Source organism: Streptomyces sp. NPDC058955 (genome assembly GCF_042741435.1).
Classification (GTDB): Bacteria; Actinomycetota; Actinomycetes; order Streptomycetales; family Streptomycetaceae; genus Streptomyces.
The window spans coordinates 1-45,903 of the sequence record NZ_JBHYKM010000062.1 but is presented as its reverse complement, the minus strand read 5'-3'; the positions used below and the strand labels follow the sequence as shown (position 1 = coordinate 45,903).

Below are 45,903 nucleotides of genomic sequence, written 5' to 3'. Positions count from 1 at the left end.
ACCTTAATGGGGGTCGGCGCGGCAGGAGCCCCCCGCGCCCCCCGCCCGCTTGGCCCTTTGTCGGGCCCGCCCCCGGCGGAACTTCTGGACCCCCCCGCCCCGGGGGCGGGCGGCGGCGACCGCCTGGTTGGCCCCCTTGCCGCCGGGGATCGTGCGGAACGCGCGGCCGGTGACGGTCTCGCCGCGCGCCGGGGCCTTCGCCACGTAGGCGACGAGGTCCATGTTGGTGCTCCCGAGCACCACGATGCTGGTCATGGGCGTACTGCCTCCAGGTGGGTCAGGTCGGCGAGGGTGTCGAAGCCGGTGCCGTCGAAGCCCGGCACCGAGGTGGCGAGCCGGTTCTTCAGCGGGGAGGTCCAGCGGTCCGGCAGCCGGTCCGGGTGGCCGGCGAGGAGGCCGGCGACCGAGCCGGCGGTGGCGCCGTTGGAGTCGGTGTCCCAGCCGCCGGAGACGGCCGCGCAGATCGAGCGGGTGAAGTCGCCGTCGGCGTGGGTGAGGGCGGCGGCGAGGAGCGCGGAGTTCGGCACGGCATGGACCCAGTGGTACCCGCCGTACCGGGCGTGCAGCCGGTCGACGACGGTGTCGAACCGGGGGGTGGTGCGGGCGGCGGCGATGCCGTACCGGACGGCCTCGGCGAGCCGGGAGCGGGGCGGGACGACGGAGAGTCCGGCGGCGAGCGCCCGGTGGACGTCGGTGGTGCCGCCCGCGGCGGCGGCCACGGTGGCGGCGACGAAGAGGGCGCCGTGGACGCCGCAGCCGGTGTGGCTGAGGACGGCGTCCCGGTGGGCCTGGGCGGCGGCCGCGGCGGGGTCGCCGGGGTGGGTCCAGCCGTGGACGTCGGCCCGGATCTGGGCGCCGATCCACTCCCGGAAGGGGTTGCGGCGGACGGCGGTCAGCGGTGGTTCGACCCCGTCGAGGAGGTTGCGGTAGGCGATCCGCTCGGCGGTGAAGGTGCGGCCGGCGGGGAGTTCGTCGAGCCAGAGGCGGGCCACGTCGGCGGTGCTGAAGCCGCGGCCGTGGCGGCGGAGGAGGAGCAGGGCGAGGAGGGGGTAGTTGAGGTCGTCGTCCTCGGGCATGCCGTCGATGGTCTCGGCGAGCGAGGTGGCCGCGGAGCGGCGGTTCCAGGGGTGGGCGGCAAGCAGCTCCGGCGGGACGCCGCGGGCGGTGAACCAGTCGTCGAGCGGCCAGTTCCCGGCGGCCCGGGCGAGCGCGCGGATCGCGTCGAGCGGCAGCTTCTCGACGGGCTTCCCGAGCAGGCAGCCGGCCGCCCGCCCGAGCCAGGCGGCGTGCAGACGGTCCCGGAGGGCGGGGTCCGCGGTGGCCCCGGGGGACGGGGCGGGCCGGTCGGGGCAGGCGGCGACGATCGCGTCGAGGGCGGTGGGTTCGTCGGCGGCGAGCGGGGAGGGGAGGGCGGCCAGCTCGTCGAGCAGCTCCTCGGCGAGCGGCCGCAGGTCCGGCCGGGGGACGGGCGAGGCGCCGGCCGCCGGCGGTGCGGGGTCCCCGCCGGCGGCGTACCAGCGCGCCGCGATCTCCCGCGCGTCCCGCCCGTCCTCGGCCGCCAGGCGCAGCTCGTGCCCGACGAGGTCCTCGGGCTGCACCCAGGTGAGGCGGACGGCGGCGGGGTCGGTGTCCGTCACCGGGACGGGTCCGTCAGGGCGGCGCGGGCGGACTCGTGGGCGCGGCGGCGGGCGGTGTCGCGGGCGAAGACCTCGTGGGCCACGGCGGTCAGGGCCCGCGCCGGGGCGTGCAGGTCGAGACGGCTGGCCTCCGCCACCTGCTTCGCCCAGTCCGTGGGGACGGCCGCCTCGCCGTGCAGGGCGCCGGCGATCGCGCCCGCCATGGTGGCGATGGAGTCGCAGTCGCGGCCGTAGTTGACCGCGCCCAGGACCGTACGGCGGTAGTCGCCCTCGCCGACCAGCAGCATGCCGAGCGCGATCGGCAGCTCCTCGATGGAGTGGAGGCGGGAGGGGCGGCGGGCGTCGAGGCCGGGGTTGCGGTAGTCGGGGCCGACGGAGTCGTACGGGGCGACCGCCTTGCGGAGCGGTACGAGCGCGGACTCGAAGTCGCGGTGCCGGTCGGCGACTTCGGCGACCGCCTCGATCGCGGCGCGGGTGCCGTCCTTGGCGAGGCCGAGGACGGTGTCGACGACCGTGCGCGGGGTGGCGCCGGGGACGCAGGCCGCCGCGACCGCCGCCGCGAAGACGCCCGCCGCCTCGCGGCCGTACGAGGACTGGTGGGCGCCCGCGACGTCGATCGCCTCGGCGTAGGCGCCGTGCGGGTCGGCCGCGTTGACCAGTCCGACGGGGGCCATGTACATCGCGGCGCCGCAGTTGACGATGTTTCCGGTGCCGGCCTCGCGGGGGTCGTGGTGCCCGTAGTGGAGGCGGGCGACGATCCACTTCTCGGCGAGGAAGATCCGCTGGAGGGGGAGGGCCTCCGCCTCCAGCTCGGGGATCCACACGGGGGTGCCCATGAGTTCGGGGACGAGGTGGTCCGCGACGGCGTACGCGTCGAGGTGGTCGCGGACCTTCTCGTACACCCGGATCAGCGCGTGGGTCATCAGGGTGTCGTCGGTGACGTGCCCGTCGCCCTTGTGGTACGGGGCGATGGGGCGGGCAGTGCGCCAGGAGTCGCCGTTCCAGGGGCCGACGACGCCGGTGACGCGGCCGCCGTGGCGTTCGGCGATCTGCTCGGGGGTGTACCCCTCCACGGGGCCGCCGAGGGCGTCGCCCACCGCGGCACCGAGGAGACTTCCGCTGATCCGGTCATCCAGTGTGGGTGTCATGTCGGAATTGTCCACCTGGGGGCGCCGGTTCCGTGGTTCCCAGCAGCCCGGCGAGTTCCACCAGGTCCGTGCCGGCGAGCCGGGGGAGCGCGCAGCCGGAGAGCGTCCGGCAGGCGTCCCGCCAGCTCGCCGGGACCGAACGGCCGCCGCCCAGCGCGCCGGTGAGCGCGCCGGCCAGGGCGGGCGCGGAGTCGGCGACCCGGGAGAGGCAGGCCGCGGCCGGGACCGCGGCCGTCATCGCGCCGCGCGCGGCGACGGTCAGCGCGAGCGCGACCGGGACGGTCTCGGCGGCGGCGATGCCGTAGCTGTAGACGTGGTCGACGATCTGGTGCTCCAGGAGCGGGACCAGTTCGAAGGCGGAGTCGGCGGTACGGGCCAGCTTCACGGCCTGCCGGGCGTTGCGGCCGATCTCGGTGACGGGCGGGAGTTCGGCGAGCGCGGCGGCCACGGCGGTGTCGGCGTCCGCGCCGCCGAGGGCCGCGGCGACGGCCGCCGCGGTGGCGCGGGCGCCGTGCACGCCGTCGCCGTCCTGGGTGTACCGGGCGTCGAACTCGGCGAGTTCGGCGGCGGCGCGCGGGTCGCCGGGGTGGACGACGGCGAGGACGGCGGCCCGGACGCAGGCGGCGTCGTCGAAGTAGTGCGGGTTGTCGTGGCCGGTGGCCGGCGGGCGCAGACCGGTGGCCAGATTGCCGAGGCCGGCCCGGACCGAGATCCGGGCGCGCAGCGGGAGGACGGCGGACTCGATCTCGGGGGCGCGGTCGGCGGCGGCCGCGACCTGGCCGGCGAGGTGGTTCCAGGCGAGGTCCACGGCGGCGCGGAGACGGCGCTCGCGGGGGAGGGCGGCGAAGAGGGGGCCGGCGGCGGCCAGGACCGCCTCCGCGGTGAACGCCGCCCACTCGGCGTCGTCGGAGGGCCCGAGGCGGAGGGGCTCGGGGGGCTGGTTCAGGGCGATGGGGACGGGGAGGGTGGTCGTCGCGTTCTGCTCCGCGAAGGTGTCGAGTTCGCGGGTGAGGCGGCGGGTCCATTCGGGCATCCGGGCGGCGCGGTGCCGGGCGGCGGGCCAGCCGGCGGCGTCGCCTGCGGCGAGGCCCAGGAGGAGGCCCTCGATCTTTTCGCGGTCGCCTCTGGCCTGGGCGGCCGGCCTCTGGGGTGCCTCCTGGGGGGCGCGCCAGGTGCCGGTGCCGTGCGGCGCGGGGGCCTGTTCGGCGGTGCCCGGCACCGGGGGGAGGTCCGGCGGGGCGTCGGTCGCCGGAGCGGAGCCCGGCATCGGGGGCTGTGCCCACCCTCCCCCGGAGGGGGCACCCCCACGCCCCGCGGAACGCCTGCCCACAGCTGGTGCGGGAGCGGGGCCGGCAGGCACGGCGGGTGCGGGAGCGCCGGCTGTGGTCGGGGTGGTCGTGGTCAGGTCGGCGCTCATCGGGGGTCCTCTTCGGTCAGGAGGTCGGCTACGTCCAGGACGTGGTAGCCGCGCATGGTGGGGAGGCAGCTGCCGGTCACGGGGGTGATGGCGGTGGCCCACTCCTCGGGGATGGCGGTCAGGCCGCCCGCCGCGCCGGCCAGCGCGCCGGCCACCGCCGCCGTGGTGTCGGCGTCACGGCCCATGTTCACGGCCGTCAGGACCGCCGTGCGGAAGTCGCCGCGCGCCGCCGCGAAGGCGCCGAAGGCGAGGCCGACGGCCTCCGGGGCCAGGTCGGTCCAGGGGTAGCCGCCGATGACGACCGCCGAGCGGACCTGGCGTTCGCGGGTGAGCGGGTCCGGCTGGACGCGCTGCGCCGCGACCACCGCGCGCCGCAGCGAGCGGGCCGTCCAGGAGTCCATGGGGATCACCGACAGGGCCGCCGCGATCACGGACGTGACGCCGGCGCCGGACATCGCCGCCGCGACGCCCGCCGCCACCGCCTGGCCGCCGTAGATGCCCTCGCCCTCGTGGCTGACGCTGCCGTCGATGGCGACGAGCCGGGCCGCCTCCGCCGGGCGGCCGGCCGCGAAGACGCCGAAGGGCGCGGCCCGCATGGCCAGTCCGTCCGACCACGCGTGCCGGTGCTGGGCGGAGATGGGGGCCGCCAGGCCCCGGCGGAGGTTCTCCAGGGTGCCGCGCTCGGAGAAGCCCGCGCCGCGGAAGGGGCCCTCGTCGAGGTCGGCGATCCAGCGGTGCCAGGCCCGCTCGACGTGGGCGACGGTGAGCGCCGAGCCGTGCCGGGCGAGCAGCAGCGCCGAGAAGATCGCGTACTCGGTGTCGTCGGTGCCCGCCGGACGGTCCGTCAGGAAGCCCTCGATCCGCCCCCACCTGCGGCGGATCTCGGAGGGCTTCATGTTCTCGGCGGGGGCGCCGAGCGCGTCGCCGACGGCGAGGCCGAGCAGCGCCCCCCTCGCCCGTTCCCGGGTGTCGCATGTCGTGGTCACCATCTCCGCGCCCCTTCCTCGGTGCGGGCACCTCTTCGGCGGTACCCCTTCGCCTGGATCTGTGCCACGGCGGGCGGACGACTCGCCGGTGGACCGCCTCTGTCACCCGTCTGTCCGTGGGGAAGCGGGAGGTGACGGGAGGTCAGGGAAGGGTCACCACACTGAGGCGGGCCTTACTAAGTACGGCCTGCCTTGCTGGCGGGACCCTTACATCGGGCGTATTTTCGAGTGCGTCGGGGGCGGCGGACGCGACCGGCCCGCCGGAACGAGGGGAGAGCCATGTCCATCATCGAAGCCCAGGCGCCACTGCACGAGGCCCACCGCGACAACCACACCCACCGTGACGTGAACGGCGGTTGGCTGCGGCCCGCGGTCTTCGGCGCGATGGACGGCCTGGTCTCCAACCTCGCCCTCATGACCGGTGTCGCCGGCGGTTCCGTCTCCTCTCAGACGATCGTCGTCACCGGGCTCGCCGGACTCGCGGCGGGCGCCTTCTCCATGGCGGCCGGCGAGTACACCTCCGTCGCCTCGCAGCGCGAGCTCGTCCAGGCCGAACTGGACGTGGAGCGCGTCCAGTTGCGCAAGCACCCGATCGACGAGATGGAGGAGCTGGCCGCCCTCTACGTCTCCCGCGGCGTCGAGCCCGCGCTCGCCCGCGAGGTCGCGATGCAGCTCTCCCGGGACCCCGAGCAGGCGCTGGAGATCCACGCCCGCGAGGAGCTGGGCATCGACCCCGACGACCTGCCGTCGCCGGTCGTCGCCGCCGTCTCGTCCTTCGGCTCCTTCGCGCTCGGCGCGCTGCTGCCGCTGCTGCCGTACCTGCTCGGCGCGACCGCGCTCTGGCCGGCCGTGCTGCTCGCGCTCCTCGGCCTCTTCGCCTGCGGCGCGCTGGTCGCCCGGGTCACCGCGCGCGGCTGGTGGTTCAGCGGTCTGCGCCAGCTGGTGCTCGGCGGTGCCGCCGCGGCGGTCACCTACGGGCTCGGCATGCTCATCGGCGCGGCCGTCTAGCCCCTCCCGAGGGGGCGGCCCCGACGCCCGTGACCGCCGGTCTCCCCGCGTGACCGGCGGAACGGAATCCGTACCACCGCAGAAGCCCGAGAGGCCCCCACGCGGGGCCTTTCGGACTTTTCGGGGTGACATTTCAGGGCGTAGGCCGCATTCTCGCTGTGACGAATATCCCTGGTCGCAACCCGCGCGGCGGTGAGACACTATGCAGGACGCCACATATGTAGCCGGTTACCCGGCGGTTTCGAACCCGTGACCAGCGGGAAAGAGGCAGAAGCGTCGTGGGGCAATGAGGCCCTGCCCGGACGGACCGGTACGGTCCCGTCCCCCGCGGATCAGTCACGGTGCAGTCACTGTCCCCGCATCCCGAGAAAATAGGTGAACGCGCACCACCGCTCCGTGTCGGAGGTGTCCGCATGCTGGAACGAGCTATCCGCTAGGCGAGAAGCGCGCCATCATGTAACCTGCACGAAATTTCGCGGAGGGCCAACGTCGTCCCTCGGCATCTGCATATGCCACGACGACGACGGGAGAGCCGATGCGTTCCGACGCCTGGTCGCCCATGGACGGTCGCCCCGCCCCCCAGGGGATGTACGACCCCCGTAACGAACACGACGCCTGTGGTGTCGGGTTCGTGGCCACCCTCACCGGTGTGGCCAGCCACGCGCTGGTCGAGCAGGCGCTGACCGTACTGCGCAACCTCGAGCACCGCGGCGCCACCGGCTCCGAGCCCGACTCCGGAGACGGCGCCGGCATCCTGCTCCAGGTCCCGGACGCCTTCTTCCGCGAGGTCACCGACTTCGAGCTGCCCGCGGCCGGCGCGTACGCGGTGGGCACCGCCTTCCTCCCCGTCGACAGCGCCGACGAGACCGCCGCCGCGATCGAGACGATCGCCGCCGACGAGGGCCTCACCGTCCTCGGCTGGCGCGAGGTCCCCGTCGCCCCCGGCCTGCTCGGCGCCACCGCCCGCTCCACCATGCCGGCCTTCCGCCAGGTCTTCGTGACCGACGGGGAGTCCACCGGCATCGCGCTGGACCGCAAGGCGTTCGCGCTCCGCAAGCGCGCCGAGCGCGAGGCCGCGACGTACTTCCCGTCGCTCTCCGCCCGCACCCTCGTCTACAAGGGGATGCTCACCACCGGGCAGCTGGAGCCCTTCTTCCCGGACCTGTCGGACCGGCGTCTGGCCTCCGCCATCGCCCTCGTCCACTCCCGGTTCTCCACCAACACCTTCCCGAGCTGGCCGCTCGCCCACCCGTACCGCTTCGTCGCCCACAACGGCGAGATCAACACGGTCAAGGGCAACCGCAACTGGATGACCGCCCGCGAGGCCCAGCTCGCCACCGACGTCTTCGGCGCGAGCAAGGCCGGCAAGGGCCTGGAGCGGATCTTCCCGATCTGCACCCCGGACGCCTCCGACACCGCCTCCTTCGACGAGGTCCTGGAGCTGCTCCACCTCGGCGGCCGTTCGCTGCCGCACGCCGTCCTGATGATGGTCCCCGAGGCGTGGGAGAACCACGACTCCATGGACCCCGCGCGGCACGCCTTCTACCAGTACCACTCCACGATGATGGAGCCCTGGGACGGCCCCGCCTGCGTCACCTTCACCGACGGCGTCCAGGTCGGCGCGGTCCTCGACCGCAACGGCCTGCGCCCCGGCCGCTACTGGGTCACCGACGAGGGCCTCGTCGTCCTCTCCTCCGAGGTCGGCGTCCTCGACATCGACCCCGCCAAGGTCGTCCGCAAGGGCCGCCTCCAGCCCGGCAAGATGTTCCTCGTCGACACCGTCGAGCACCGCATCATCGAGGACGACGAGATCAAGGCCGGCCTCGCCGCCGAGCAGCCGTACGCCGAGTGGCTGGAGACCGGGGAGATCGAGCTCTCCGACCTCCCCGAGCGCGAGCACATCGTGCACACCCACGCCTCGGTCACCCGCCGCCAGCAGACCTTCGGCTACACCGAGGAAGAACTCCGCGTCATCCTCGCCCCGATGGCCCGCACCGGCGCCGAGCCGATCGGCTCCATGGGCACCGACTCGCCGATCGCGGCCCTCTCCGAGCGCCCCCGGCTGCTCTTCGACTACTTCACCCAGCTCTTCGCGCAGGTCACCAACCCGCCGCTGGACGCCATCCGGGAAGAGCTCGTCACCTCGCTGCGCTCCTCCCTCGGCCCCCAGGGCAACCTGCTCGACCCGACCGCGGCCTCCTGTCGCTCGGTCACCCTGCCCTTCCCGGTGATCGACAACGACGAGCTCGCCAAGCTCATCCACATCAACCACGACGGCGACATGCCGGGCATGAAGGCCGCCACGCTCTCCGGCCTCTACCGGGTCTCCGGCGGCGGCGAGGCCCTCGCCGCCCGCATCGACGCCATCTGCGCCGAGGCCGACGCGGCCATCGAGGGCGGCGCCCGCCTGATCGTCCTCTCCGACCGGCACTCCGACGCCGAGCACGCGCCGATCCCGTCGCTGCTGCTCACCGCGGCCGTCCACCACCACCTCATCCGCACCAAGCAGCGCACCATGGTGGGCCTGCTGGTCGAGGCCGGTGACGTCCGCGAGGTCCACCATGTCGCCCTGCTCATCGGCTACGGCGCCGCGGCGGTCAACCCGTACCTGGCCATGGAGTCCGTCGAGGACCTGCTCCGCGCCGGCACCTTCCTGTCGGACATCGAGCCCGAGCAGGCCATCCGCAACCTGATCTACGCCCTCGGCAAGGGCGTCCTCAAGGTCATGTCGAAGATGGGCATCTCCACCGTCGCCTCCTACCGCGGCGCCCAGGTCTTCGAGGCCGTCGGCCTCGACGAGCAGTTCGTCGCCCGCTACTTCAACGGCACCGCCACCAAGATCGGCGGCGCGGGCCTGGACGTCGTCGCGAAGGAGGTCGCCGCCCGGCACGCCAAGGCGTACCCGGCCACCGGCATCGCCTCCGCGCACCGCGCCCTGGAGATCGGCGGCGAGTACCAGTGGCGCCGCGAGGGCGAGCCGCACCTCTTCGACCCGGAGACCGTCTTCCGCCTCCAGCACGCCACGCGGAACAAGCGGTACGACATCTTCAAGAAGTACACGGACCGGGTGAACGAGCAGTCCGAGCGCCTGATGACGCTCCGCGGCCTGTTCGGCTTCGCCACCGAGGGCCGCACCCCGATCTCGATCGACGAGGTCGAGCCGGTCTCCGAGATCGTCAAGCGCTTCTCCACCGGCGCCATGTCGTACGGCTCCATCTCCCAGGAGGCGCACGAGACCCTCGCCATCGCCATGAACCGGCTCGGCGGCAAGTCGAACACCGGTGAGGGCGGCGAGGACTCGGACCGCCTGTACGACCCGGCGCGCCGCTCCGCGATCAAGCAGGTCGCCTCCGGCCGCTTCGGCGTCACCTCCGAGTACCTGGTCAACGCCGACGACATCCAGATCAAGATGGCCCAGGGCGCCAAGCCCGGCGAGGGCGGCCAGCTGCCCGGCCACAAGGTCTACCCGTGGGTCGCCAGGACGCGTCACTCGACGCCCGGCGTCGGCCTCATCTCGCCGCCGCCGCACCACGACATCTACTCCATCGAGGACCTGGCCCAGCTGATCCACGACCTGAAGAACGCCAACCCGTCGGCCCGCATCCACGTGAAGCTGGTCTCCGAGGTCGGCGTCGGCACGGTCGCGGCCGGCGTGTCCAAGGCCCACGCGGACGTCGTCCTCATCTCCGGCCACGACGGCGGCACCGGCGCCTCGCCGCTGACCTCGCTGAAGCACGCGGGCGGCCCCTGGGAGCTCGGCCTCGCCGAGACCCAGCAGACCCTGCTGCTCAACGGCCTGCGCGACCGGATCGTCGTCCAGACCGACGGCCAGCTGAAGACCGGCCGCGACGTCGTCGTCGCCGCGCTGCTCGGCGCCGAGGAGTTCGGTTTCGCGACCGCGCCGCTCGTCGTCTCCGGCTGCGTCATGATGCGCGTCTGCCACCTCGACACCTGCCCGGTCGGCATCGCCACCCAGAACCCGGTCCTCCGCGACCGCTTCTCCGGCAAGGCCGAGTACGTCGTCAACTTCTTCGAGTTCATCGCGCAGGAGGTCCGCGAGCTCCTCGCCGAGCTGGGCTTCCGCACGATCGAGGAGGCCGTCGGCCACGCCGAGCTGCTCGACACCAGCCGGGCCGTCTCCCACTGGAAGGCGCAGGGCCTCGACCTGGAGCCGCTCTTCTACGTGCCGGAGCTGCCCGAGGGCGCGGTCCGCCACGCCCTGGTCGAGCAGGACCACGGCCTGGAGAAGGCGCTCGACAACGAGCTGATCCAGCTCGCCGCCGAGGCGCTGAACGCCGCCTCCGCCGAGCAGGCCCAGCCGGTCCGCGCCCAGGTCGCGATCCGCAACATCAACCGCACGGTCGGCACCATGCTCGGCCACGAGGTGACCAAGAAGTTCGGCGGCGCCGGCCTCCCGGCCGACACCATCGACCTCACCTTCACCGGCTCCGCCGGCCAGTCCTTCGGCGCCTTCCTGCCGGCCGGCGTGACCCTCCGCCTGGAGGGCGACGCCAACGACTTCGTCGGCAAGGGCCTCTCCGGCGGCCGCGTGATCGTCCGCCCGGACCGGGGCGCCGACCACCTGGCCGAGTACTCCACCATCGCGGGCAACACCATCGCGTACGGTGCCACCGGCGGCGAGCTCTTCCTGCGCGGCCGCACCGGCGAGCGGTTCTGCGTCCGCAACTCCGGCGCCCTGGTCGTCTCGGAGGGCGTGGGCGACCACGGCTGCGAGTACATGACCGGCGGCACGGCGGTCGTCCTCGGCGAGACCGGCCGCAACTTCGCGGCGGGCATGTCCGGCGGCGTCGCCTACGTCATCGACCTCGACCGGAACCACGTCAACTCCGGCAACCAGGGCGCGATCGAGGCCCCGTCGGACGCCGACAAGGCGTGGCTGCACGACGTCGTGCGCCGCCACCAGGAGGAGACCGGCTCCACCGTCGCCGAGAAGCTCCTGGCCGACTGGGACGCGGCGGTGAGCCGCTTCAGCAAGATCATCCCGACCACGTACAAGGCAGTGCTCGCCGCCAAGGACGCCGCTGAGCTCGCCGGTCTCTCCGAGCGGGAGACCACCGAGAAGATGATGGAGGCGGCGACCCATGGCTGACCCGAAGGGCTTTCTCACCACCGGCCGCGAGGTCGCCGAGACCCGCCCCGTCGCGGAGCGCGTCCGCGACTGGAACGAGGTCTACGTCCCCGGCTCCCTGCTGCCGATCATCAGCAAGCAGGCCGGCCGCTGCATGGACTGCGGCATCCCGTTCTGCCACAACGGCTGCCCGCTCGGGAACCTGATCCCCGAGTGGAACGACTACGCCTACCGCGAGGACTGGTCGGCGGCGTCCGAGCGCCTCCACGCCACCAACAACTTCCCGGAGTTCACCGGCCGCCTGTGCCCGGCTCCGTGCGAGTCGGCGTGCGTGCTCGGCATCAACCAGCCGGCCGTCACCATCAAGAACGTCGAAGTCTCCATCATCGACAAGGCGTGGGACGCCAACGACGTCAGGCCGCAGGCGCCCGAGCGCCTCTCCGGCAAGACCGTCGCGGTCATCGGCTCCGGCCCGGCCGGCCTCGCCGCCGCCCAGCAGCTGACCCGGGCCGGCCACACCGTGGTCGTGTACGAGCGCGCCGACCGCATCGGCGGCCTGCTGCGCTACGGCATCCCCGAGTTCAAGATGGAGAAGCGGCACATCAACCGCCGCATCGAGCAGATGCGCGCGGAGGGCACCAAGTTCCGCACCGGCGTCGAGGTCGGCCGCGACGTCACCGCCACCGACCTGCGCAAGCGGTTCGACGCGGTCGTGGTCGCCGCCGGCGCCACCACCGCCCGCGACCTGCCGGTGCCGGGCCGCGAGCTCAAGGGCATCCACCAGGCGATGGAGTACCTGCCGCTCGCCAACAAGGTCGTCGAGGGCGACTTCGTGGCCTCGCCGATCAGCGCCGAGGGCAAGCACGTCGTCGTCATCGGCGGCGGCGACACCGGCGCCGACTGCGTCGGCACCGCCCACCGCCAGGGCGCGGCCTCCGTCACCCAGCTGGAGATCATGCCGAAGCCGGGCGAGGAGCGGAACGCCAACCAGCCCTGGCCGACCTTCCCCATGCTCTACAAGGTCACCTCGGCGCACGAGGAGGGCGGCGAACGGGTCTACTCCGTCTCCACCACCCACTTCGAGGGCGACGAGGACGGCAACGTCCAGTACCTCCACCTGGTCGAGGTCGAGTTCGTCGACGGCAAGCTGACCCAGAAGCCCGGCACCGAGCGGAAGATCCCCGCCCAGCTGGTCACCCTCGCCATGGGCTTCACCGGCACCGACGTCCAGAACGGCCTGGTCGCCCAGTTCGGCGTCGACCTCGACGAGCGGGGCAACATCGCCCGCGACGCCGAGTTCGCCACCAACGTCGACGGCGTCTACGTCGCCGGCGACGCCGGCCGCGGCCAGTCGCTGATCGTCTGGGCCATCGCCGAGGGCCGCTCCGCCGCCCGCGGCGTCGACCGCTACCTCACCGGCGCCAGCTCCCTGCCGGCCCCGATCCGCCCGACGGACCGCTCCCTGCTGGTCTGACCGGCCCCACCGAACGTCCCGTACAACGGCGTACGGAACCGAACGACGCCCGCCCCGTCCCCGACCAAGGACTCAGGGGCGGGCGTCGTGGTGTGCCGCCCCGGCCCGGAAGCGCGGGATGACCCGCTCGCCCCACTGCCGGATGGTCTCCAGACAGACCTCCTGCGGCACCGTGCCCATCTGGATCAGGCACATCACCTCGTCGACGCCGATGTCCCGGAGCCGTTCCACGTAGGCGATCGCCGTCTCCGCGTCGCCGTAGGCGTGGTCGGTGTGGTATGTGCCGGTGTCCACCGGCCGGGCCGGCACGTCCGCCTCGTGCAGCCGGGCCACCAGCTTCTCCCGCTGCTCGGCGAGCGCCCCGGCGTGGTCCTCGTCCTCCGCGTACCCGGTGGGGGCGGGCCCGCCCGCGTACCAGTGGGCGATCGACTCGGCGAAGAAGCGCTGGCCCCGGGTGCCGAGCCGCAGCGCGCGGGCCGCGTCGTCCAGGACGACCGTCGGACAGAGCGCCGAGAAGTGGTCGTTGACCTCCGTGGAGACGAAGAGGGAGCCGTCGCGGGCGGCGCGGGCCGCGTCGTACACCTCCCGCATCGCCCGCACGTCCTCGGCGCCGGCGAACCCGAGGACCAGCGCCCCGACGCCGAGTTCGGCCGCCCGCCGGACCGAGTCGTGCCGTGAGCAGGCCATGAAGAGCGGCGGGTGCGGGGTCTGGACCGGGCGGGGCAGCACCGCGCCCGGGCCGATGTCCAGCGTGCCGCGCCACGTGAACTCCTCCTCCCGCCAGGCCGCCGCGAGGATCCGCAGCGCCTCCTCGGTCTGCGCGCGGGTGTCCTCGGGCCGCACCCCGAACATCCGCATCTCCTGACGGGTCGCGCCGCGCCCGGCACCGACGTCGACCCGCCCGCCGGACAGGACGTCGAGCATCGCGGTCCGTTCGGCCGTCCGGACCGGATGCTGGTAGCCGAACGGCATGGTGACCACGCCGTGCCCGACGCGGATCCGCTCGGTCCTGGCCGCCACCCAGGTCAGGAAGATCTCGGAGGCGCTCATGTGCGCGTACCGCGTGAGGGAGTGGTGCTCCACCGCCCAGATCCGGTCGAAGCCCATCTCCTCGGCGAGGACGGCCTGTTCGACGCAGTCACGGAGCACCTGGTGCTCGCGGGCGGGGGTCGGGTCGACGAGCTGTGCTTCGAAGATCATGGAGAACTTCACGGGCTGCTCCTCCCGTTGATGGCTCGTATGCCTAGTCGAAATACTTCTAGCAGGCATAGAGAGGAGGGGGAAGGGCCGTAGACTGCCGCCCGTGGTGGACGTGGAGGACGACGACGCGACCGTGCCGGGACTTCCCGCGACGAGCTGGGCCGTGCTCGGACTGCTCTCCTTCGGACGGGAGTTGTCCGGCTACGACGTCAAGAAATGGGCCGACCGCTCGCTCGGGCTCTTCTACTGGAGCCCGTCCTTCAGCCAGGTCTACAGCGAGCTGCGCCGCCTGGAGACCGCCGGATACGCCACCTCCCGCCTGGTCGCCCCCGAATCCGGCAGCCGCGACAAGCGGGTCTACCGCATCACCGGCGAGGGCCTGGCCGCCGTCCGCGCCTGGGCCGGAACCGCCCCCGTCGATCCGCCCGTCCTCAAGCACGGGCCGCTGCTGCGGCTCTGGCTCGGCCACCTCCTGGAGCCCGCCCGGATCCGCGAGATCCTGGCCGGCCACCGCGACCACGCCGAGACCCTGCGCCGGCGCGCCGCCGCCGACGCGGCCGAGGCCGGGGCGGACGAGGCGTGGGCGTACCCGCTGCTCGCCCTCACCTGGGCCGAGCGGTACCACGCCGCCGAACGCGACCTGGCCGACGCCATGCTCGCGGACATCGAGAGGGCCGAGAAGGCCGAGAGAGCCGAGGGGGAGCGCTGACATGGCACTGAGCCTGCGCAAGGTCGAGGAGACCGCGCCCGCGCTGGTCAGTCTGTACAAGACGGCCGGGGAGTCGCTGCGCCGGCACGGCGTCGACGGGCAGCGCGTCGCCGTGTACCTGGTCGTCGACTACTCCGGCTCGATGAAGCCCTACTACAACGACGGCAGCGTCCAGGCCCTCGCCGACCGGGTCCTCGGGCTCTCCGCCCAGCTCGACGACGACGGCCGGGTGCCGGTCGTCTTCTTCTCGACCGACGTCGACGCCGAGACCGAGATCCGGCTCGACGACCACCAGGGGCGGGTCGACCGGATCGTCTCCGGGCTCGGTCACATGGGCAAGACCAGCTACCACCTCGCCATGGACGCGGTCATCGACCACTACCTCGACAGCGGGGCCACCGCGCCCGCCCTCGTCGTCTTCCAGACCGACGGCGGGCCGATCAACCGGCTGGCCGCCGAGCGGTACGTCTGCAAGGCGGCCCGGCTGCCGCTCTTCTGGCAGTTCGTCGGCTTCGGCGACCCCGGCAGCAAGCAGTTCGACTTCCTGCGCCGGCTCGACGAACTCGCCGTCCCCGAGCGGCGGTGCGTCGACAACTCCGGCTTCTTCCACGCCGGGAAGGACCCCGGCCGGATCGCGGACGCGGAGCTGTACGACCGGCTGGTCGCCGAGTTCCCCCGCTGGCTCACCGCCGCCCGCGCCCAGGGCATCGTCCGGTCATGACGCCGACGCGGCCGACAGGCGGGCGAACTGCGCGTCCGTGAGCCGTACGTCCAGCGCGCCCAGGTTCTCCTTCAGATGGCGCTCGGAGGAGGTGCCGGGGATCGGCAGGACGTGCGGCGCCCGGTGCAGCAGCCAGGCCAGCGCCGTCTGCGACGGGGTGGCCCCGACCTCGCGGGCCACCTCGGCGACCGGCCCGTCCGGACCCGTGTGCCCGCCCATCGCGACCGGGAAGAACGGCACGAACGCGATCCCGCGCCCGGCGGTGTGCTCCAGGACCGCCTCGTGGTCGCGGGCCGCGAGGTTGTACAGGTTCTGCACCGCCGCGACCGGCGCCACCGCCTCGGCCTCGGTCAGCTGCGCCACCGTCACCTCGGAGAGGCCGATGTGCCGGACCTTCCCCTCCTCCTGGAGCCGCCGCAGGGCCCCGACCTGCTCGGCCACCGGCACGTTCTCGTCCAGCCGGTGCAGATAGAGCAGGTCGATCCGCTCGGTGCGCAGCCGGCGCAGGCTCAGCTCGGCCTGCTGGCGCAGATAGGCGGGATGGCCGAGCGGCACCCACTCGGTGGGGGAGGGCCGCACCACGCCCACCTTGGTCGCGACGGCGACCTCGTCCCCGTACGGGGCGAGCGCCTCGGCCAGCAGGTCCTCGCCCGCGCCCAGGGCGTAGGCGTCCGCCGTGTCGAAGAGCGTCACCCCGGCCTCGGCGGCCGTCCGCAGCAGCCGGACCGCCGCCGCCCGGTCGGCCGGCGCCGTCCAGATCCGCGCCTCGGGTCCGGTGGGGTCCCCGGGGCCGTCGGCGAGCCGCATGGTGCCGTAGCCGATGCGGCGGACCGGGAGATCGCCGCCGATCCGGAAGGTGTCGGAGAGGATGGAGGTGTTCGAGTCGTTCGTGTGCGTCGTCATGGGGGAGACGCTAGGAGCTCACATGGATGTGAGCTTCAAGCTCCGACCGGGCGCTGTGAGGGGGGTCACATGGAGATCGGGGGATCGCGTGAAGGGTGGGGGACCGCATGAAGATCGGTGAGCTGTCGAAGGAGACCGGCGTCGCCGTCCGGCTGCTCCGCTACTACGAGGAGCAGGGCCTGCTCGTCCCGGACCGCACGCCGGGCGGCCAGCGCCGCTACGGCCCCGACGCCCCGGCCGTGGTCCGCCGGATCCGCGCCCTCCTGGGCGCCGGCCTCCCCACCCGGGTCATCTCCGAGGTGCTCGACTGCGTCTGCGGCAGCGAGGCGGAGATCGAGCCCTGCCTCAGCCCCCTCCTGGTGGCCCGGCTCGACGCGATCGACGCCCGGATATCCGACCTCCAGGGCGCCCGCTCCTCGCTGGCCGCCCTGGTCGCCGCCACCGAGGGCAAGGGCCTGGCGGACGCCGGCGGGTGACGGGTCGTCGCGATCCCCTGGCCGCCGTCCCGGCCGCCGGGGATCATGACGCCATGAGCTCTCTCGTACGCCACGTGACCATCGACTGTGCCGACGCCCACGCCCTCGCCTCGTTCTGGGCGGAGGTCCTGGACGGCAGGCTCGCCGACGACGACCACCCCGGGGACCCCGAGGCCACCGTCGAGTCGGCGGGCGCCTCGCTGCTCTTCATCCGGGTCCCCGAGGGGAAGTCGGTGAAGAACCGGGTCCACCTCGACCTCCAGCCGCAGGACCGGACCCGGGACGAGGAGGTCGAGCGGCTGCTCGCGCTCGGGGCGAGGCTGATCGGCGACCACCGGAGGCCGGACGGGACGGGCTGGGCGACGATGGCCGACCCGGAGGGCAACGAGTTCTGCGTGGAGCGGAGCAAGGCGGAGCGGGCGGGTTCCTGACCGCTGCCCCGGGCCGGCGGGGCGGGCCGGGCGGATGCCTGACCGCTCCCGCGGCGCGGTGGGGTGGGCCGGTGTCCGACCGCTTCTGAACGCCCGGAGCAATCCAGACAGAAGATGGCGGGTATCCGGTGTTTCCTGGGATCATGCCTGACACCGGAACCCTCACCTGGGCGGCCTTCGAGGCCGCCGAACCCGCCCTCGCCGCCACCGTGCGGGAGCGCTTCGGGCAGTACACCCACCACGCCCTCGCCACCCTCCGGAAGGACGGCTCGCCGCGGCTCAGCGGCATCGAGGCCGACTTCCGGGGCGGCGAGCTGTGGCTCGGCATGATGCCGAACTCGCGGAAGGCGCTCGACCTGCGGCGCGACCCCCGGTTCTCGCTGCTCGCCAACCCCGGCGCCGGCACCGACATGGGCGGCGGGGACGTCCGGATCTCCGGGCGGGCCGTCGAGGTCACCGACCCCGCCGAGGTCGCGCGGTACGCCGCGGAGGCCGGGGCGCCGCTGCCCTTCCACCTCTTCCGGGTGGAGCCCGCCGAGGTCGTACGGACCTGGGTGGAGGGCGACGAGATCTGCTTCACCACCTGGCGCCCCGGGCGCGCGCCGCGCACCCTGCGGCGCGGCAACGACGACGCCCCGCCGCGCGAGGACGGCTGAGCCCGCCACCGGCCGCCCCGGACCGACGACAATGGGCGGGTGTCAGCGACCAAGAAGAAGAACCAGGTGAACGCCGCCGCGCCCGAGCGGCGCCGCGAACTCCTCGACACCGCCGCCGAGGTGTTCGCCGCCCAGGGCTACAACGCCACCACCGTCCGCAAGATCGCGGACGCCGCCGGCATGCTCGCCGGCAGCCTCTACTACCACTTCGACTCCAAGGAGTCGATGCTGGACGAGATCCTCTCCACCTTCCTCACCGAGCTGTGGGAGGGGTACGACGCCGTCCTCGCCGCCGGTCTCGGCCCCCGGGAGACGGTCGAGGCGCTCGTGACCGAGTCCTTCCGCGAGATCGACCGGCACCGCGCCGCCGTCGCCATCTACCAGAAGGAGTCCCGGCACCTCACCGACCTGCCCCGGTTCGCCTATCTCGCGGACTCGCAGAGCCGGTTCGAGAAGGCGTGGCTCGGCACGCTGGAGCGCGGGGTGGCGGACGGCGTGTTCCGGGCCGACCTCGACATCCGGCTCACCTACCGCTTCCTCCGCGACACCGTCTGGGTCGCGGCCTCCTGGTACCGGCCGGGCGGACACCACGGCCCCGAGGAGATCGCCCGCCAGTACCTGTCGATGGTCCTGGACGGGATCGCCGTACGCGCCTGACCCGCCCGGCCGTCGCCCGTGCCGGGCGGGCAGGGGGCGTCGTACGCGGGCGGGCGCGGCCCCCGCACGGGCCGCGCCGCACCCGCGTCAGCCGGCCAGCCGCTCCCGCAGACCCGTCAGGGTGCGCAGGTCCAGGCCCAGGCCGGCCGTCACATAGCGGTACAGGCCGCCGTAGCCGGAGCGGACCTCCGCGAGGGCCGCGTCCAGGTACTCCAGGCGGACCTCCTGGAGCGGCACGATCAGCTCCGGGTTCTGCATCAGGCCCGCCGCCTTCAGGCCCTCGCGGACCCGGGCGTCGTGTGCGGCGCGGATCGTGTTGGAGGCCAGGTAGTCCTCGGTGGCGAGCCGCTCCGGCACCCCGACGAGCCGCAGGACCAGCCAACTCGTCCAGCCGGTGCGGTCCTTGCCCGAGGTGCAGTGGTAGAGCACCGGGCCCGCGCCGGGCGCGGCCAGCTCGCGCAGGGTCCGCCCGAAGGCGTCCCGGTTCGCCGCGTCGGTGACGAAGGTGCGGTAGACGTCCGCCATGAAGGCCGCGGCGCGGCCGCCGCCCAGCATCTCCTCCTGCCGCACCGGGTCGCGCGAGCCGATCGCGGCGAGCAGCTGCCCGAAGAGGCCGTTGTCGGTGACCGGCCGGGAGACGGCGGTGACCCCGGCGGGCAGCCGGTCGGCCCCGTCGTACCCGACCTCCATCGGGATCCGGAAGTCGATGGCCCCGGACAGCCCGAGTCCGCCGAGCGTGGTCACGTCGGCGTCGGTCAGCTTGCCGAGGTGGTCGGCCCGGTAGACGAGGCCCTGCCGGACCCGCGCGCCGTCGTAGGTGGGGTATCCGCCCAGGTCGCGGACGTTCACCGCGCCCTGGAGCGGGATCTGGCGGATCGGGCTCGTGGTCCGGGGGCGAGCGGCGGCGGCGGACGGCGCGACGGACGCCACGAGGGCGGCGGCTCCGGCGGTGGTCAGCAGTGCGCGTCTCGACAGGGACATGCGGACTCCCTTGCTGAGGGGGAAAGGGGTTCGGTCGGGCGCGGGGTGCAGACACGCGGGAGCGCGTCCGCTATTTTCCCACCAAACGTTTGTTAGGCGGCTTCCCGGTGAGGAAGGTAGCAGCCGACGGGCCGGACGGGGAGGGGCGTGCCCGTCCCGGTCGGAACGGCCTTCCGGTCGCGCCGGGGTGCCGCCGCTGGTCCGTACCGGAGCGACCGTGGCGTCGCGACAGCCGTGAGGGAGAACCGAGATGGGGATCTGTGAGGGCCGCGTGGTCGTCGTGACCGGAGCGGGCCGGGGGCTCGGGCGGGCGCACGCGCTCGCCTTCGCCGCCGAGGGCGCCCGGGTCGTCGTCAACGACCTCGGCGTCGGCCTCGACGGCACGCCCGGACCCGACAGCCCGGCCACCGCCGTCGTCGAGGAGATCAGGGCCGCCGGCGGCGAGGCCGTCGCCCACGGCGGCGACATCGCCTCCACCGAGGGCGCCGGCTCGCTCGTCGCCGCCGCCCTCGACGCCTTCGGCCGGCTCGACACCCTGGTCTGCAACGCCGGCTTCCTGCGCGACCGGATGCTGGTCAACCTCGACGAGAAGGACTGGGACGCGGTGATGCGCGTCCACGCCAAGGGGCACTTCCTGCCGCTGCGGTACGCCGCCGCGCACTGGCGGGCCGAGGCGAAGGCGGGGCGGACGCCCGAGGCGCGGGTCGTGCAGACGACCTCCGGCGCGGGGCTCCTGGGCAGCGTCGGGCAGGGGAACTACGCGGCGGCCAAGGCGGCCGTCGTCGGCCTCACCCTGGTCGCCGCCGCCGAACTCGCCCGGTACGGCGTGCAGGTCAACGCCGTCGCCCCGGCCGCCCGCACCCGGATGACCGAGCGGGTCTTCGACGGCCTCCAGGCGCTCCCCGAGGACGTCTCCCCGCTGGTGGTCTGGCTCGGCTCGGCGGGCTCGGCGGGCGTCACCGGCCGGGTCTTCGAGGCCGAGGGCGGCCGGCTGACGGTGATGGAGGGCTGGCGCCCGGGCCCGGGCGAGTCCAGCGGCGGCCGCAGGACCCCGGCGGAAGCGGGGGAGACCGCCCGCAAACTCCTGGCCCTCGCGGAGCCGCCGCAGCCGGTGTACGGGGCGTAGCCCGCCCGTCTTCCCGGCTCGCCCGCCCGGTCCTCCGGCTCGCCCGCCCGGTCTGCTAGTCCTCCGGGTCCGCGAGGCGGCGGGTCGCGGCGCGCTGGCGCTCGGTGGCGCCGGTCAGGAAGCGCAGCACCGTGCGCAGTTCGGCGGTGCTGAACTCCTCGTACAGCTCGTGCACTTCGCGGGCCCAGTCGTCGAAGAGCGGGGCGAGTTCGGCCAGTTTCTCGGGGCGGGGCTCGATCAGCACCCGGCGCTTGTCCGTCGGGTGCTTCACCCTGCGGACGTACCCCTTGCGCTCCAGGCGGTCGACCAGGCCGGTGACGGAGGCGGGGGCGAGGCCGGAGTGCCCGGCCAGCTCCTTCGCGGTGAGCGGGCCGTGCCGTTCGAGCAGGTCGAGCGTCTTGGTCTCGGTGGCGCCCAGGTCCTGCCGGGCGGCGATGGCGGTGTGGAAGGCGACCGAGGCCGCGCTGGAGTCGCGGCCGGCGGTGGTCAGCGCGGCGACGACCTCCGCCCGCTCCCGGCCGTCCTGCCCGTTCTGGCCGTCCTGCCCGTCCTGGGTCTGCTCGCTCATGGCGGCAGCCTAGCAAAATTCATTTCGTTCGCTCGAACGAAAGACTTGTGATCACCGCTCGGGGCGTGGGATCTTTATTTCGTTCGCACGAACGAAATATTCAATGAGGCCCTGGAGGGGTTCCCATGCCGTCCCTGACCGTGTCGAGCGCCCCCGTCGCCGACACCGCCCACCCGCGCCGCTGGGCCGCCGCCGCCGTCATGATGACCGCCGCCCTGATGGATCTGGTCGACGTCACGATCGTCAACGTCGCCCTGCCCTCCCTCGGGCAGGGCCTCGGCGCCTCCGAGAGCGCCCTGCAGTGGACGGTCTCCGCCTACCTCCTCGGCTTCGCCGCCACCCTCGTCGTCGCCGGCCGGCTCGGCGACCGCCACGGCCGGCGCCCGCTCTTCCTCGCCGGCACCGCCGCCTTCGGCCTCGCCAGCCTGGCCTGCGGACTCGCCCAGACCCCCGGCCAGCTGATCGCCGCCCGCGCCGTGCAGGGGGTGGCCGCCGCCGTCCTCATGCCGCAGGTCCTCGGCTCCTTCCACAGCCTCTTCCGGGGCCGGGAGCGCGGCAAGGTCTTCGGGATGTACGGGGCCGTGGCCGGCCTCGCCTCCGCGCTGGGCCTGCTGCTCGGCGGGGTCCTCACCGACGCCGACCTCCTCGGCCTCGGCTGGCGCACGGTCTTCCTGGTGAACGTCCCCGTGGCCGCCCTCACCCTCGCGGCCGCCGTCGTCCTCGTCCCGGCCACCCGCGAGCGCTCCACGACCCGCCCGCCGGTCCTCGGCAGCCTGGTCCTCGCCGCCGGCCTGGTCGCCGTCGTCCTCCCGCTGGTCCAGGGCCGCGAGTGGGACTGGCCGCTGTGGGGCTGGGGCGTGCTCGCGGCCGGCGCCCTCGCGGTGGCCGGCGTCGCCGCCCGCGGCTCGGTGATCCCGCGCCGCGTCCTCACCGTCCCGGCCTTCTCCCTCGGCCTCGCCGTCCAGCTCCTCTTCGCCCTCGGCATGCAGGGCTTCTTCCTGGTCCTCGCGCTGTGGCTGCAGGGCGGCCAGGGCTACACCCCGACCCAGGCGGGCGTCCTCATGGTCGCCTTCTCCGCCGGCGGCTTCCTCACCGCGCCCGTCGCCGAACCGCTCGCCGTGAAGCTCGGCCGGTACGTCCCCGCCGTCGGCGCGGTCCTGATGGGCGCCGGCTACGGCTGGGTCTGGTACGCCATGGAGCACGCGTCCCCGCACGCCACCGCCGCCTGGCCGCTCGTCCCCGGCCTCGTCGTCGCCGGCGCCGGGCTCGGACTCCTCGTCGTCCCGCTGGTGAACATCGTGCTCTCCGCCGCACCCGTCGAACTCGCCGGCGGCGCCTCCGGGGTCTTCTCCACCGCCCAGCAGTTCGGCGGAGCCCTCGGCGCGGCCGTCGTCGGCACCGCCTACTTCGCCGACCTGTCCGTCGCGGCGGCCCTCCCGTGGGTCCTCGGCGCCTACGCCCTCACCGCCCTGCTCAGCCTCGGCCTGCCGCGTACGGCGGTGACCGAAGGCGCGTGAACGGACCTTCCCCCGCGGCCGTCTAGCGGCGGCGCGGGGGGATCCATTCCAGCCGGGTCCTGACCCGGGCGTCGCGCACGAACTCCAGGGCGGCCAGCGCCGTCTCGCGGGGCGCGCCGTCCGGGGCGCCGTCCGCCAGGACCGCCGCCAGCGCGTCCACCGCCCGCGGGTCCCGGCGGATCGCGAGCCCGCGGGCCGCCTCCGCCGCCGTCTCCGGATCGGGGTCGGCGAGCCGCTCCGCCAGCGCCTCCCGCACCAGCGGCGTGTCGTCCGGCAGTTCGGCGAGGGCCAGCACCGCCCAGTCCCGCACCCGCGCGTCCCCGTCCCGGCTCAGCGCGAGCAGCACCCCCAGGGCGTCCATGTCGCCGGCCGGTACGAGCCCCGCCAGCGCCCCCGCCGCCGCCCGCCGCACCTCCGGGTCCGGATGGGCCGCGGCGCCCAGCAGCTCCGGCACCGCGGCCGGTTCCGCGCACGCCCCGAGCGCCGTCACCGCCGACAGGAGAGGCTCCCGCGCCGGGCCCGCCGCCTCGGCCGCCAGCCGCCGCAGCACCGGCACCGCGCTCGCCGCGAACCCGGGGAGCGCGCCGAGGATCCGCGCGCCGAGCGCCCGCCGCAGCGGATCGCGGTCGGCGCACCAGCCGGCCGCCACCACGAAGGTCTCCTCGTCGGCGCGCCCGGCGAGTTCGTCCACCGCCGTCGTCCAGTCGTCGAGCTCCGGGTCCCCGCGGCGCAGCGCCCGCGCCGCCAGCTCCTCGGCCGGGGTGCGCAGTCCGAGCGCCGCCTCCAGGAGGGTCGCGACGGCCGCGTGCCCGGTCTGCCGCTCGTCCCCGCGACCGGGCCGCCCGTCCTCCCGCAGCAGCTCGACGACGACGGTGACGCCGCCGTCCTCCCGTACCCGCCGCACCACGGCCTCGTACGTCTCCCCGCCGCCGTTCCCCGCGACGAGCCCGCGCCGCAGCTCGGCCGCCATGTCGACGCCGATCCACCGCAGCGCCTCCCGCAGCGCGGCCTCGGCGTCCCGCGCGCCGTGGTCGAGCAGCGCCCGTACGCAGGCGGTCGAGCCGCGGCGGGCGGCGGCGGTCAGCGGGGCGAGCCCGTCGGGGCCGATCCGATCGGCGTCCGCCCCGGCCGCGAGCAGCACCCGGACGACCTCCGCGTGCCCGAGCCGCACCGCCCAGGCGAGCGCGGTGAAGCCGAACTCCTCCTCCTGGTCGGGCTGGGCCCCCGCCGCGAGCAGCGCCCGCACGGTCCCCGCGTGCCCGCCGCAGGCCGCGCCGCAGAGCGGCAGGTCGCCGCCGTCCGGACCGCTCGGCCGGCCCGGGTCGGCGCCGGCGGCGAGCAGCAGCCGCACGATCCCGGGCTCGTCGGCCACCGCCGCGCGATAGAGGGCGGTCTCCCCGTCGTCGGTGGCCTCGGGATCGGCCCCCGCGCGCAGGGCCCGGACGACCGCGTCCTCGTCCCCGCCGGCGATGGCGTCGAACAGCGTGCTCATGACTCCATCCTGACCCGCCGTCCGCTCCCGGCGCACCTTTCCTCCGGCGCCGGTCAGGGCTTGCGGGCCTCGATGAGGAAGCGGGTGGTATGGGCGACGAAGGGGCCCTCCTCGGTGATCCGTGCGTGCAGTTCGCGGAGCCGCTCGCGGTACGCCTCCACGGTGAAGCCCGGCACCATCCAGATCACCTTCCGGAGGAACCAGACCACCGCGCCGATGTCCAGGAACTCGGTCCGCAGCGACTCCGACCGCAGGTCCACCACCTCCAGGCCGGCCGCCTCGGCGGCCCGCCGCGCGTCCTCGGGGTGCCGGGCGCGGCGGGTCCCGGCCGGCTGCGGCCCGAGGAAGTACTCGACCAGCTCGAAGACGCTGGCCGGGCCCACCTGCTGGGAGAGGTAGGTGCCGCCGGGGCGCAGCACCCGCGCGATCTCCTCCCACCACACCGTCACCGGGTGGCGGCTGACGACCAGGTCGAAGGCCGCGTCGCCGAACGGCAGCGGCGGCTCGTCCTCGTCGTGGACGACGACCGCGCCGAGCGGGTGCAGCAGCCGGGTCGCCTTCGCCACGTTGGGCGGCCAGGACTCGGTGGCGGCCGTCGACGGCGGCAGCTTCCCGGCCCCGGCGAGCACCTCGCCGCCGCCGGTCTGGATGTCGAGCGCGGCCGAGGCCCGGGCCAACCGCTCGCCCAGCAGCCGCTGATAGCCCCACGAGGGGCGCTCCTCGGTGGCCCGTCCGTCGAGCCAGGAGAAGTCCCAGCCCTCCATCGGGGCCGCCTCGGCCTCCGCCACCAGGTCTTCGAAGCTTCGCGTCATGTCCGTATCGTCGCCGTCGGCGACGGGGGAGTCGCGGCATTTCCGCCGGTGGCGCGGTCAGCCGGCGCAGTCGAGGACCGTCCCGCACAGTCGGCAGCGGGCGCGCAGGGGGCGGTCGGCGGGGACGCGGAGGCGCTGGTGGCAGACCGGGCAGGGGAAGGCCACGGTCGTCGCCGGGGCGCCGCCGGCGAAGGCGTACGGGGCGCCGGGCGCGGCCCGGCCGAGGCGCCGGTCCAGGGCGTAGCGGCGGCGGGCGGTCCAGGGCGCGTCGGCCAGCGGGGGGAGGCGGCGCTCCCGTTCCGCCTCGGCCCGGCCCCGCCGCCACGCCTCGTACGCGACCGCGCTGGTGAACCAGGGGGACGGGTCCTCGCGGAAGAGCGCGGCCCGCTGCGCGAGGACCCAGCCGAACTCCTCCGGCGTGAGGTAGCCGAGCTTCTGGCTCTCGGCGCCGTCCTGCCGGAAGGCGTCGAGAAGCAGCCATCCGGCGCCGAGGTAGGCGGCGGTGACGTCGGTGAGGATCTCGTTCCGCCCGGTGTCGGGGAAGCCCAGGTCCAGCCGGTGCAGCAGGACATGGGTGAGCTCGTGCGCGAGGGCGGCGCCGATGTCCCGGGGGCGGGCCCGGAAGCGCGCGTTGAGCTCGACCGCGTACGCGGGTCCGGCCGCGGGCTCGACGGTCGCGGCGTGCTCCATCGTCCGGAAGGTCACCACCGTGGGCGCCTCGGGAAGGCGCAGGTGGCGCACCAGGACGCGGGCCACCCGGACGGCGCCGAGCAGCGGGTCCTCGCCGGGGGAGAGGGCCACGTCGGCGGCGGTCACGCTGGCCGGGTACCGGCCGACGCCAGTGGGGCCGAGGCGGCGGTAGAGCGCGGTGAGCGAGGCCCGTACGGCCTCCCGATGGGGGAAGCCGTGCTCCACCCCGTGGGTGTCCCGGCCGACCCGGTCGGCCCTGTGTCGGTCCGTCATGGGCGCTCCCCCTCCCTCTCCACTGTACGGTCCGGCCATGACGTCTGGCCGAAAAGGCTTTCTTGTGGCGGCAGTTGAGGGCTGTCCATAATCCGGACATGCCTTGACGGGCGCATGTCACTCCGGCCGGGGTCGACACCGTCCGCGATCCGTGCGCACCCCACCGCCAGGGCCGCGACCCCCCATGCGAGAACCCCCCACGAGAGAAGGCAGACCGTGCAGAAGAACCGACTCGTCCGCACCCTGCAGAAACTCGCCGCCGCCGGCGCCGTCGCGCTCGCCGCGCTCAGCCTCCAGCCCGTCTCCACCGCCACCGCCGCCCCCGCCCCCGTCGTCGGCGGCACCCGCGCCGCCCAGGGCGAGTTCCCCTGGATGGTCCGGCTCTCCATGGGCTGCGGCGGCTCCCTGATCACCCCCCAGATCGTCCTGACCGCGGCCCACTGCGTCAGCGGCTCCGGCGCCAACACCTCCATCACCGCCACCGCCGGCGTCGTGGACCTCCAGTCGAGCAGCGCCATCAAGGTCCGCTCCACCAAGGTCCTCCAGGCCCCCGGCTACACCGGCAAGGGCAAGGACTGGGCGCTCATCAAGCTCGCCAGCCCCATCACCTCGCTGCCCACCCTGAAGATCGCCGAGACCACCGCGTACAACAGCGGCACCTTCACCGTGGCCGGCTGGGGCGCGGCCCGCGAGGGCGGCTCCCAGCAGCGGTACCTGCTCAAGGCGAACGTGCCCTTCGTCTCGGACGCCTCCTGCCAGGCCGCCTACGGCAGCGACCTCGTCCCGTCCGAGGAGATCTGCGCCGGCTACGACCAGGGCGGGGTCGACACCTGCCAGGGCGACTCCGGCGGCCCGATGTTCCGCAAGGACAACGCCGGCGCCTGGATCCAGGTCGGCATCGTGAGCTGGGGCGAGGGCTGCGCGCGGGCGGGCTACCCCGGCGTCTACACGGAGGTCTCGACCTTCGCCGCCGCGATCAAGTCCGCCGCGGCCACGCTGTAACCCACCCCAGGACCGGGGGGCCCGGGGGGGGCCGACCCCCCCCGGCCCCCGCCCCGCCCCCCGCGCCCCCCCCCACCCCCCCCCCGCCCCGCCCCCCCCGGTATATTGCCCGCCGGGCCCCCGCTTAACCCCCCCCCTGGCCGGGGCCCGGGGGGCGGCACAGCGCCCCGGGGCCCCTCCCCGTCCCCGCTCAGCCCAGCTCCACCCCCTCCGGGCCCTCGCCCTCCACCTCCAGCACCCACACCTCGTTCGCCCCCTCCCGCAGCACCGGCCCCGGCACGAACAGGCCCTCCTGCGGGCCCGCCGCCGGCCAGTACCGGCCCAGGCAGAAGCCGTTCACCCAGACGAAGCCCCGGCCCGCGCCCGGCAGCCGCAGCTCCGCGTCGCCCGCGCCCGCGACCTCCACCGACGCCCGGTACAGCCCCCGCCCGTCGGACCGCTCCGCCGCCTTCCGGAACGGCACCCGGCCGCCCACCGCCTCCGCCGTGAACGCGTCCAGGCGCAGCCCCCGGGCCCGCACCCCGTGCACGTACTGCCGCTCGTGCAGCAGCCCGCCGGTGATCCCCTTCGGCTCGGCGAGCCGCGGCCCGTAGTTCACCCGGCCCAGCGACTCCACCCACAGGTCCACCACGGCCGGGCCCGCCACCGGCTCCGGCAGCACCGCGTCCTCCTCCGTGAGTACCCCGGCGAACACGCCGTCCACCCACACCTGCGCCCGGTCCCGCAGCCCCGTCACCCCGAGCGGATACGGCTGCCGGGGACCCGGCACGGAGAAGCGGTACCGCACCAGACCCCGGTCCACGTCCAGCTCCTCGAAGGCCGGCGGCACCCCCGCCTCGACCTCCGCGCCGCCCAGCGCCGCCAGGACCGCGCCGAGCGACGCCCACTCCGCCAGGTCCGCCCGCGCCAGCGCCGCCAGCCGGGCCGGCGGCTCCGGCACCTCCGGCAGCGGCCCCGCCGCGTACGGCGCGAGCACCTCCCGGAAGCGGTGGAACTTCTCCGTCGGCCGCCCCCACTCGTCCACCGGCGCGTCGTAGTCGTACGAGGTCACCGTCGGCAGCAGCCGCCCGTCGTGCAGGTCGCCGGAGCGGTTCGCGCCCGCCCAGCCGCCGAAGTTCGAGCCCCCGTGCGCCATGTAGACGTTCACCGAGGCCCCGCACGCCAGGATCTCCCGCAGCGCCCCCGCCGCGTCCTCCGCGCCCCGCGCCGTGTGCTCCGTGCCCCAGTGGTCGAACCAGCCGCACCAGAACTCCATGCACATCAGCGGCCCCGACGCCTGGTGCCGCCGCAGCACCGCGAAACCCTCCGCCGCGCCCGAACCGAAGTTCGCCGTCGCCAGCACCCCCGGCACCGAACCGCCCGTCAGCATGTGGTCCTCGGGCCCGTCCGAGGTGAACAGCGGCACCGTCACCCCGCACTCCCGCAGCAGCCCCGCCAGCCACTCCAGATAGCGGGCGTCACTCCCGTAACTCCCGTACTCGTTCTCCACCTGGACCATCACCACCGGCCCGCCCCGGTCCACCTGCCGCGCCACCACCTGCGGCAGCAGCCGCCGGAACCACCGCTCCACCGGCGCCAGGAACTCAGGGTCCCGGGTCCGCACCCGCCGCCCCAGCGGCCCGGTCAGCCAGTGCGGCAGCCCGCCGTTCTCCCACTCGGCGCAGATGTACGGCCCCGGCCGCACGACCGCCCGCATCCCGGCCGCCGCCACCGCGTCCAGGAACCGCCCCAGCGCCTCCGGATCCGCGTACCGGCCCGGCCCCGGCTCGTGCAGGTTCCACGGCACGTACGTCTCCACGCAGTCCAGGCCCATCGCCCGCAGCATCCCCAGCCGGTGCGCCCAGTGCCCCTCGTGCACCCGGAAGTAGTGCAGCGCCCCCGACAGCAGCCGCACCGGCCGCCCGTCGAGCAGAAAGTCCTCGTCACCCACAGCGAACGTGCTCATGGCCTCACCCTCACCCCCTGGCGGCGGGCCGGTCCATGGACAAAGATCGTCGCAGTTTGGACGTTAGACGTCCGGTGCCGGACGTCGGAAGTCCGCCGCCGGAGGGACGCGCGGAAGGGCAGGCCGGCGGATGTACCACACCTGGATGCGCTACTTCACGCCCGGACCCGTCCACCACCGCCTCGGCCTGGTCTGCCTCGGCGTCGGACTCCAGCACGGCCGGCTCCCCGTCGTCGGCCCCCGCACCCTCGACCACCACGTCGCCGTCGTCGTCTCCGCCGGCGGCGGCTGGTACCGCACCGCCGACGGCCGCACCACCCCCGTCGCCGCCCCCGCCCTCCTCTGGCTCACCCCCGGCGTCCCCCACCACTACGGCGCCGACCCCACCACCGGCTGGGACGAGTCCTTCGTCGACTTCACCGGACCCGCCGCCACCACCTACACCGAACTCGGCTACATCGAACCCGACCGGCCCGTCGTCCCGCTCGCCGACGCCGCCCCCGCCCGCGCCGCCATCGGCCGCATCGCCCGCGCCGCCCGCCCCGGCAACCCGCTCCTGGAGGTCGAGACCGCCGCCGCCGTCCACGAACTCCTCGTCGCCCTGCGCCGCGGCCGCGCCGACACCGACGCCGACGGCGACCCCGTCCTCACCGGCCTCGCCCGCGACGCCTTCCAGCCGTACTCCGTCGCCGAACACGCCGCCCGGCACGGCATGACCGCCGCCGAGCTGCGCACCGCCGTCCGCCGCGCCGCCGGATGCAGCCCCAAGGACTACCTGCTCACCGTCCGGCTCGGCCGCGCCAAGGAACTCCTCGCCGCCACCGAGCTGCCCGTCGCCGCCGTCGCCCGGCGCGTCGGCTACGACGACCCCGCCTACTTCTCCCGCCTCTTCACCCGAAGGGTCGGTCTCGCCCCCGTCCGCTTCCGCGAGCAGCAGGGCCGCGCCGTCCACGGCGGCTGGAGCGACCGGGTCCCGGATCCCGAACACCCGCCCACCATCGTCGGGGACTCCGTCTAAGCTCGCTGACCATGAGCGACACCAGGAACGACTCCAGCGACATCGACCCGTCCGTCCGCGCCGAGCTGACCCGGCTGCGCGAGTCGATCGACAACATCGACGCCGCCGTCGTCCACATGCTCGCCGAGCGCTTCAAGTGCACCCAGCAGGTCGGCGTCCTCAAGGCCGAGCACCAGCTGCCGCCCGCCGACCCGGCCCGCGAGGCCCGCCAGATCGCCCGGCTGCGGGAGCTCGCCGAGAGCGCCAAACTGGACCCGGCGTTCGCGGAGAAGCTCCTCAACTTCATCATCGCCGAGGTCATCCGCCACCACGAGACGATCGCGGACGGAGCACGCTGATGGCCCGGGTCACGGTCTTCACCCTCGGCGGCACCATCTCCGCCCGCGGCGGCGAACTGGGCCGGATGACCGGCCCCGAGGTCCTCGCCGCCCTCGGCGCCCCCGACGACGTCGACCTCCGCGACTTCCGCCGGCTCCCCTCCTCCACGCTCACCCCCGAGGACCTCACCGCCCTCGCCGCCGAGGTGAACGAGGCCGTCGCCGCCGGCTCCGGCGTCGTCGTCGTCCAGGGCACCGACACCCTGGAGGAGACCGCCTTCCTCCTCGACCTGCTCTGCCCCACCGAGCAGGCCCCCATCGCCGTCACCGGCGCCATGCGCCGCCCCGACCTGCCCGGCGCCGACGGACCCGCCAACCTCGCCGCCGCGCTCGCCGTCGCCGCCGACCCCGCCTGCCGCGGTCTCGGCGTCCTCGTCGTCCTCGCCGACGAGATCCACGCCGCCCGGCACGCCCGCAAGACCCACACCACCTCCGTCGCCACCTTCGCCTCGCCCGGCTCCGGCCCCCTCGGCACCGTCGTCGAGGGCACCCCGCGGATCCTGCTCCGCCCCACCGTGCCCACCGCGCCCTGCCGGCTCTCCTACGACCCCGCGGTCCGGATCGCCCTCGTCACCCTCACCCTCGGCGACCGCGGCGAACTGCTCTCCGCCGTCGACGACCGCTTCCAGGGCCTCGTCGTCGCCGCCTTCGGCGCCGGCCACGCCCCCGCCTGGCTCGTCGAACCCCTCGCCGAGCTCGCCCGCCGCATCCCGGTCGTCCTCGCCTCCCGCACCGGATCGGGCACCGGCCTCAGCGACACCTACCGCGGCCCCGGCTCCGAGCACGACCTCCTCCACCACGGCCTGATCCCGGCCGGACCCCTCGACCCCGCCAAGGCCCGGCTGCTGCTCGCCGCCCTCGTCTCCAGCGGCGCCGCCTCACCCGCCGGCTACGACCGGCCCCGGATCACCGCCGCCTTCGCCCACCTCGACGGCACCGGCCTCGCCTGACCCCCTCCGGAACCAGGATCCACCACCCCCCTGCCCGCCGACCGGACGATCGGGCAGCATAGGGCCCATGTCCGTACTGACGCGCGACGAAGCGCAGACCCGTGCCCAGCTGCTCGACGTCCACCACTACGCGGTGGACCTCGACCTCACCGGCGGCGACGAGACCTTCGGGTCCACCAGCCGCATCCGCTTCACCGCCCGCGCCGCCGGGGACACCTTCGTCGAAGTCAAGCCGGACGCACTGCACTCCGTCACCCTCGACGGCAAGCCCCTCGACCCCGCCGCCCTCACCGAGAACCGGATCCCGCTCACCCTCACCGAGGGCGAGCACGAGCTGACCGTCGCCGCCACCATGCGCTACTCGCACACCGGCGAGGGCATGCACCGCTTCCTCGACCCCACCGACGGCGAGTCCTACGTCTACACTCAGCTCTTCATGGAGGACGTCCAGCGCGTCTTCGCCGCCTTCGACCAGCCCGACCTCAAGGCCGTCTTCGACATCTCCGTCACCGCCCCCGAGGGCTGGACCGTCCTCTCCAACGGCATCACCGAGCAGCGGGAGGACGGCCGCTGGACCGCGGCCACCACCCCGCCGCTCTCCACCTACTTCGTCTGCGTCGCCGCCGGACCCTGGCACTCGGTCCGCACCGAGCACGCCGGACTGCCCTTCGGCATCCACTGCCGCCGCTCCCTCGCGCCGTACCTCGACGCCGACGCCGACGAGATCATCGCCGTCACCAAGGCGTGCTACGACCGCTTCCACGAGAAGTTCGACGAGCCCTACCCCTTCGACTCCTACGACCAGGCCTTCGTCCCCGAGTTCAACGCCGGCGCCATGGAGAACCCCGGCCTCGTCACCTTCCGCGACGAGTTCGTCTTCCGCTCCGCCGTCACCGCCACCGAGCGGATGACCCGCGCCATGGTCATCGCCCACGAGATGGCCCACATGTGGTTCGGCGACCTCGTCACCCTCCGCTGGTGGGACGACATCTGGCTGAACGAGTCCTTCGCCGAGTACATGGGCTACCAGACCGTCAACGAAGCCTGCTCCGACCTCTTCGCCGACACCTGGATCGACTTCGGCGTCGCCCGCAAGGCCTGGGGATACGACGCCGACCAGCGGCCCTCCACCCACCCCGTCGCCCCCGACCCCGAGGCCGTCCCCGACACCGCCTCCGCCCTCCTCAACTTCGACGGCATCTCCTACGCCAAGGGTGCCTCCGCCCTCCGCCAGCTCGTCGCCTGGCTCGGCGAGACCGACTTCCTCGCCGGCCTCAACATCCACTTCAAGCGGCACAAGTTCGGCAACGCCACCCTCGCCGACTTCATCGACAACCTCGCCGCCGCCACCGACCGCGACGTCCACGCCTGGGCCGAGCAGTGGCTGCGCACCACCGGCGTCGACACCCTCACCCCCCGCCTCACCGGCGAGGGCAACCGCTGGGACCTCGCCGTCGACCACGCCGGCAGCCGCCCCCACCGCATCGAGGCCGGCCTCTACGACCGCCGCCCCGACGGCGAACTCGCCCTGCGCGAACGCCTCCTCCTCGACGTCCCCCAGCAGGAGCCCGCCCGCCTCACCGGCCCCCGCCCCGCCCTCGTCGTCCTCAACGACGGCGACCTCAGCTACGCCAAGCTCCGCTTCGACGACGTCTCCGAGGAGTCCGCCCTCCGCGGCCTCTCCCGCATCCCCGACCCGCTCGCCCGCGCCGTCGTCTGGAACAGCCTCCGCGACATGGTCCGCGACGGCGAACTGGAGCCCGCCGCCTACCTGGAGACCGCCCGCGCCCACCTCCCCGAGGAGAGCGAACTCGCCATCGTCCAGGGCGTCCTCGCCTTCGCCCGGCAGCAGATCGCCGACCGGTACGTCTCCGCCGAGGACCGCCCCGCCGCCCTCGCCACCCTCCGCGAGATCGCCCGCTGCCTGCTGCGCCGCACCGAGGACGGCGAGGAGCCCGACCTGCGCCTCACCGCCGTCCGCACCCTCGTCGACAGCGCCACCACCCCCGACCAGATCGCCTCCTGGCTCGACGAGGGCACCGTCCACGGCGGCCCCGAACTCGACCCTGAACTGCGCTGGCGCATCCTCGCCCGGCTCGCCGTCCTCGGCGCCACCGACGAGGCCGCCATCGCCGCCGAGCTGGAGCGCGACCCCAGCGCCACCGGCCAGGAGGGCGCGGCCCGCTGCCGCGCCGGCCTCCCGGACCCGGCGGCCAAGGCCGCCGCCTGGGCCGCCATGTTCGACTCCGACGACCTGTCGAACTACCTGTTCACCGCCACCGCCGTCGGCTTCTGGCAGCCCGAACAGGCCGAACTGGTCCAGGAGTACGTGGAGCGCTTCTACGACGCCGCCATCGCCCTCGGCGACCGCCGCGGCCCCGCCATGGCCGAGGCCGCCGGCCGCTACGCCTTCCCCGCGTACGCGGTCGACGCCGACTCCCTCGCCCTCGGCGAGCGCCGCCTCGCCGACGGCACCATGATCCCGGCCCTCCACCGCAAGCTGGTCGACCAGCTCGACGACCTGGCCCGCGCCCTGCGCGTCCGCGGGGCCTGAGCTAGAGCGGCCCCGACGCCCAGTCCCAGCCGGTGAGCGCGGCGTGCATCAGGCGCGCCGCGCCCGTCGGCGGGACGTCGGCCGGCCGGAGCAGGGTGAGGACCCGGCGGCAGGCGGGGTCCTCCACCTCGATCCAGGCGACCGGCGCCTGCGTGCTGCTCCGCCGGGCCATCGCCGGGATGAGGCCCACCCCGATCCCGGCGGCGGCCAGCACACCGGTGGTGCTGGGCTCGTCGCCCTCGTAGGCGATCCGCGGCGCCCCGAGCCCGGCGGAGGCGAAGAGCCGGTCGAGCAGCGCGCGCTGCCAGTGCCCGGTACGGGTGGTGACGAAGGACTCCTCGGCGAGCTCCGCGACGGACACCGAGGCGCGGCCCGCCAGCCGGTGACCGGGCGCCGTGACCAGCGCCACCGGCTCGTCGATCAGCAGCACCGCGTCCAGGTCCTGCCCGGGGACGGGCTGCGAGGCGACACAGAGGTCGATCTCCCGCGCCCGCAGCCGCCGGCCCATCTCCGCGGCCTGCATCTGGTGCAGCCGCACCTCCACGTCCGGCCGGTCCCGCCTGAAGGCCGCGGGCGGACCGGTCAGAACGGGCGGACCGCAAGCCCGCGTCCCTCGTTCGGGTCACGTGATCGCGGTCCCCGGACACGGCCCGGCGGCCCCCGGCACGCTGTCGTCCATGCGTGCCGCACCCCCGCCACCCCTCGCCGCCCAGCCCACCCCGCTCAGCCGCCTCCTCGGCATCGCCCTGGACGCCCTGCGCACCGGCGCGGACGAACGGGGCGGGCCACTGCCGGCCGGCGGACCCGCCGCGGTCACCGCACGCGTCCGCGCCACCCTCGGCGACGTCCTCCCCGAGACCGGCACCGGACCGGACGAGGCCCTGCGGACCCTGGTCCACCTGGTCGCCGCGGGCGCCGCCGACCCCGCCCACCCGCTCTGCGCCGCCCACCTGCACACCCCGCCGCTCGCCCTCGCCGCCGCCGCCGACCTGGCCGTCACCGCCCTCAACCCGTCCATGGACTCCTGGGACCAGGCACCCTCCGCCTCCGCCCTGGAGGCCGAGGTCACCGCGGCCCTCGCCGCCGAGGTCTTCCCGCGGGCGACCCGCCCCGACGCGCTCGTCACCACCGGCGGCACCGAGTCCAACCAGCTCGCCCTGCTCCTCGCCCGCGAACGCCACGGCCCCGCCCTCACCACCGTCGTCGGCGCCAACGCCCACCACTCCTTCCACCGCGCCGCCTGGCTCCTCGGCCTCCCGGCACCCGTCACCGTCCCCACCCCCCGGGGCGTCCTCGACCCCGCGACGGTCGCCCGGACCCTCGACGGCCTCGACGGACCCGTCCTCCTCGCCGCCACGGCCGGCACCACCGAGGAGGGCCAGATCGACCCGCTGCCCGCGCTCGCCGACCTCTGCGCCGAGCACGGCGCCGAACTCCACGCCGACGCGGCCTACGGCGGCCCGCTCCTCCTCAGCCGCACCCACCGGCACCTCCTGGCCGGCCTGGACCGGGCCCGTACCGTCACCCTCGACCTGCACAAGCTCGGCTGGCAGCCGGTCGCCGCCGGACTCCTCGCCGTCCGCGACCCCGCCGACCTCACCGCCCTCGGCCACACCGCCGCCTACCTCAACGCCGGCGACGACACCGAAGCCGGCCTCCCCGACCTCCTCGGCCGCTCCCTGCGCACCACCCGCCGCCCCGACGTCCTCAAGGCCGCCGTCACCCTGCGCGCCCTCGGCCGCTCCGGGCTCGGCGCCCTGGTGGACCTCTGCATGGAACGCGCCCAGGACCTGGCCGACCTGGTGGAGAAGGCCCCCGGCCTGGAGCTGCGCGACCGGCCCGTCCTCACCACCGTCCTGCTCCGCCCCGCCGGCGCCGACGACGCCCGGGTGGCCCGGATCCGACGCACCCTCCTCGCCGACGGCCGGGCCGTCCTCGGCCGCGCCGAGGCGGACGGCCGACTGTGGCTCAAGGCCACCCTGCTCAACCCCCACACCACCCCCGACGACCTGGCCCAGCTCATCTCCCTCGTGGAACTCGCGGAAGGCGACACCGACCGATGACCGGCAGCACCCCCCAGCACGACCTCGACCGCCCGCACGATCTGGTCGGCGTCGGCATCGGACCGTTCAACCTCTCCCTCGCCGCCCTCGCCGACGGCGTCCCCGGCGGGCTCGCCGCCACCTTCTTCGAACAGCGCCCCGCCTTCCACTGGCACCCGGGCCTCCTCATCGACGGCGCCACCCTCCAAGTACCCTTCCTGGCCGACCTGGTGACCCTCGCCGACCCGGCCAGCCCCTGGTCCTTCCTCAGCTACCTGCGCAGCCGCGAGCGGCTCTTCCCCTTCTACTTCGCCGAGAAGTTCCACATCCAGCGCGCCGAGTACGACGCCTACTGCCGCTGGGTCAGCGAGCGGCTCCCCGGCCTGCACTTCGGCCACCAGGTCGACTCGGTCCGCTGGAACCCCGAACGCAAGCTGTTCGAGGTCGACTTCACCCAGCTCGACCAGGACGGCGAGGCCGCCGCACTGGGCCGCGCCTACACCCGGAACGTGGTCCTGGGCGTCGGCACCGAGCCGTACGTCCCCGAGCCGCTGCGCCCGCTCGCCGACGCCCCCGGCGTCCCGGTCCTCCACTCCGCCGACTACCTCACCCACCGCGAGACGCTGCTGCGCGCCGGACACGTCACCGTCATCGGCTCCGGCCAGTCCGGCGCCGAGGTCTTCCTCGACCTGCTGCGGGCCCGCCCGGCCGGCGCCGAGCGGATCAGCTGGCTCTCCCGCACCGAGGCCTTCGCGCCCATGGAGTACTCGAAGCTGGGCCTGGAGCACTTCACGCCCGACTACACCCGCTACTTCCACGCCCTGCCCGAGCCCGTCCGAGGCGAACTGATGCCCCGCCAGTGGCAGTTGCACAAGGGCATCGACGCGGACACCATCGCCGCCATCCACGACGAGCTGTACCGCCGCACCCTGCACGGCGGCTGGCCGGACGCCGTCCTCACCCCCGGCGTCCGGGTCCGCACGGCGGGCCGGGTCGCCACCACCCAGGTCGAGCTGCACCTGGAACACGTCCAGCAGGGCAGCCGCTCCCGGCTCACCACCGACGCCGTCGTCCTCGCCACCGGCTACCGGGAGCGCCCGGTGGACCGGATGCTCGCCGGCCTCGACCCGTATCTGCGGCACGACTCGGCGGGCCGGGCGAAGATCGACGAGCGGTACCGGCTGGTCCTCGACCCGTCGGTGACCGGCTCGGTGTACGTGCAGAACGCCGAGCGGCACACCCACGGCGTGGGCGCCCCCGACCTGGGGCTCGCCGCCTGGCGCAGCGCGGTCATCCTCAACGCGCTCACCGGGAAGGAGCCGTACCCGCTGCCGCGCAGGACCGCCTTCACCAGCTTCGGCCTGGACGCGCGAGAGGCGCCGAGCATCCCGTCCCAGGACCGGAAGCTGACGCCTCTCGTGGAGCACTGAGGTCTAGAAGACCGGGACGCCGTCCCGGGTCAGCTTCCAGCCCACCGACGCGAACTGCGCCGGGTCGACCGTGCCCTTGGCCTGCACCCACTGGATGATCGTGTTGCGGATCTCGTCCGAGTTCGCCCACAGCTGCTCGGCCTTGGCGACGTGCGGGAACGCGCCGCCGCCGCTGGCGCGGTAGTTGTTGACGGCGAGGACGAACCTCGCGGCCGGGTCGAGCGGCTTGCCCTCGAAGGACAGTCCGGTGATCCGCTGTCCGGCCGGCCTGGCGATGTCGATCTCGTAGGTCAGCCCGTACACGGCGTCGTAGTTGTAGTCCGGGGTGTTGTCCGCGTTGGTGAGCTTCGCGGTGTCGACGGGGGCGCCCGCCGGGGTCTGGACGTAGTACTTCGCCGAGTACTCCAGGTAGTCCTTCAGCTGGGCGCCCGTCATCAGTCGGGCCTCCAGGGTGTTCTCGAAGGGGTAGAGGCCGGCGGCGTCCTTGATGGTGATCTGTCCGGCCGGGATGCGGGCGGTCCGGGAGAAGCAGGACGCCTGCGAGAGCACCGGCAGGGCGGCGTGGGCGCCGCCGGCCAGCGCGGCCTTCACGGTCTCGGCCTGGACGACGTTGATCAGGTCGATGATCGGCTCGTCCTTCCACGGCGCGTCGGCCGTGGTCATGGCGGCGGTGGAGGTGCCGATCACCGTGTTGACGTACTCCACGACCTTCTTGTGCTCGTCGGCGAGGAGCCCGGTGATCTCCGGGTCCTCCTCGACGGTGTTGGAGTTGAGGACCTGGGCGGCGACCTTCTCCACCGTCCAGCGGCCCTTCTCCCACACCAGGTCGAAGTCGAAGAGGGTGAGGCGCTGGCCCCACTTCAGCGGCTCGGAGAGGACGACCTCCTTGCCGGTCTCCTTGTTGGCGATCCGGTACTCGGGGATCTCGGTGTGGGCGTGGCCGACGAGGATCGCGTCGATGCCGGGGACCTGCTCGGCGACGAGCCCGGCCGCGTTCTCGATGTGGGGGAGCTGGTCACCGTACGAGGAGGTGCCGCTGGAGCCGGAGTGGGCGGAGACGATCACGACGTCGGCGCCCATCGAGCGCAGCTTCGGCACCCACTTCGCGGCCTGCTCCTCCAGGCCGGGGAAGACCATCTTGCCGTTGACGTTGGCCTTGTCCCAGATGGCGATGCCGGGGTTGGTCAGACCGAGCACCGCGACCCGGACGTCCTTGCCGTGCGGGGTGCGCAGCCGGTGGATGCTGTACGGGGGGAAGGCCGGGAGCAGCGTCTTCGCGTCGAGCGCGTTGGCGCCGAGCAGCGGGAAGTCGCACTGCTCCTCGAACTTCCGCAGCACCGGGATGCCGTAGTTGAACTCGTGGTTGCCGAGCGCGGCGGCGTCGTAGCCGATGGCGTTCATGGCCTGCGCCATCGGGTGGACCGGGCCGCCGGCCTTCGTGATGGGGTCGATCTTGGCGTAGTAGTACGAGAGCTGGGTGCCCTGGATGGTGTCGCCGGCGTCGATGAGGAGGGTGTTGCGGCGGCCCTTGGCGGCGCGGACCTGGTTCACCAGGGTGGAGATCTTGGCGAGGCCGACGTCGTTGTGGGCCTTGTCGTCGAACTCCTTGTCCGTGAAGTAGTCCCAGTTGAGGACGTTCCCGTGCAGGTCGGTGGTGCCCATGACGGTGAAGGAGTACCGCTTGGCCGGCCTGGGGCGGCGCTCCTGGGCCGCCGCGGCGGGGGCGACGGCCCCGGCGGTGAGGGCGGCCCCGGCTCCGATGGCTGCGGAGCTCTCCAGGAAGGTCCGGCGGTTCAGCGGCATGTGTGTACTCCTCGGTGTTCGTGGCGCTGTCTCAGCTGCACAACGCGCGTAGATTCTGGCTCAGACGCCTCGTGCGCAACACCCCTTTCGGGTTACGGAGTGGGAAAGTGTTCGTATGTCACTGATCCCCGGCCCCGAGGAGCCCGCCGTGACGCACACCCACCCCACCCCTCAGGCCCCGCAGGTGACGGTCCGCGGCGAGGGCCTGATCGAGGTCGAGCCGGAGCTGGCCCGGATCGCCGTCGCCGTCTCCGCACGGGGCGCCGAACGGGCCCCCGTGCTCGCCGACCTCACCCGCCGCAACGCCGAGGTCCTCGACCTGATCAGGGCACGCGGGGCGGCCGTCGCGAAGCTGGAGACCAGCGGCCTCTCCATCGCCCCCGAGCGGCCCCGCCGGGGCAGGGGCGAACAGGCCAGGATCCACCAGGGACACGTGCGGATCACCGTCGAGCTCACCGACTTCACCGCCCTCGGCGAACTGGTGCCCGAACTCGCCGACCGGGAACAGGTCGAGGTGAGCGGCCCCTGGTGGGAGCTGCGCCAGGACTCGGAGGCGTACGCGCAGGCGCGCCGGCTCGCGGTCACGGAAGCGGTGCGGCGGGCACGCGCCTACGCGGAGGCCCTGGGCACCTCCCTGGGCTCACTCCTCGAACTGTCGGACGCCGGACTCCCGGACGCGGGGCTGCCGAGGGCCGGCGGCTTCGCGCCGATGCTCGCCTCCTTCGCGGAGGAGGGCGACGGAGGAGCCCCCTCCCTCGCCCTCGAACCGCAACGCCGGACGGTGACCGCCGAGGTCATCGCACGCTTCACGATGCTGCCGCCCGCACTCTGAGACGACCGGCCCGGGGGCGCGGAAATCGCTCATCGGAGCACGCCGGCGCACAGATTCAAGTCTTGTCAACAACGTTTCACGGAAAGGTTGTTGAGTAGTCATGCCCGACCCACCGGCTACTGATGGGTAAGGCCCTAGGCTCGCCTCATGCGCCGAGCGAAAATCGTTTGTACCCTTGGGCCCGCCACCGAAACATACGACCAGATCAAGGCGTTGATCGAAGCCGGAATGGACGTGGCCCGCCTCAACCTCAGCCACGGCACCTACGCCGAGCACGAGGAGCGATACCGGCGGGTCCGCAAGGCGGCCGACGAGACCGGCCGCAGCGTCGGCGTCCTCGCCGACCTTCAAGGCCCGAAGATCCGGCTCGGCCGCTTCCGCGAAGGCCCGGTACTCCTTGAACGCGGCGACGCGTTCACCATCACCGTGGAACCGATGGAGGGCGACCGCCACACCTGCGGCACCACCTACTCCGGCCTCGCCGCCGACGTCACCACCGGTGAGCGGATCCTCGTCGACGACGGCCGCGTCACCCTGGAGGTCACCTCCGTCGACGGCCCCCGCGTGCACACCCGGGTCGTCGAGGGCGGCATGGTCTCCGACCACAAGGGGCTCAACCTGCCCGGCGTCGCCGTCTCCGTGCCCGCGCTCTCCACGAAGGACGTCGAAGACCTCCGCTGGGCACTGCGCACCGGCGCCGACGTCATCGCCCTCTCCTTCGTCCGCTCCGCCCGGGACATCGAGGACGTCCACCGGATCATGGACGAGGAGGGCCGCCGCCTCCCGGTCATCGCCAAGATCGAGAAGCCGCAGGCCGTCGAGAACATCGAGGAGATCGTCGCCGCCTTCGACGGCATCATGGTCGCCCGCGGCGACCTCGGCGTCGAGATGCCGCTGGAGCAGGTCCCGATCGTCCAGAAGCGCGCGGTCAAGCTCGCCAAGCGCAACGCCAAGCCGGTCATCGTCGCCACCCAGATGCTCGACTCGATGATCGACAACTCCCGCCCCACCCGCGCCGAGGCGTCCGACGTGGCCAACGCCGTCATCGACGGTACCGACGCCGTCATGCTCTCCGGCGAGACCAGCGTCGGCCGCCACCCGATCGAGACGGTCCGCACCATGAGCCGGATCGTCGAGGCCGCCGAGGAGGACGTCCTCGCCAAGGGCCTCCCGCCGCTGACCGAGCGGAACAAGCCGCGCACCCAGGGCGGCGCGGTGGCCCGGGCCGCCGCCGAGATGGGCGACTTCCTCGGCGCGAAGTTCCTGGTCGCCTTCACCCAGTCCGGCGACACCGTGCGGCGGCTCTCCCGCTACCGCTCGCCGATCCCGCTGCTGGCCTTCACCCCGGACCCGGCGACCCGCTCGCAGCTCAACCTGACCTGGGGCGTCGAGACCTTCCTCGGCCCCCACGTCGACTCCACGGACGCGATGGTCGCCCAGGTCGACGAGGAACTGCTGCGGATCGGACGCTGCACGAAGGGCGACGTCGTGGTGATCACGGCCGGCTCACCGCCCGGCGTCTCCGGCTCCACCAACCTCGTCCGCGTGCACCACATCGGAGACCCGCTCTCCTAGCCGCGCGCGACGGTATACCGAAAAGAGCCCCGCCACCACTCCTGGTGGCGGGGCTTCGGCATTCCCGGAGAGATTGGCATGCCATTCGCAAGTTACGGCCCAGGAACCCTTGACGGGCCCTCTCGGCGAAAACTACGTTCTGGTCCACGGAAATCGGCTTCCGCTTAGTGGAAACATCCGAATGTCCGCCCCCCAACCTCCACCGGCCGCCGGGGACCCCCCTGCCACGCGCCGCACCCCCCGCGACGCCCCCCACAGTCCCCACGGCGACCCCAGAGCACACGTGAGGGCCCCTGATGACCGCCCTGGACTCCACCCAGCCGCCCGAGACCGCGACGCCCCCCGACGGAACCACCAGCTCCGTCCTCTACACCTACGACCTCGCCCCCACCAAGAGAGAAGGCCGCCGCTGGGGCGCCTACAACGTCTTCACCCTCTGGGCCAACGACGTCCACAGCCTCGGCAACTACGCCTTCGCCATCGGCCTCTTCGCCCTCGGCCTCAACATCTGGGGCATCCTCGCGGCCTTCGTCCTCGCCTCGGTCCTCCTCTTCCTGCTGCTCACCCTCTCCGGCTTCATGGGCCACAAGACCGGCGTCCCCTTCCCGGTCATGAGCCGCATCGCCTTCGGCATCCGCGGCGCGAAGATCCCCGCCGCCGTCCGCGGCATCGTCGCCATCGCCTGGTTCGGCATCCAGACCTACCTGGCCTCCACCGTCCTCGGCGCCCTGCTCATCGCGATGTTCCCCGGCCTCCGCTCCCTGGACGAAGGCTCCTTCCTCGGCCAGTCCGCCCTCGGCTGGACCACCTTCCTCACCCTCTGGGCCCTCCAACTCGCCATCGTCAGCTACGGCATGCAGATGATCCGCCGCTACATGGCCTTCGCCGCACCCACCACCCTGATCACCATGTGCGCCCTCGCCATCTGGATGTTCGTCCGGGCCGACGGCTCCATCTCCCTCTCCATCGACGCCCCACTGGCCGGCGGCGAGATGTGGCTCCAGATCCTCCAGGCCGCCGCCCTCTGGGTGGTCATCTACGGCACCTTCGTCCTGAACTTCTGCGACTTCACCCGCTCCGCCCGCAGCCGCGCCTCCATCGTCCGCGGCAACGTCATCGGCATCCCCGTGAACATGCTGTTCTTCGCCGTCATCGTCGTCGTCCTCAGCGGCGCCCAGTTCACGCTCGACGGCCGCGTCATCACCAGCCCCACCGACATCGTCCGCACCATCCCCAACATGGCACTCCTCGCGATCGCCTCACTCGCGCTGATCGCCCTCACGGTCGCGGTCAACCTGCTCGCCAACTTCGTGGCACCGATCTACGCCCTGATCGACCTCTTCCCGCGCCGGCTGAACTTCCGCAGGGCGGGCGTGGTCAGCGCCGTCGCCGGCCTGGTGATCCTGCCCTGGAACCTGTACGACAGCCCGGTCGTCGTCAACTACTTCCTCGGCGGACTCGGCGCCCTCCTCGGCCCGCTCTTCGGCGTGATCATGGCCGACTACTGGCTGCTGCGGAAATCCAAGGTCAACGTCCCCGACCTCTACAGCGAGGACCCCGCCGGCGAATACCACTACAGCCGCGGCTTCAACCCCCGCGCCGTCGCCGCCTTCGCACCCAGCGCCGCCATCGCCGTCACCGTCGCCCTCGCCCCGTACTTCCACGCCATCGCCGGCTTCTCCTGGTTCGTCGGCGCGCTCCTCGGCGCCGCCGTCTACGCCGTCATCGCCGACCGCACCGCCCCGATCCGCGACGTGGACGGCGAAGCCATCGCCGTAACCGCCGAATGAACCCCCCTCCCACCGAAAGTCACCCGATGCGCATCCTCGTAGCCAACGTCAACACCACGACCTCGATCACCGAAGCCATCGGCAAACAGGCATCGGCGGCCGCCTCCCCCGGCACCGAGATCATCCCCCTCACCCCAGCCTTCGGCGCCGAATCCGTCGAAGGCAACTACGAGAGCTACCTCGCCGCCATCGCCGTCATGGAAACCGTCCGCGCCTACCCCGAACCCTTCGACGCCGTCATCCAGGCCGGCTACGGCGAACACGGCCGCGAGGGCCTCCAGGAACTCCTCGACGTCCCCGTCGTCGACATCACCGAAGCCGCCGCCACCACCGCGATGTACCTCGGCCGCAGCTACTCCGTCGTCACCACCCTCGACCGCACCGTCCCCCTCATCGAAGAACGACTCCACACCGCCGGCCTCAGCGCCCGCTGCGCCTCCGTCCGCGCCAGCGGCCTCCCCGTCCTCGCCCTGGAGGAAGACGAACACACCACCGTCGAGGCGATCGTCGAACAAGCCGTCCACGCCGTCGAGGACGACCGCGCCGAAGTCATCTGCCTCGGCTGCGGCGGCATGGCCGGCCTCGCCGAACGAGTACGGGAACGCACCGGCGTCCCGGTCGTCGACGGCGTCAGCGCCGCCGTGACGATCGCCGAATCCCTGGTACGCCTCGGCCTGTCCACCTCCAAGGTACGCACCTACGCACCGCCGCGCCCGAAGGCGATCCTCAACTGGCCCCCGACACCCGCGAACTGACGCAGCTCAGTGCTTGGGCCCCACGTGGGCGTCCATGAGCGCGACGGACGCCTTGCGGGCGACGGAGATGTTGTAGGGGTCGGCGCCTCGGGCGGTGGTCCTCCACTCGACACCGACCCTGGTGAGGGTGTCGCCGAACAGCTTCCGGATGTCGTCCGACTTGTTGGTGAAGAAGTACCGGGGGTACTCGTACCGCTTGCGCTCGCCGCCGACGAGGCGAGTCGTCCAGTTGGTGATCCGGCAGCCGTCGGAGTGGATGAGGCCGCGGATGAACTCCCAGGGGTACGCGTCGACGATCTCCTGCTGCCAGGCTTCGAGCACGATGCGCCGCTCATGCTTCCTCCCGGGGCCGTGCTGGGGGAAGAAGCAGGCCAGATGCAGCGAGTACACCTTGACGTTGTGGCAGCCCTTCCTGCGCACGCGACATGTGGAGTTGTCCGGAAACACCCGGCGCATGGCCCTCTCGGCCTCGTCCTGTACCCCTGGCCAGGCGTCATCGAGTGTAATCATGAGGCTCGGCGCCCGGTGGGCCGAGTAGTGGCTGATGTGCCCGTCGCCGAGATAGAGGCCCAGGAGATAGGCGTACGCTGCCGCATCCAATTCCCGGCCGTCGCAGCGGGGACACTTGGGGTCAGGCTTGCCCGGGCACTCGCCGCGTTTGGCGCGGTCCGTGTGTTTCCAGTAGCTGATCGTGCCGAGAGGGACATTGAGCTTGCGGGCGACGTCAGCGTTCTTTGTGCCGCCGCGCAGGAGCGTCAGCGCCCGCTGGCGTACCTCTGTTCCATGGAAGTGCATGCGGTCGATCGTGACTGGCTCGTGCGGACCGCATGGCGCAGATGATCAGGCTTCACGCGTGTGGGTGACGGCCAGCCATCGGATAGTCGCCTTGGAATCAAAGGAAAAGTGCCCCAGGTGGGATTCGAACCCACACTGTCCGCTGTTTGAGAGCGGCCTCTCTGACCAATTGGAGTACTGGGGCCTTAGAAAGCGAGGGCACTACGGCCCCTGCGGGGCACCACCTTACAGGAGCTAGGTAGGCTCAGGGGAGCAGTACTTGCCCCGCAACGAGGAGCCCCCGTGACCGCCCCCGAGTCGCCCCAGCCCGCCGACGACGCCGCCGAGGCGTCGCACGTCCCGCCGCTGACGACCCGCGTCGTCATCGCCGAGGACGAGGCCCTCATCCGCCTCGACCTCAAGGAGATGCTGGAGGAGGAGGGCTACACGGTCGTCGGCGAGGCGGGCGACGGCGAGGCCGCCATCGAGCTGGCCCGTGAGCACCGCCCGGACCTGGTCATCCTCGACGTGAAGATGCCCAAGCTCGACGGCATCTCCGCCGCCGAGAAGATCGCCGGCGAGTCCATCGCCCCGGTCCTCATGCTGACCGCCTTCTCCCAGCGGGACCTGGTCGAGCGCGCCCGCGACGCCGGCGCCATGGCGTACCTGGTGAAGCCCTTCAGCAAGAGCGACGTCGTCCCGGCCATCGAGATGGCCGTCTCCCGCTTCGCCGAGCTGCGCGCCCTGGAGCAGGAGGTCGCCGACCTCACCCAGCGTCTGGAGACGCGCAAGCTGGTCGACCGCGCCAAGTCGATCCTGCAGACGCAGTACGGTCTCTCCGAGCCCGCCGCCTTCCGCTGGATCCAGAAGACCTCCATGGACCGTCGCATGTCCATGCAGCAGGTGGCCGAGGCCGTCATCGAGGACGCCGAGGAGAAGAAGGCCGCGAAGGGGCAGTAGCCCGTACCGGTACACGGCAGGAGGGGGGGGGGACCGCGAGGAGGGGGGGGGGGGCGCCGGCGGGAGAGAGAAAGAAAGACAGAGAGAGAGAGAGACAGACAGAGGGAGACGGAGAGAGAGTGATG

The 45,903-nt window shown here is 73.5% G+C and carries 38 protein-coding genes, 1 tRNA gene and 1 pseudogene; 23 read left to right on the top strand and 17 right to left on the bottom strand.

From position 1 onward, the window contains the following. Window positions 1-96: 96 nt before the first annotated feature. The 5 genes and pseudogenes from ACFW1I_RS22930 to ACFW1I_RS22910 all read right to left on the bottom strand — a co-directional run. Window positions 97-255 (bottom strand): annotated as a pseudogene (locus ACFW1I_RS22930) (PfkB family carbohydrate kinase); the annotation flags it as partial. Then, window positions 252-1,637, bottom strand: a complete 1,386-nt coding sequence (locus ACFW1I_RS22925; protein ID WP_384672897.1) for an ADP-ribosylglycohydrolase family protein — start codon at window positions 1,635-1,637, stop codon at window positions 252-254. The pseudogene ACFW1I_RS22930 and the gene ACFW1I_RS22925, both read right to left, overlap by 4 nt. Beyond that, a complete protein-coding gene (locus ACFW1I_RS22920) occupies window positions 1,634-2,785 on the bottom strand; it encodes an ADP-ribosylglycohydrolase family protein (RefSeq protein ID WP_384672895.1) in 1,152 nt (383 codons plus the stop codon). The genes ACFW1I_RS22925 and ACFW1I_RS22920 overlap by 4 nt, the downstream gene beginning before the upstream one ends. Continuing rightward, a complete protein-coding gene (locus ACFW1I_RS22915) occupies window positions 2,766-4,052 on the bottom strand; it encodes an ADP-ribosylglycohydrolase family protein (protein WP_384672893.1) in 1,287 nt (428 codons plus the stop codon). Before ACFW1I_RS22915 ends, ACFW1I_RS22920 begins: the two co-directional genes overlap by 20 nt. A gap of 146 nt (window positions 4,053-4,198) precedes the next feature. Beyond that, window positions 4,199-5,191 (bottom strand): ADP-ribosylglycohydrolase family protein, encoded by a 993-nt coding sequence (locus ACFW1I_RS22910; RefSeq protein WP_031002607.1) that lies wholly within the window; start codon window positions 5,189-5,191, stop codon window positions 4,199-4,201. Window positions 5,192-5,467: 276 nt separating this feature from the next. On the opposite strand from ACFW1I_RS22910, the gene ACFW1I_RS22905 reads away from it, so the two are divergent. From ACFW1I_RS22905 to ACFW1I_RS22895, 3 genes are all read left to right on the top strand, one after another. Further along, window positions 5,468-6,196, top strand: coding sequence for a VIT1/CCC1 transporter family protein (locus ACFW1I_RS22905; protein ID WP_384672891.1), 729 nt, complete (start codon window positions 5,468-5,470; stop codon window positions 6,194-6,196). Between the two features lie 535 nt (window positions 6,197-6,731). Further along, window positions 6,732-11,306 (top strand): glutamate synthase large subunit, encoded by a 4,575-nt coding sequence (gene gltB / locus ACFW1I_RS22900; protein WP_384672888.1) that lies wholly within the window; start codon window positions 6,732-6,734, stop codon window positions 11,304-11,306. Further along, a complete protein-coding gene (locus ACFW1I_RS22895; protein ID WP_384672886.1) occupies window positions 11,299-12,759 on the top strand; it encodes a glutamate synthase subunit beta in 1,461 nt (486 codons plus the stop codon). Before gltB ends, ACFW1I_RS22895 begins: the two co-directional genes overlap by 8 nt. Window positions 12,760-12,831: 72 nt before the next feature. Here ACFW1I_RS22895 and ACFW1I_RS22890 read toward each other — a convergent pair whose 3' ends face one another. Beyond that, complete coding sequence (locus ACFW1I_RS22890; protein WP_384672883.1) at window positions 12,832-13,971, bottom strand: LLM class flavin-dependent oxidoreductase; 1,140 nt, start codon at window positions 13,969-13,971, stop codon at window positions 12,832-12,834. A 91-nt stretch (window positions 13,972-14,062) separates the two neighbouring features. Between ACFW1I_RS22890 and ACFW1I_RS22885 the strand changes: the two genes are divergently transcribed. Continuing rightward, window positions 14,063-14,668 (top strand): PadR family transcriptional regulator, encoded by a 606-nt coding sequence (locus ACFW1I_RS22885; protein WP_384672880.1) that lies wholly within the window; start codon window positions 14,063-14,065, stop codon window positions 14,666-14,668. Window position 14,669: 1 nt separating this feature from the next. After that, the gene (locus tag ACFW1I_RS22880; RefSeq protein ID WP_384672878.1) at window positions 14,670-15,389 is read left to right on the top strand and encodes a VWA domain-containing protein; all 720 of its coding nucleotides are present in this window, start codon (window positions 14,670-14,672) and stop codon (window positions 15,387-15,389) included. Here the strand turns inward: ACFW1I_RS22880 and ACFW1I_RS22875 are convergent. Further along, window positions 15,384-16,292, bottom strand: a complete 909-nt coding sequence (locus ACFW1I_RS22875) for an aldo/keto reductase (RefSeq protein WP_384672876.1) — start codon at window positions 16,290-16,292, stop codon at window positions 15,384-15,386. The genes ACFW1I_RS22880 and ACFW1I_RS22875 overlap by 6 nt on opposite strands. Before the next feature lie 107 nt (window positions 16,293-16,399). Between ACFW1I_RS22875 and ACFW1I_RS22870 the strand changes: the two genes are divergently transcribed. The 4 genes from ACFW1I_RS22870 to ACFW1I_RS22855 all read left to right on the top strand — a co-directional run bounded on the left by ACFW1I_RS22870 (window position 16,400) and on the right by ACFW1I_RS22855 (window position 18,512). After that, window positions 16,400-16,768 carry a MerR family transcriptional regulator gene (locus tag ACFW1I_RS22870; RefSeq protein ID WP_384672875.1) on the top strand — a complete coding sequence of 123 codons (369 nt, stop codon included), beginning with the start codon at window positions 16,400-16,402 and terminating at the stop codon, window positions 16,766-16,768. 53 nt (window positions 16,769-16,821) lie between these two features. After that, window positions 16,822-17,199 (top strand): VOC family protein, encoded by a 378-nt coding sequence (locus tag ACFW1I_RS22865; protein ID WP_384672872.1) that lies wholly within the window; start codon window positions 16,822-16,824, stop codon window positions 17,197-17,199. Window positions 17,200-17,342: 143 nt separating this feature from the next. After that, a complete protein-coding gene (locus ACFW1I_RS22860) occupies window positions 17,343-17,855 on the top strand; it encodes a pyridoxamine 5'-phosphate oxidase family protein (protein WP_384672870.1) in 513 nt (170 codons plus the stop codon). A 39-nt stretch (window positions 17,856-17,894) separates the two neighbouring features. Then, complete coding sequence (locus tag ACFW1I_RS22855) at window positions 17,895-18,512, top strand: TetR/AcrR family transcriptional regulator (protein ID WP_384672868.1); 618 nt, start codon at window positions 17,895-17,897, stop codon at window positions 18,510-18,512. Window positions 18,513-18,599: 87 nt separating this feature from the next. On the opposite strand, the gene ACFW1I_RS22850 is transcribed toward ACFW1I_RS22855, so the two are convergent. After that, window positions 18,600-19,493: a tyrosine-protein phosphatase gene (locus ACFW1I_RS22850; protein WP_384672865.1), complete on the bottom strand. Its 894-nt coding sequence runs from the start codon at window positions 19,491-19,493 to the stop codon at window positions 18,600-18,602. Between the two features lie 250 nt (window positions 19,494-19,743). On the opposite strand from ACFW1I_RS22850, the gene ACFW1I_RS22845 reads away from it, so the two are divergent. Beyond that, window positions 19,744-20,619 (top strand): SDR family oxidoreductase, encoded by an 876-nt coding sequence (locus tag ACFW1I_RS22845; protein WP_384672863.1) that lies wholly within the window; start codon window positions 19,744-19,746, stop codon window positions 20,617-20,619. Between the two features lie 55 nt (window positions 20,620-20,674). Here ACFW1I_RS22845 and ACFW1I_RS22840 read toward each other — a convergent pair whose 3' ends face one another. After that, on the bottom strand, window positions 20,675-21,187 hold the full coding sequence (locus ACFW1I_RS22840) for a MarR family winged helix-turn-helix transcriptional regulator (RefSeq protein WP_384672861.1): 513 nt from the start codon (window positions 21,185-21,187) through the stop codon (window positions 20,675-20,677). 125 nt (window positions 21,188-21,312) lie between these two features. Between ACFW1I_RS22840 and ACFW1I_RS22835 the strand changes: the two genes are divergently transcribed. Then, window positions 21,313-22,704 carry an MFS transporter gene (locus ACFW1I_RS22835; protein WP_384672859.1) on the top strand — a complete coding sequence of 464 codons (1,392 nt, stop codon included), beginning with the start codon at window positions 21,313-21,315 and terminating at the stop codon, window positions 22,702-22,704. 22 nt (window positions 22,705-22,726) lie between these two features. Here the strand turns inward: ACFW1I_RS22835 and ACFW1I_RS22830 are convergent, their stop codons facing one another. From ACFW1I_RS22830 to ACFW1I_RS22820, 3 genes are read right to left on the bottom strand one after another with little or no spacing between them, the layout of a single operon-like run. Beyond that, window positions 22,727-24,196: an ankyrin repeat domain-containing protein gene (locus ACFW1I_RS22830; protein WP_384672857.1), complete on the bottom strand. Its 1,470-nt coding sequence runs from the start codon at window positions 24,194-24,196 to the stop codon at window positions 22,727-22,729. 53 nt (window positions 24,197-24,249) lie between these two features. Beyond that, entirely contained in the window at window positions 24,250-25,008 is a 759-nt protein-coding gene (locus ACFW1I_RS22825; protein ID WP_384672855.1) for a class I SAM-dependent methyltransferase, read from the bottom strand. A 57-nt stretch (window positions 25,009-25,065) separates the two neighbouring features. After that, on the bottom strand, window positions 25,066-25,971 hold the full coding sequence (locus ACFW1I_RS22820) for a hypothetical protein (protein WP_384672853.1): 906 nt from the start codon (window positions 25,969-25,971) through the stop codon (window positions 25,066-25,068). A gap of 216 nt (window positions 25,972-26,187) precedes the next feature. Between ACFW1I_RS22820 and ACFW1I_RS22815 the strand changes: the two genes are divergently transcribed. Continuing rightward, the gene (locus tag ACFW1I_RS22815; protein ID WP_384672850.1) at window positions 26,188-26,973 is read left to right on the top strand and encodes a S1 family peptidase; all 786 of its coding nucleotides are present in this window, start codon (window positions 26,188-26,190) and stop codon (window positions 26,971-26,973) included. 190 nt (window positions 26,974-27,163) lie between these two features. Here ACFW1I_RS22815 and ACFW1I_RS22810 read toward each other — a convergent pair whose 3' ends face one another. Then, window positions 27,164-28,918 carry a beta-galactosidase family protein gene (locus ACFW1I_RS22810; RefSeq protein ID WP_384672848.1) on the bottom strand — a complete coding sequence of 585 codons (1,755 nt, stop codon included), beginning with the start codon at window positions 28,916-28,918 and terminating at the stop codon, window positions 27,164-27,166. Between the two features lie 130 nt (window positions 28,919-29,048). On the opposite strand from ACFW1I_RS22810, the gene ACFW1I_RS22805 reads away from it, so the two are divergent. The 4 genes from ACFW1I_RS22805 (at window position 29,049) to pepN (ending at window position 33,817) form a co-directional block, all read left to right on the top strand. Next, on the top strand, window positions 29,049-29,936 hold the full coding sequence (locus ACFW1I_RS22805; RefSeq protein ID WP_384672845.1) for a helix-turn-helix domain-containing protein: 888 nt from the start codon (window positions 29,049-29,051) through the stop codon (window positions 29,934-29,936). Between the two features lie 11 nt (window positions 29,937-29,947). Beyond that, window positions 29,948-30,274 (top strand): chorismate mutase, encoded by a 327-nt coding sequence (locus ACFW1I_RS22800; protein WP_031002643.1) that lies wholly within the window; start codon window positions 29,948-29,950, stop codon window positions 30,272-30,274. Continuing rightward, window positions 30,274-31,263, top strand: a complete 990-nt coding sequence (locus ACFW1I_RS22795; protein ID WP_384672843.1) for an asparaginase domain-containing protein — start codon at window positions 30,274-30,276, stop codon at window positions 31,261-31,263. Before ACFW1I_RS22800 ends, ACFW1I_RS22795 begins: the two co-directional genes overlap by 1 nt. A 67-nt stretch (window positions 31,264-31,330) precedes the next feature. Then, the gene (gene pepN / locus ACFW1I_RS22790; protein ID WP_384672841.1) at window positions 31,331-33,817 is read left to right on the top strand and encodes an aminopeptidase N; all 2,487 of its coding nucleotides are present in this window, start codon (window positions 31,331-31,333) and stop codon (window positions 33,815-33,817) included. Between the two features lies 1 nt (window position 33,818). Here the strand turns inward: pepN and ACFW1I_RS22785 are convergent, their stop codons facing one another. Further along, complete coding sequence (locus tag ACFW1I_RS22785) at window positions 33,819-34,361, bottom strand: LysR substrate-binding domain-containing protein (RefSeq protein ID WP_384672838.1); 543 nt, start codon at window positions 34,359-34,361, stop codon at window positions 33,819-33,821. A 133-nt stretch (window positions 34,362-34,494) separates the two neighbouring features. On the opposite strand from ACFW1I_RS22785, the gene ACFW1I_RS22780 reads away from it, so the two are divergent. Then, a complete protein-coding gene (locus ACFW1I_RS22780; protein WP_384672835.1) occupies window positions 34,495-35,880 on the top strand; it encodes a pyridoxal phosphate-dependent decarboxylase family protein in 1,386 nt (461 codons plus the stop codon). Further along, on the top strand, window positions 35,877-37,289 hold the full coding sequence (locus ACFW1I_RS22775) for a lysine N(6)-hydroxylase/L-ornithine N(5)-oxygenase family protein (protein WP_384672833.1): 1,413 nt from the start codon (window positions 35,877-35,879) through the stop codon (window positions 37,287-37,289). The genes ACFW1I_RS22780 and ACFW1I_RS22775 overlap by 4 nt, the downstream gene beginning before the upstream one ends. A gap of 3 nt (window positions 37,290-37,292) precedes the next feature. Here the strand turns inward: ACFW1I_RS22775 and ACFW1I_RS22770 are convergent, their stop codons facing one another. Beyond that, entirely contained in the window at window positions 37,293-39,092 is a 1,800-nt protein-coding gene (locus tag ACFW1I_RS22770; protein WP_384672831.1) for a bifunctional metallophosphatase/5'-nucleotidase, read from the bottom strand. Between the two features lie 115 nt (window positions 39,093-39,207). Between ACFW1I_RS22770 and ACFW1I_RS22765 the strand changes: the two genes are divergently transcribed. The 4 genes from ACFW1I_RS22765 to ACFW1I_RS22750 all read left to right on the top strand — a co-directional run bounded on the left by ACFW1I_RS22765 (window position 39,208) and on the right by ACFW1I_RS22750 (window position 44,044). Further along, a complete protein-coding gene (locus ACFW1I_RS22765; RefSeq protein WP_384672829.1) occupies window positions 39,208-39,924 on the top strand; it encodes an SIMPL domain-containing protein in 717 nt (238 codons plus the stop codon). Between the two features lie 147 nt (window positions 39,925-40,071). Beyond that, on the top strand, window positions 40,072-41,499 hold the full coding sequence (pyk, locus tag ACFW1I_RS22760) for a pyruvate kinase (RefSeq protein ID WP_384672827.1): 1,428 nt from the start codon (window positions 40,072-40,074) through the stop codon (window positions 41,497-41,499). Window positions 41,500-41,795: 296 nt separating this feature from the next. After that, a complete protein-coding gene (locus tag ACFW1I_RS22755) occupies window positions 41,796-43,289 on the top strand; it encodes an NCS1 family nucleobase:cation symporter-1 (protein WP_384672825.1) in 1,494 nt (497 codons plus the stop codon). Window positions 43,290-43,315: 26 nt separating this feature from the next. Next, a complete protein-coding gene (locus ACFW1I_RS22750; protein ID WP_384672823.1) occupies window positions 43,316-44,044 on the top strand; it encodes an aspartate/glutamate racemase family protein in 729 nt (242 codons plus the stop codon). Between the two features lie 6 nt (window positions 44,045-44,050). Here the strand turns inward: ACFW1I_RS22750 and ACFW1I_RS22745 are convergent, their stop codons facing one another. Both ACFW1I_RS22745 and ACFW1I_RS22740 read right to left on the bottom strand, forming a co-directional pair. Beyond that, window positions 44,051-44,839, bottom strand: a complete 789-nt coding sequence (locus tag ACFW1I_RS22745) for a helix-turn-helix domain-containing protein (RefSeq protein WP_384672820.1) — start codon at window positions 44,837-44,839, stop codon at window positions 44,051-44,053. 109 nt (window positions 44,840-44,948) lie between these two features. After that, window positions 44,949-45,023: transfer RNA gene (locus ACFW1I_RS22740), tRNA-Leu, on the bottom strand. A gap of 98 nt (window positions 45,024-45,121) precedes the next feature. Between ACFW1I_RS22740 and ACFW1I_RS22735 the strand changes: the two genes are divergently transcribed. Next, window positions 45,122-45,778 (top strand): ANTAR domain-containing response regulator, encoded by a 657-nt coding sequence (locus ACFW1I_RS22735; protein ID WP_384672818.1) that lies wholly within the window; start codon window positions 45,122-45,124, stop codon window positions 45,776-45,778. Window positions 45,779-45,903 lie beyond the last annotated feature (125 nt).

Bases quoted from the DNA above. Each gene is read 5' to 3' on its own strand.
- ACFW1I_RS22765 (WP_384672829.1), top strand. From the start codon at position 39,208: ATGTCACTGATCCCCGGCCCCGAGGAGCCCGCCGTGACGCACACCCAC.
- ACFW1I_RS22835 (WP_384672859.1), top strand. From the start codon at position 21,313: ATGCCGTCCCTGACCGTGTCGAGCGCCCCCGTCGCCGACACCGCCCAC.
- ACFW1I_RS22870 (WP_384672875.1), top strand. From the start codon at position 16,400: ATGAAGATCGGTGAGCTGTCGAAGGAGACCGGCGTCGCCGTCCGGCTG.
- ACFW1I_RS22820 (WP_384672853.1), bottom strand. From the start codon at position 25,971: ATGACGGACCGACACAGGGCCGACCGGGTCGGCCGGGACACCCACGGG.
- pepN (WP_384672841.1), top strand. From the start codon at position 31,331: ATGTCCGTACTGACGCGCGACGAAGCGCAGACCCGTGCCCAGCTGCTC.
- ACFW1I_RS22910 (WP_031002607.1), bottom strand. From the start codon at position 5,191: ATGGTGACCACGACATGCGACACCCGGGAACGGGCGAGGGGGGCGCTG.
- ACFW1I_RS22755 (WP_384672825.1), top strand. From the start codon at position 41,796: ATGACCGCCCTGGACTCCACCCAGCCGCCCGAGACCGCGACGCCCCCC.
- ACFW1I_RS22915 (WP_384672893.1), bottom strand. From the start codon at position 4,052: ATGCCGGGCTCCGCTCCGGCGACCGACGCCCCGCCGGACCTCCCCCCG.
- ACFW1I_RS22845 (WP_384672863.1), top strand. From the start codon at position 19,744: ATGGGGATCTGTGAGGGCCGCGTGGTCGTCGTGACCGGAGCGGGCCGG.
- ACFW1I_RS22860 (WP_384672870.1), top strand. From the start codon at position 17,343: ATGCCTGACACCGGAACCCTCACCTGGGCGGCCTTCGAGGCCGCCGAA.
- ACFW1I_RS22875 (WP_384672876.1), bottom strand. From the start codon at position 16,292: ATGACGACGCACACGAACGACTCGAACACCTCCATCCTCTCCGACACC.
- ACFW1I_RS22770 (WP_384672831.1), bottom strand. From the start codon at position 39,092: ATGCCGCTGAACCGCCGGACCTTCCTGGAGAGCTCCGCAGCCATCGGA.
- ACFW1I_RS22880 (WP_384672878.1), top strand. From the start codon at position 14,670: ATGGCACTGAGCCTGCGCAAGGTCGAGGAGACCGCGCCCGCGCTGGTC.
- ACFW1I_RS22865 (WP_384672872.1), top strand. From the start codon at position 16,822: ATGAGCTCTCTCGTACGCCACGTGACCATCGACTGTGCCGACGCCCAC.
- ACFW1I_RS22795 (WP_384672843.1), top strand. From the start codon at position 30,274: ATGGCCCGGGTCACGGTCTTCACCCTCGGCGGCACCATCTCCGCCCGC.
- ACFW1I_RS22830 (WP_384672857.1), bottom strand. From the start codon at position 24,196: ATGAGCACGCTGTTCGACGCCATCGCCGGCGGGGACGAGGACGCGGTC.
- ACFW1I_RS22920 (WP_384672895.1), bottom strand. From the start codon at position 2,785: ATGACACCCACACTGGATGACCGGATCAGCGGAAGTCTCCTCGGTGCC.
- ACFW1I_RS22800 (WP_031002643.1), top strand. From the start codon at position 29,948: ATGAGCGACACCAGGAACGACTCCAGCGACATCGACCCGTCCGTCCGC.
- ACFW1I_RS22780 (WP_384672835.1), top strand. From the start codon at position 34,495: ATGCGTGCCGCACCCCCGCCACCCCTCGCCGCCCAGCCCACCCCGCTC.
- ACFW1I_RS22895 (WP_384672886.1), top strand. From the start codon at position 11,299: ATGGCTGACCCGAAGGGCTTTCTCACCACCGGCCGCGAGGTCGCCGAG.
- gltB (WP_384672888.1), top strand. From the start codon at position 6,732: ATGCGTTCCGACGCCTGGTCGCCCATGGACGGTCGCCCCGCCCCCCAG.
- ACFW1I_RS22810 (WP_384672848.1), bottom strand. From the start codon at position 28,918: ATGAGCACGTTCGCTGTGGGTGACGAGGACTTTCTGCTCGACGGGCGG.
- ACFW1I_RS22905 (WP_384672891.1), top strand. From the start codon at position 5,468: ATGTCCATCATCGAAGCCCAGGCGCCACTGCACGAGGCCCACCGCGAC.
- ACFW1I_RS22840 (WP_384672861.1), bottom strand. From the start codon at position 21,187: ATGAGCGAGCAGACCCAGGACGGGCAGGACGGCCAGAACGGGCAGGAC.
- ACFW1I_RS22775 (WP_384672833.1), top strand. From the start codon at position 35,877: ATGACCGGCAGCACCCCCCAGCACGACCTCGACCGCCCGCACGATCTG.
- ACFW1I_RS22850 (WP_384672865.1), bottom strand. From the start codon at position 19,493: ATGTCCCTGTCGAGACGCGCACTGCTGACCACCGCCGGAGCCGCCGCC.
- ACFW1I_RS22825 (WP_384672855.1), bottom strand. From the start codon at position 25,008: ATGACGCGAAGCTTCGAAGACCTGGTGGCGGAGGCCGAGGCGGCCCCG.
- pyk (WP_384672827.1), top strand. From the start codon at position 40,072: ATGCGCCGAGCGAAAATCGTTTGTACCCTTGGGCCCGCCACCGAAACA.
- ACFW1I_RS22805 (WP_384672845.1), top strand. From the start codon at position 29,049: ATGTACCACACCTGGATGCGCTACTTCACGCCCGGACCCGTCCACCAC.
- ACFW1I_RS22750 (WP_384672823.1), top strand. From the start codon at position 43,316: ATGCGCATCCTCGTAGCCAACGTCAACACCACGACCTCGATCACCGAA.
- ACFW1I_RS22745 (WP_384672820.1), bottom strand. From the start codon at position 44,839: ATGCACTTCCATGGAACAGAGGTACGCCAGCGGGCGCTGACGCTCCTG.